Origin of the sequence: Pseudoalteromonas sp. TB41, assembly GCF_000497975.1 — a bacterium.
In the GTDB taxonomy this organism is placed as follows: Bacteria; Pseudomonadota; Gammaproteobacteria; order Enterobacterales; family Alteromonadaceae; genus Pseudoalteromonas; species Pseudoalteromonas tetraodonis.
Genome location: NZ_AUTH01000072.1, coordinates 57672 through 106728 on the forward strand (window position 1 = coordinate 57672; position 49057 = coordinate 106728).

Below are 49057 nucleotides of genomic sequence, written 5' to 3' on the forward strand. Positions count from 1 at the left end.
TCAATTTGCTCCTCGTGATAATGCAAATTAAGCAGGCGTTGCTTAGCTTGGTGCTTTTTATCACGAATTTGGTCGCGTTGATCCATTGGGTTTTCAAGCCCAAGGCGCAAGGCGCGCTGTGTGTGCAAATAAAGCTCGCGCAGCAGCGTGTTTTTCCAGTCATTCCATAGGTTGTCATTGGTGGCTCGAATATCAGCCACGGTTAAACAATAGAGGTAATCGAGTTGGCGTTCGGTTTTTACTCGCGATGCAAAATCTTTTATTACATCGGGGTCGTTAATATCTTTACGTTGCGCAGTTACCGACATAAGTAAGTGATTGCTTACTAACCACGCTATAAGCTTACCATCTGAAGAGGCAAAACCATGCAGCTTTGAAAACGCTATGGCATCAACAGCGCCCAGCTCTGAGTGATCGCCACCACGCCCCTTAGCAATATCATGAAAAATACCAGCCAAATACAGTAATTCGGGTTTATCCATGCGCGTAACTATTTCACTGCAAATTGGAAAGTCACTAATGCTGGTTTTATCGAAGTATTGGTAAATATTATTAATTAATTTATGGGTATGTTCATCTACGGTATAGGCATGAAACAAATCAAACTGCATTTGGCCAAAAATATTGCGCCACTGCGGAAGGTAAGCGGCAATCATGCCGTGCTTATGCATTAGCGTAAATGCACGGCCCATGCCGTTAGGGTGCTTTATAATACGTAAAAAAGCTTCGCGGCACGCGGCATAATCTTGTAAGTCACCTAATAAGCGACGACGTACTTGGCGGATAGTTCGAATGGTACTTGGGTATATATGGGTAATTTCTGGGTGATCAGCAATGTGCTCAAATAATACAAAAAGTTGGTCACGCCTAAAAAATACTGATGGACTTTTTACCCGAATTTGATGGCCCACGCGTTCAAAATTACGATCAAGTTCTTCAACAGTGGCTTGGCTGCTGTCTGGTGAAATACTTTGCTCAAAGTACGAAAGTAGCATTTGATTAAGTTCACGCACACGGCTCATTATTCTGAACAAGCGTTTCATCATGCGCTCAACAGAGGCTTTACCATCACTACCAAAACCCAAAATTTCAGCCGCTTGCGGTTGGTGATCGAATAATAAGCGGTTTTCTGAGCGACCCGCGGCTAAATGCAAAGCAAAGCGAATGTTCCATAAATTTTCAAGGCACTCTAACAGTTCTTGGTATTCTTCGTGAGTTAGGTAGCCGTGATTTATCAGCTCTTGCAGGGTTTCGGCTCTAAAGTGTTTTTTTGCAACCCAAATAATGGTTTGTAAATCGCGCAGCCCGCCTGGATTTTCTTTTATATTAGGCTCTAGATTATAAGCCGTACCATGACATTTTTTGTGGCGTAAATTTTGCTCTTGTACTTTTGCAACAAAGAACTCTCCAGAGCCCCATACAGGCCTTTCGATGAGGTGACTTTTGAGCTTTTCGAATTCAATATGGTTGCCGAAAATTAATCGGCTTTCTAGTAGGCTGGTGGCAAAGGTAACATCTTCACGTTTTTGCTCTATGGCTTGTTCAATGGTACGTACACTGTGACCTATTTCTAAATTAAGATCCCACAGCATAGTGACAAACTGGCCAATTTTTTCGCAAATATCGTCATTGGGTTGCTGGGTAACAAGCAGTAAAAAGTCAATGTCGGAGTAGGGATGAAGTTCACCACGACCATAACCTCCTACAGCAATTAAAGCGAGATCGGGCTCGTGGGCTAAATCGAAAACATGAAAGAGTTTAATCAGTAACCGGTCTATAAATTCTGCACGGGCGTTTATTAGATTACCAACGGGTTGTTTTGAGAATTCATTATGCAACCATTTATAAAAATAGGCGGAGCAATCGCGGTATTCGCTAAGTTGCTGAGCATCATTGAGCAACTTTTTTACTTTGTTAGGTAATGCCACTTAGGCTGGCTCCTATATATGGACTGCATTATAAGTCTTGGATTAAGTTATTTTTATACTGTGTTTGCTGCAAAGGGAATAAATCATGTTATTTCCCTTTGCAGCAAACCACTTAATCTGTACGCAGGCTAAAGCCTGTTATTACTATGATTAAGCACACACTACTATTAGTGCTCGATGATTCTATCGATAGTATCATCTGATCGTAGTGTTAAAATTTCAACACCATTTTCAGTTACCAGTAAGGTATGTTCCCACTGAGCTGATAAACTACGGTCTTTTGTTACCACAGTCCAGTCGTCTTTTAGTAATTTACATTGGCGTTTGCCTGCATTGACCATGGGCTCGATTGTTAAACACATACCGGCTTTTAATGTTTCGCCTGTACCTGGTTTTCCGTAATGCATTACCTGTGGTTCTTCATGAAATTCACTGCCAATACCGTGCCCGCAGTATTCACGTACGATAGAGTAATTAAAGCTCTCTGCATATTTTTGAATAGCTGCACCAATATCACCAAGGCGAACACCCGGTTTTACCATTTTAATGGCAAGGTAAAGGCTTTCTTGGGTCACTTCTGCAAGGCGTTTGCCTTGAATGTTAGGTGTGCCAACATGGAACATTTTTGAAGTATCACCATGGTAACCATCTTTAATAACAGTAATGTCAATATTGACACTGTCACCGTCTTTTAATGCTTTGTCGTTCGGAATTCCGTGACAAATTACATGATTTACCGAGGTACAAATTGATTTTGGAAAACCATGATAATTAAGAGGAGCAGGAACGGCATCTTGCACATTAACAATATAATCATGACAAATTGTATTTAGCTCATCGGTGGTGATACCTGGTACCACATGTGGTTCGATCATTTCTAGCACATCAGCAGCCAAACGGCCGGCTACACGCATTTTCTCGATTTCTTCAGGGGTCTTAATCACAGCGCTCATTGAGGCTCCAAAGTTGCGTTTTTAGATGATTATCGTCGCACAATTTTTGCACGAGACGTTGAGTATTTAATTTTAATATGGTATAAAGCGCGCCGTCTTTTTACAAATAAATTCTTAAATGATTTTTTGTATTTAAGGCAAACACAATTTTATTTTAACACACACACGTATCGTCACATACACTTGGGTGCATTTCAGTTTCATTTAACTGCGGTGTTGGTGCTATGGGATATGTGGAGGCCTAACCCTAAACAACTTAGAGGATTTACAAAATGGCAAACGTTTCAATGCGCGATATGCTTCAAGCTGGTGTTCACTTTGGTCACCAAGCACGTTACTGGAACCCTAAGATGAAGCCTTTCATCTTCGGCGCACGTAACCGTGTACATATCATCAACCTTGAGCAAACTGTACCAATGTTCAACACTGCACTTAAGTTTTTATCTAGTGCTGCTGCAAACAAAGGTAAAGTTCTTTTCGTTGGTACTAAGCGCGCAGCAAGCGAAGCAGTAAAAGAAGCTGCTTTACAAAGCGATCAATTCTTCGTTAACCACCGTTGGTTAGGCGGCATGTTGACTAACTGGAAAACAGTTCGTCAATCAATCAAGCGTCTTAAAGACCTTGAAGCTCAAAGCCAAGACGGTACTTTCGAGAAGTTAACTAAGAAAGAAGCGTTAATGCTTACTCGTGAAATGGACAAGCTTGAAAAAAGCCTTGGTGGTATTAAAAACATGGGTGGCCTTCCAGACGCTATCTTTGTAATCGATGCTGACCACGAGCACATCGCTATCCGTGAAGCTAACAACCTAGGTATCCCAGTTGTTGCAATCGTTGATACTAACTCTAACCCAGACGGTGTTGATTACATCGTACCTGGTAACGATGATGCTATCCGTGCAATCAACCTTTACACTAGTGCTGTTGCAGCTGCGATCACTGAAGGCCGTGAGAGTAACATCGTTGCTCAAGCTGAAAAAGATGACTTCGTAGAAGCTGAGTAATTAGCTGTCATCAAGTCTTCATCTTTTAAAGGTGAAGACTTGCTATTCTTGTGGAGCGGGTAACCCGCTTATCTAAACCTGATTTCAGATTTGAGGATTTACTAATGGCTGTAACTACTGCCCTAGTTAAAGAATTACGCGAGCGTACTGGCGCTGGCATGATGGATTGTAAAAAAGCGTTAACTGAAACTGATGGTGACATCGAGTTAGCGATTGAAAACATGCGTAAGAGCGGTGCTGCAAAGGCTGCTAAAAAAGCAGGTAACATCGCTGCTGAAGGTACTATCATCATCAAGCAAAACGCGGGTGTTGCAGTACTTGTAGAAGTTAACTGTCAAACTGACTTCGTTGCTAAAGATGCAAGCTTCCTAGCATTTGCTAACAAAGTTGCAGATGCTGCTATCGCTGACACTACATCTATCGAAGACTTACAAGCTAAGTTTGAAGAAGACCGTGTTGAGCTAGTAACTAAAATTGGTGAAAACATCAATGTACGTCGTCTTCAGTACATCACTGGTGAGCAATTAGTTGAGTACCGTCACGGTGAGCGTATTGGTGTTGTTGTTGCAGGTGTTGCTGATGAAGAAACACTTAAGCACGTTGCAATGCACGTTGCTGCTTCAAACCCAGACTACCTAACGCCAGATGATGTACCTGCTGATGTTGTTGAAAAAGAAAAGCAAGTACAAATCGACATCGCGATGAATGAAGGCAAGCCTGCTGAAATCGCTGAGAAGATGGTTGTTGGTCGTATGAAGAAATTTACTGGTGAGGTTTCTCTTACTGGTCAAGCTTTCATCATGGAACCTAAAAAGTCTGTTGGCGAAATTCTTAAAGAGAAAAACGCAACAGTTACTGGCTTTGTACGTATGGAAGTTGGTGCAGGTATCGAGAAGAAAGAAGAAGATTTTGCTGCTGAAGTTGCTGCTCAAATTGCAGCTGCTAAAGCTAAGTAAGATTAGCTATTTGTGATGCCAAAGGAAAATAGATGCAATTAAAGTACTATTTGCTTTTGCGTCACGCTTAGAAATTCTTTAAAATAACCGCGCTTTTATGTTTAACATAAGCGCGGTTATTTTTTATCCATAATTCAATAAAAGTTGGCCCCAAAACTATGACTATCAATCGCAAACCTATTTTTAGACGTGTTCTTCTCAAATTAAGTGGTGAAGCTTTAATGGGAGACGAAGGCTTCGGCATCGACCCTAAAGTTTTAGATCGTATGGCACAAGAAATTAAAGAGCTCGTAGAACTCGACGTAGAAGTGGGTTTAGTTATTGGTGGCGGTAACTTTTTACGTGGTGGCTCACTAGCCGAAGCAGGTATGAACCGCGTTGTTGGCGACCACATGGGTATGCTTGCAACCGTCATGAATGGTCTTGCTATGCGTGATGCGTTGCACCGTGCATTTGTAAATTGCCGTTTAATGTCAGCCATTCCTTTAAATGGCGTATGTGATGCGTATAACTGGGCAGAAGCCATTAGCTTATTAAAAACAGGTCGCGTTGTTATTTTTGCAGCCGGTACGGGTAACCCGTTCTTCACAACTGACTCTGCAGCGTGTTTACGTGGCATTGAAATTGAAGCTGACACAGTAATTAAAGCAACCAAAGTAGATGGTGTATTTAGCGATGATCCGGTTAAAAACCCAGATGCGACACTTTACCGTCACTTAAGCTACAATGAAATTATTGATAAAGAACTAAAAGTAATGGATTTAGCGGCATTTACATTAGCTCGCGACCATAATATGCCATTGAGCGTATTTAATATGAATAAATCAGGCGCATTAAAACGCGTAATAATGGGTGAAGAAGAAGGAACCCTTATTTCTTCACAAGCCTCAGATGAAGTTAGTAACTAGATTAGGATTAAACCGTGATTAACGATATTCAAAAAGATGCGCAAGCGCGCATGCAAAAAAGTGTAGCAGCACTTGGTAGTCAATTATCTAAAATTCGTACTGGCCGTGCTCATCCTGCAATTTTAGACGGCATCATGGTGTCGTACTACGGCGCACCAACACCGTTAAACCAAGTTGCAAATGTAACAATTGAAGACTCACGTACATTGGCTATTGGTGTATTTGATAAGTCATTAGCGCAAGCTGTTGAAAAAGCGATTATGGCATCTGACCTTGGTTTAAATCCAATGTCTGCAGGTACAGTGATCCGTGTACCACTTCCTCCATTGACTGAAGAACGTCGTAAAGATTTAATTAAAATCGTACGTGGTGAAGTAGAAGGCGGTCGTGTTGCTATTCGTAACATTCGTCGTGATGCAAATGGCGATATTAAAAACTTATTAAAAGATAAAGACATCTCTGAAGATGAAGCGCGTCAAGCTGAAGATGCTATCCAAAAAATCACTGATAAGTTTATCAAAGAAATGGATACGCAACTAACAGCGAAAGAAGCTGAGTTGATGGAAATCTAATTGCTAATCTAGGCTCGGATTAACAGCTTTACTGAAGTAACTAAGTCGTTGTTTATATGCCTTCGCACTTAACTTTAATTGTGTGATTTTAAAGGGTAACAGATTGTATTTACTCTTTGCTATTGGCTCGATTATCAGTAAATACAAGGTTGTTAGCTGTATAATTATTTGCTTTATGTAGATTTATTATCACGGGTACAGGTTAAAATTATTAGTTTTGAAACGCCGTCTGGGGTATACTAGGCGGCGTTTTTTTATGGAATACACAAAATTTATGGTTCTAGACGCTGATACAATTTCACAGCAATGTTTACCTAAACATGTTGCCATCATCATGGATGGGAACGGGCGTTGGGCACAAGCTAGAAATAGACCTCGTGTATATGGGCATAAAAAAGGCGTGGATGCAGTTCGTCAATCCGTGCAGTTTTGTACTAAATTAGGAATACAATCGTTAACCTTATTTGCTTTTAGTAGTGAAAACTGGCGCCGCCCTGAAGACGAAGTAAATACACTTATGGAGCTTTTTTTATTTGTACTGAGTAAAGAAGTTAAAAAGCTGCATAAAAATAACGTAAAACTAACCATCATTGGAGATTTATCTCGATTCTCTGAAAGCTTGCGCGCTAAAGTACATACAGCTCAAGAACTAACAGCGAACAATACCGGGCTGCACTTAAATGTTGCGGCAAATTACGGTGGTCGCTGGGATATGACTCACGCTGCTAAGCAAGTTGCTTTACAAGTAGCGAATGGAGAAATTGACCCAGCAGATATTACAGAAGAACATATTGCACAGCATATGAGTATGGCAGATCAAGCTCAGCCTGATTTATTGATCCGTACCGGTGGCGATGTCAGAATTAGTAACTTTTTACTTTGGCAGGCAGCCTACGCTGAACTTTATTTCACAAATACACTTTGGCCTGATTTTAATGAAGCTGCTTTTGCAGAGGCCATTGCATGTTACGTTGCCAGAGAGCGACGTTTTGGTTGCACGGGCGAACAAATAAAACAATTACTCGCTCAAACCTAAAATAGATTAAGGGTCATCATTTTGTTAAAACAACGTATTTTAACCTCACTAGTGCTAGCGCCATTAGCACTGGCTTTGGTTTTTTACACCCCACTAACGTTATTTAGTTATTTTGCGGGTGCTATTGTATTAATGGGCGCGTGGGAATGGTCTGCCTTTATGGGACTATGCGATAAGCTAAAACGTGGCGCCTTCGTGTTATTAGTGGCAGTATTACTAGGGTTACTCAATTTGCATTGGCCTATAGAGACTCTATGGCAAGATGGTCAACTTGTAGGCGATGCTAATTACTTATTTACCTTGTCGTTTTCTTGGTGGTTGGTAGCCAGTTACTTAGTGTGGCGTTACCCTGCTATGGCGAAAGGGTGGAACGAAGGGCTTGTGATGCGCGGCATTGCTGGTTTGTTGACCTTAGTACCGCTATGGCTTGCACTTAACACACTGCGTAGTGCGCAATATACGGAATCTACTCACTATGGCTCTATGCTCATTTTAGTTGTATTAGGCATTGTATGGAGTGCCGATATAGGCGCTTACTTTACAGGTAAAAGTTTTGGTAAACATAAGTTAATGCCTAAAGTTAGTCCAAATAAAACCATAGAAGGCCTCGCAGGTGGCGTGGTTGCCGCGGTGTTATTTGTACTGGCTTTTTGTTATTACACTAACGTTGATACCTCTGTATGGCCTATTTATGCAGTTATGACAGCGTTTATTGCCTTGTTTTCTGCGGTAGGTGATTTACTTGAGAGTATGTTTAAGCGCGAAGCGGGACTTAAAGATAGCGGCAGTTGCTTACCAGGACACGGTGGTATTTTAGACCGTATTGATAGTTTAACTGCGGCAGCACCGATGTTTGTTATTTGCTTTGCTTGGACGCTTAGCTTATGAGTGCTGTGCAACAACTGGTTATTTTGGGTGCGACGGGGTCGATAGGTCTTAGCACGTTAGATGTTGTTGCAAGAAACCAACAGCAATTTAAAGTTTTTGCATTGACCGCAGGACAAAATGCAAAAAAAATGGCTGAACTGTGTATAGCTCACCAGCCTCGTTATGCTGTAATGGCATCTGAATCGGCGGCTAAGCAGCTTTCTGCGCTTTTAAAGCATGAGAGTAAAACGCAAGTAATGCATGGCGAGAAAGCCATGAGTGAGCTCTGTGCTCATGGTGATGTTGATACGGTTATGTCAGCGATTGTCGGTGCAGCCGGATTACTACCTACCTTGAGCGCTGTTGAAGCGGGCAAAAAAGTATTGCTTGCCAACAAAGAGTCACTGGTGATGTCGGGTCAGTTATTCATTGATAAAGTTAAAAAGCATCAAGCAACTTTATTACCCATCGACAGCGAGCATAATGCTATTTTTCAGTGTTTACCTAGTGCTTTACAAAATACCCAAGGGCAAGCAAGGCTTGAGCAACATGGGGTTAGCAAAATTTTATTAACTGGCTCAGGTGGCCCGTTTTTAAATCGCGATATCAATACCCTTAACACCGTTAGCGTCAGTGAAGCGGTTGCTCATCCTAATTGGTCTATGGGGCAAAAAATATCAGTAGACTCAGCTACGATGATGAACAAAGGCTTAGAGTTTATTGAGGCAAAATGGTTATTTAACTGTGATGCAAGCGATATTGATGTGGTGATTCATCCACAAAGTATTATCCATTCTATGGTGCAATACCAAGATGGCTCTATTTTAGCGCAAATGGGTAACCCTGATATGCGCACCCCGATAGCGCATGCACTTGCGTATCCAGAGCGCATTGATGCGGGTGTCAAGCAGTTAAATTTTTCTGATATTTGTGATTTTTCGTTTACCAAACCTGATTTCTCACGTTACCCCAATTTAAAGCTTGCAATTGCAGCCTGTGATGCAGGCCAAGGAGCCACCACCACCGTTAATGCGGCTAATGAGATTGCAGTTAATGCGTTTCTTCAGGGGCAGATTGGGTTTACGGATATTTATAAAGTGAATGCGCAAACGCTAGACGCCGCACAATTTACTGATGCGAAAACTCTCGATGAAATTTTAGAGTGTGACCGTTTAGCTCGCATCAGCGCTGCGCAGTTTATAACAAAAGTGGTGCATTGATATGTTCGATTTTTTTTGGAATTTAGGTTCGTTTATACTCGCACTAGGCATTTTAGTGACCGTTCATGAATATGGTCATTTTTGGGTTGCGCGTAAAGCGGGTGTAAAGGTACTGCGCTTTTCAATTGGTTTTGGTAAATCCTTACTAAAATGGCACGATAAATATAATACTGAGTACGTTATTGCGGCAATCCCGCTGGGCGGATACGTGAAAATGCTCGACGAGCGTGTTGATGAAGTGCCTGCCAATCAACGTCATTTATCGTTTAATGCTAAATCAGTTCAAGCCCGCATAGCCATTGTGGCAGCAGGGCCGATGGCGAACTTTTTGTTCGCTATTTTTGCTTTAGCGGTGATGTACATGGTAGGTGTGCAAACCATAAAACCAGTTGTGGGTAGTGTTGTTGAAGGCAGCCGAGCTGAACAGGCCGGTATTATGCCAACCCAGCAAATTATTAAAATTGGTGATGACGACATAAGTAATTGGCAAGATGCGACCTTTTCTTTGATGTCTCATTTAGGTGATAAAAGCGTTGCCGTAACCTTACGTAACGAAAATTATCAGCAAACAGTGCAAACACTTAACCTAGATGGTTGGAAGCTTGATCAGCAAGATGTACCGCCGCTCAGTTCGTTAGGTATTGTACCGTTTCGTCCTCAGGCAACCTTGGTTATTGCCGCTATTACTAAAAACTCAGCTGCTGAACAGGCTAATTTACAGGTTAACGACGTTATTTTAGCTGTGAATGGTGAAACAATGACCAGTTGGCAGCAATTAGTTAATCTTATTACTCAATCGGCTAACAAATCCTTACAATTTAGTGTAAAAAGACAAGATAGTATAAAAACAATAACAGTTACTCCAAAGAGCCGGGTCGTCAGTAATGGCATAGAGCAAGGCTTTTTGGGTGTTGCTCCCGTTGTAGAACAGTGGCCTGATGATTTTGTAGAGACTAGACATTATGGGCCACTAGATAGTATTGTGCTGGGCACAAAAGAAACATGGCGTTTAATTACGCTGAGTTTTGACATGATAGGTAACTTAATAACAGGCCAGATGTCGGTTAAAAACCTAAGTGGGCCCGTCGGCATAGCCGTAGGCGCCGGCACCAGTGTTAGTTATGGATTAGTCGCATTTTTAAGCTTTTTAGCTTTGATAAGCGTTAACTTGGGAGTATTTAATTTACTTCCTCTGCCAGTGCTTGATGGTGGGCACTTAATGTATTACATAATTGAACTTTTTCGTAAAAAGCCAGTCTCTGAAAAGACACAAGAGTTTGGTTTTAAAGTGGGAGCCTTGCTACTCATTTTTCTAACATGTTTCGCTTTGTTCAATGATGTATCGCGCTTGTAGTTATGTAAGCGTGGTAACGACAAATTAGAACACGATTGTAAAGCTCGTAAATATTTAATTTTCGATGCTAAGCGGTAATACAGTTGTAAAGGATAAAGATAATAAAATGGCTATAAAAAAACATTTGGTAGTTTCAAGTTTATTGGGTGCAAGCTTTGCAGCCCTAGGCCAAAACTCCTTTATTGTTGAAGATTTAAAAGTTGAGGGATTGCAACGTGTCGCACTTGGTGCTGCATTAACGCATATTCCTATTAACGTGGGCGACAATGTTGATGAATATACAATTTCAAAAACAATTAAGTCACTTTATCGCTCTGGTCACTTTGACAATATAAAAGCGTTACGTGATGGTAATAACGTTATTTTTAAAGTAACTGAACGTCCAACCATTAGCTTTATTGAATTTGAAGGCAATAAAGACATAAAAGATGAGCAATTAAATCAGTCACTCGATCAACAAGATATTCGCCAAGGCGAGCCGCTTGATAAAACGGTAATCGATAATATCGAAAAAGGCCTGATTGAATTTTTTCACAGTATTGGTAAATACAATGCAAAAGTGGATATCAGTGTCACTAAATTACCACGTAATCGCGTTAAATTAAGACTTGAGTTTGACGAGGGCGATGCAGCCTCCATTCGTCAAATTAACTTAGTGGGTAATGAGCTTTTCTCAAACGAAGAGTTATTGCAACTAGTTGAGTCGCAGCAAGACTTACCATGGTGGCAGTTTATGGGTAGCGACCGCTATCAAAAACAAACCATTGAAGGCGATTTAGAAAAAATTCGCAGCTTTTATTTAGACCGTGGCTATTTACGCTTTAATATTGACTCAACTCAAGTATCAGTTAGCCCTGAACGTGAGTCTGTTTATGTAACGGCAAATATTACCGAAGGCGTTAAATACAAAGTGAAAGGCTTTGATTTCATCGGTGATTTACTCGGTCGTGAAGAATTAATAAAAAGTGTTATTCCACTGCGTACAGGCGAGCTTTATAACGGATCAGTGGTTACCTCATCAGAAGAATTTATCAAAAGCTACTTGGCGCGTTTTGGTTACGCCAATGCTGAAGTACGTACGATTCCAGAAATTGATGACGAGAACCAAGAAGTACAATTGACTCTGTCGGTTGACCCAGGCAAGCGTGTGTATGTTCGTCGAATTATTGTAGGTGGTAACCAAAACACGGCTGATGAAGTACTGCGCCGTGAAATGACACAGCTTGAAGGTGCATGGTTATCTAATCAAAACCTAGAGCGTTCTAAACTACAAATTCAACGTTTACCTTATATGGAAACCGTTGATTTTAATGTGGTGCCAGTTCCAGGTGTGGATGACCAAGTGGACGTTGACTTTACTGTTAAAGAGCAATCTGCGGGCAGCTTCAATGCCGGTCTTGCCTATGGCTCATACTTAGGTCTGCAGTTTAATATTGGTGTAACCGAGTCTAACTTTTTAGGCACAGGTAACCAAATTGGCTTTAATATTAATACTTCACGCGGCTCTGAGCGTGTCAGTGTATCGTATACCGACCCTTACTTTACGCCGGATGGCGTATCGCAGGGTAGCAGTATCTTTTACAGTAACTACGATGCCAGTCAGTTTAGTTTGATTGACTATAAGTCAAAAAGTTATGGGTTAGGGACAAACATTGGTTTCCCAATTGATGCCATTAACCGTATTAATTTTGGCGCACGTTGGATAGAAGAACAATTGTCAGATATTGCTGAATATGAGCAAACACGTGTACTACGTGAAACCTTCTTAGATCCAGAAAATCCAGATGCGGGCTTTGAATTTACAAACTACGAGCTAAGTGTTGGTTGGTCACGAGTTACAGTTAACCGTGGTTTATTCCCAACGGCAGGTTCACGACAAACATTAAACTTAACAGCCACAACGCCAAACTCTGATTTACAGTACTTTAAATTAAATTATGACTCGCGTTTTTACTGGCCGATTTCTAACGATCATCGTTGGGTTTTCTCAACGCGTGCTGCATTAGGTTATGGTAATGGTTATGGCTCTACCAATGGCTATGATCAAACTTTACCGTTCCAAGAATACTTCCGTATCACTGAAATGGAATTACGTGGCTTTGATAGAAATACCATTTTACCGCGTGCTGTTTCGCGTATACCGCAATCAATACCAGGTACGCCATCAGGTGATGGCACAACCACAGGCAACATTGGTGGGGCGTCAGAGTTTGACGTGCTAATACCACAAGGTCGTATTGGTGGTAATGCTAAAGCAGTGGCAGGTATGGAGCTTATTGTACCTACTCCATTCTTAGATGAAGAAAATACTAGCTCAGTGCGAACGAGTTTCTTTGTTGACGCTGCCAATGTATGGGATACCGAATTCAGTGTTGATCGCTATCAAAACTTAAGGATTGATGAGCGTGCAAAATTAGATGACTACTCAGACCCAATGCGATTTAGGGTTGCAACCGGTTTATCATTACAGTGGATCTCACCTATGGGTCCGATGCTGATCAGCTTTGCGTATCCGTTGCAAAAAGAAGAAGATGACGATACCAAGACCATCAGTTTTAATATTAGTAACACTTTCTAAAGGAGTTTATTGTGAAAAAATTATTCAAATCAACAGCAGTTGCCGTTTTAGCTACACTTATGATGGGTACATCAGTTAACGCTTTTGCTCATAAAGTGGGTATTGTAGATATGCAAGAAATCTACAAGCAGCTTCCACAAATGGCTAAAATTGAACAGTCTCTGCAAACTGAGTTTGCAGAGCGTCGTCAAGAGCTTGAAAAGTTACAAGGTGACATTCGCTTTGAAGCTGAAAAGTTTAAGCGTGAAAGCACTACAATGAGTCAAGACCAAAAAGACGCATTACGTGATAAAATTCAAGGTATGCAAAAAAATCTTGCTGAAAAAGGTCGTCCTCTAGAGCAAGAAATTAAATCACGCCAAAATCAAGAGTTGGCTAAAGTTCAGACTCTAATCATTGAAACAATCCAAGAGATTGCTAAAAAAGGCGACTTCGACGAAGTTAAAGTAAAAGACACAACAATTTACTTTAACCCTAAAGAAGTAACTGATCTTTCTGAAAAAGTTGTAGACGCTGTAAGTAAGAAATAATTAATTTATGCAAAATTATACGCTTTCGCAAATTGCGGAACTTCTAAGCGCCGAGCTACAAGGTGATGGCGCTTTAGAAATTAAAAAAATAGCAACACTTGCAAATGCCCAGACTGGGCATATTGCATTTTTAGCGAACAAGAAATATCGCTCTCAGCTTGAAACAACACAAGCCAGTGCTGTGATACTGAGTCCTGAGGATGCGCCTTATTTTTCAGGCAACAAAATCATCGTCGCCAATCCGTATGTGAATTACGCTAAACTCGCTCAGTTAATGGATACCACGCCACGTAGTGCCATTAGTGGTATACACCCAAGTGCGGTTATACATGCCAGTGCGCAAGTCAGTAAAAGCGCAGCCATAGGCGCGAATGTTGTAATTGAAGCTGACGCTGTGATTGGCGATAACGTACAAATTGGTCCGAACAGTTTTATTGGTGAACGTGTTAAAATAGGCTCAGGCACCAAACTATGGTCAAGTGTGAGCGTTTATCATGATGTTGAGATTGGCGCAGACTGTTTATTTCAAGCGAATACTGTTATTGGCAGCGACGGTTTTGGTTATGCGAATGAACGTGGTCAGTGGCTTAAAATTCCACAACTAGGCTCAGTGATCATTGGCGATAAAGTCGAAATTGGTGCAAGTACCACGATAGATCGTGGTGCGCTTGATGATACTATTATTCACAGTAACGTTATTATTGATAATCAGTGTCAAATAGCACACAACGTTGAAGTTCAGTCAGGCACGGCTATTGCCGGTTGTACTGTACTTGCAGGCAGTGTCAGCATAGGTAAAAATTGCCAGATTGGCGGCATGACCGCAATTAACGGTCACATGTCTGTATGTGATGGTGTTATAATTACTGGTATGAGTATGGTGACTAAATCAATCACCGAACCGGGTATTTACTCATCCGGTATGCCTCATACGACTAACAAAGAATGGCGAAAATCAATTGCTCATTTGCGTAACCTTTCAGACATGAAGTCACGTCTAAAAGCGCTTGAAGCATTGAATAAGTCATGAACGTTGAACACTAATAAGGATGCTATTTTGGCAAACGAATTAAATAGCCTTGATATTCAAGAAATTTTAAGTTTATTACCGCACCGTTACCCGATGCTACTGATTGATCGCGTTATAGATTTCACCCCTGGTGAATCGTTACATGCAATTAAAAACGTATCGATTAATGAACCCATTTTCACCGGCCATTTCCCAAACCAGCCGATTTTTCCTGGTGTGCTAATATTAGAGTCAATGGCACAAGCAACGGGTCTATTAGGGTTTAAAACGGTTGAAAATCGTAGTGAAAACGAACTTTACCTATTTGCAGCCGTAGACAATGCTCGTTTTAAGCAGCCGGTTGTGCCAGGTGATACCATGCATCTTCATGTTAAGTTTTTAAAAGAGCGTCGTAACATATGGAAATTTGCGGCTGAAGCTAAAGTTGACGGCAAAACAGTGTGTAGCGCCGAAATCATGTGTGCTAGAAGAGAGTTTTAATTGTGATCCATGCTACGGCAATAATCGAACCGGGTGCAAAACTTGGTAACAATGTGTCAGTTGGACCATACAGTTACATCGGTAATGATGTTGTTATTGGTGATGACTGTATTATTGAGTCTCACGTTGTTGTTAAAGGGCCTGCTACTATTGGCTCTGGTAACCATATTTTTCAGTTTGCTTCTGTGGGCGAAGCCTGCCAAGACAAAAAATATAACAACGAACCAACAAGCTTAATTATTGGCGACAATAATATTATTCGTGAATGTGCGACTATTCATCGCGGTACAATCCAAGATGAAGGTGTTACCAAAATAGGTAGCAATAACTTATTTATGGCTTACACTCACGTTGCACACGATGCGGTGATTGGCGATAACGTTATTTTTGCAAATAATGCCAGTGTAGCAGGTCACGTTCATGTTGGTGATTGGGTTATTTTAGCGGGTAACTCAGGTGTGCATCAATTTTGTAAAATTGGTGCTCATGCATTTGTTGGTATGTATTCTGGTGTAAATAAAGACGTACCTCCTTTTGTTACCACCATTGGGATGCCAGCAGGCCCTGCTGCAATCAATACCGAAGGTATGAAACGCCGTGGTTTTGAAAGCGATGAGATAATGGCAGTACGCCGCGCGTACAAAGCGTTTTATCGCAAGAGCCTAGGCGTTGATGAAGCGATAGAATCGCTTTCAGAAGACGCTGAAAAATACCCTGCTGTGCAGCTGATGATTGATTTTGTTAAAAGCTCAGAGCGCGGTATTGTGCGTTAATAAAGAGCATTTTAATTTATAAAAAAAACCACCTTTGAGTAACCAAGGTGGTTTTTTATTAGCTGATATTTGATTAATAACTCAGCCATGAAGTGCATGTTGCTATGTTTATTAAATTCAGTCTCTACTCAGGCTTACCTTATTACACTCCCTACACATTTTCCTATAAAGTATAAATAATGAAACGGATAAAGTTAGTATTGCTTTCAATGCTATTGGTTATGTTAACTGCTTGTAGTACTGCGCCAAGGCAAATAAATAATCAACAAAGTGATATGTCAGAGCGAGGTAAAGCATCATTCTATGCAGACAAATATCATGGCAGAACCACGGCTAATGGCGAACGTTTTAGCCAACAGGCGGCAACGGCTGCGCATCTAAGACTCCCATTTGGTACAAAAGTGAAAGTTACCAATATTGCTAATAATAAGTCTGTAGTGGTCAGAATTAATGACAGGGGGCCTTATATTCGGGGGCGAATTATTGATTTATCTAAGGCGATGTTTAAAAAAATAGCCGACCCTAAAGTCGGCGTTATTGATGTAACGGTCACCGTTATTGATAAAAGTAATACTGCTAAGGACTAGAAGCGGGTCGTTAACGCCACATAGTCAGGGTGTTCATTGAGCAATTGTTGATGTGAACCTTGAGCGATGATTTGTCCACTGTCTAACCAGATGACACTATCCATTTGCGATAACAACGCTGGATCATGAGTAATTGTTAATACACTAGCATGCTTTTTTAGCTGTAAAATACTGTTCATAACGGCTTGTTTAGAAATATTATCGAGCCCTTCAGTGGGTTCATCGAGCACTACAATGGCGGGTTGTTGCAGCAGCGCTTGTGCCAAGGCAATGCGTCTTGACTGGCCTTGAGAGACACTGCGTCCCCCTGTGCCTAAACGAGTATTTAAGCCTTCTTTTAGCGTGCTAAACCAGTTACCCAGCTCGGCTTGTTTTAACGCCGCTGTCATTTGTTGCGGTGTTGCATCAGGTGCCGCATAGGCAAGATTATCGCTTAATGTACCATCAAAAATATGATGCTGCTGGGCTAAAATATTTAATGTTTTTGCACGGCTTTCATTATTTAAATTATGCAGGTTTATTGTTTCTTTTTCGTTTTGTAAGCTAATTGCACCTTGTTGCAGAGGCCATAAACCGCTTAGTAAATTCACTAAGGTTGTTTTACCACTGCCGCTTCTACCAACAATCGCCACTTTATGCTTTGCAGGTAGCTCAAAACTCACATTATTTAATGCCTGCTTTTGGCCATAGTGGTAGCTAATTTTATCTAGCGAAAGTGTCCATTTTTTATTTTTTGAATCAATTACTTGTGACGGTACCTCGTTTTTCTTCAGTACTTTATCTTCAAGGGTAAATAGTCGCTCAGCTGCTTTTAATACATTAGGTAGTTCAATAAACGCGTTGGGTAGTAACAATACGCTTTCAAAACTGGCCAGTACAAACAAACTCAACATCGCCAATTCAACATTTACCATCTCGGCGCTAAACACCAGCGGCACAATAGTGACAATGCTGGCGAGCATAGCCAGTTGCACTATGAGTAAGCTCAAACCATCAGCATTGCCAAGAGCCTTATGACGAATAAATAATTGCTGATTATACTGCTTACTTAACTGATCACACTTAGTGAGTTGTTGGTTTCGAGCTTGGTAAATATTTAGTTCTCTAAGACCCGTTAAGGTATCAGATAGCTCAGCTCTTAATTGGGCGCTGAGTAATGTTTCTTGGTGGCTGTTTTTATCTAATTGTCTGCTCAATATAGCGGGTATAACCACCCCAATAACAACGATGCCCGTAAAGCAAATTAAGGCTACACTTGGGCTGTAAGCAGACATAAACAGCATAATAATAGGCACTGTTAGTAGAGCAACTAACATCGGCAGCAACACATTCAAATAAAATTTATCTAGTGCGTCTACATCATTTTGTAAGCGGTTAACTAAATCGGCACTGCGGCTCATAGCCAAATCAAGATTATTAAGTTTACTGAGTGTGGCGAACATATTTACTCGTATTTCACTTAACAATAAAAATGTGGCGTTGTGAGTAACTAAGCGTTCAGCGTAACGTGAAGCGGTGCGCACAATCGCCAAAAAACGAATGGTGCCAGCTGGGGTAAAGTAGTTCATATGGACGCCTGCAATTCCTGCGGCAGCCATAGAAGCTAAAAACCAGCCGGAAATAGCGAGTAAGCCTACATTAGCTAGCACCGTGAGTGACGCTAGAAACGTCCCTAAAAGCATCGCTTTATAATGAGGGCGGCACAATTTAAGTAAACGAATAAAGTTAGTCATTAGTCGCTCCATGTTGCGCTGTTTGCAGCAGCTTTGCAAATTCGCCAGCTTGCTGGCTGAGCGTTATAAAGTCGCCTTGCTGAGCGATGGCACCGTTTTCCATAACGATAAGTTGTTTGGCATTTCTTACTGTATTTAAGCGGTGCGCTATGGTGATCACTAAGTGTTCTTTTGCATACTCAGCAATAGCGTTTTGAATGAGTTGCTCGGTTTGGCTATCTAAATGAGCGGTTGGCTCATCGAGCATTAGAATAGGGGCGTGTTTTAAAAATGCACGAGCTAATGCTATACGCTGTTTTTGCCCGCCAGATAGCCCTTCACCTTGCTCACCTATTAAGGTGTTAAAGCCATCGGGTAGCTCGTTAATAAATTCCAGCGCACCTGCTTGCTCTGCAGCATGTACAAGTGCTTCATATGAAGCGTCTGGGTTACCTAATTTTATGTTGGCGGCTAGGGTGTCGTAAAATAAGGTTGGCTTTTGTGGGATCCAGGCAATGTTTTGTTGTAATTGGCTTATATCGGCTGTCGTCAATGGTTGTTGGTCAATGGATATGTGTTGTATTACTTCTGGGTGAAAACCAAGCATGCAATCAAGTAGGGTGCTCTTACCTGAGCCGCTAGCTCCCACAATGGCTACTAGTCCTGTGCTTGGCAGGGTTAAATTAATATTATTAATTCCCTCATTGCTATTAGGGTAACTAAAATTGAGATCATGGACGCTGATAGTGCTGTTACCCTCCATGTTTATATGAGCTGTGTGGTTATTATTTTTTGATGGCAGTGGTGCATTTAAAATGATTAGCATATCTGCAGCAGCACTAATTCCTTGTAAGCGCGCATGATAATGGCTGCCTAATTGGCGAAGCGGTAAGTAAAATTCAGGTGCTAGCAGCAATACTACAAAGCCGGTTGCAAAATCGAGCGTGCCAAAAAATAATCTAAAACCAATAATAACCGCTACCAGTGCCACACTAATTGTGGCTAAAAATTCCAGTGCAAAAGAAGATAAAAAAGCAATTTTTAACACGCTTAGCGTTGCATGCCTAAAATCATCTGAAATTTGGGCTATTTGCTTTAGCTCTTTGCGCGTAGCATTAAACAATTTTAGTTGGGTAAGCCCTTGTATGCGGTCAAAAAAGTAGTTGCCTAATACCGCCAGTTGTTGCCAGCGCTTTTGGTTAAGCGCTTCTGCCTTATGACCAACTAGAATCATAAAAAACGGAATAAGTGGTGCGGTTAATAAAAATATCAGTCCCGCTTTATAATCGGTCGGAAATATAACCACTAATATTGCCAGAGGAATAAGCGCACTATAGGCAACCCCTGGTAAGTACTTTGCATAGTAGTCATGCAGTGCTTCTACACCATTGTGCAGCGTGTTGAGCGTAGCGCCTTGGCCGTGTTGCTCTATATAACTTGGCCCAAGTAGCGTGAGTTTATCGAGTAAAGTTTGGCGAATAGCCGATTTGATTTTAAGCGCTGCAAATGCGCTTAAGCGCTCACTTAACGCTAAAAAAATGGCGCGCAGTAAAATAATACCCGCTAAAGGCCATAAATAGTGGGTTACTTGGGCTAAACTATGCCCTTCAAACATCACCTCATGAATGGTTTGCGCGAGTAAGTAAGCTCCTGCAATCATTAAAATTGCATTAACTGTTCCAAGTGCAATGCTTAGCTTTAACCACATTGCCGCCGGTTTACTCTGCTGCTTTAAAAAAGCGCGCAGGGGTTGTTGCTGCGCGCGATTAGGTCGGGGGTTAGTCGTCATTATGAGTTGTATTATGCTCGTTTAATAAATCATGGGTGGCTTGTTCATCATCAGCAATGCTGTTTTTATTTTGATGAAACTCATACCACATTACATTTATTACGCCTAAGGTACAGGCAAGTAATACACCTAAAATCCACGCGAAATACCACATAATTTAGTCTCCTTAATAGCTGCCGTGAGGGTTGTTTTCAATTTCATCAACCGTCACTCTGCGCCACATTTTTACATAACACCACGTGGTGTAGGCTAAAATGAGTGGCACAAATATAACCACAGCAATAAACATAACATTGAGTGTTCTGTGGCTTGATACAGCATCCCAAATGGTTAAGCTAATATCAGGGTTGTTACTTGAGGGCATGATAAATGGGAATAACGAAACGCCCGCGGTCATAATCACTCCAATTAACATCACACTGGTTGCCAGTAAGCCTAAAGCGGGTTTATTTACTTTAGAAAACAGCAGTGCACACAGTGCCATTGCAAATGCCAAAATAGGGAAGGTCATTGTCCATGGGCGTTCGCTGTAGTTATTAAGCCATGCGCCTTGGGCGGTTGTGACTACTTTTGCCAGTGGATCTGCATGGCCTTGAGTATCACCCATAGAAACAATTTGATAGCCCGTTAGGTTGGCAACCCACACACCAGCCGCCGCAAATAACACTATAAAGGCAAGTAATGAGTAGCGACCGTATTGTCCTGAGCGCTCAGCGACCTGATCTGCGGTGCGCAGTTGTAGCCACATTCCCGCGTGTGCAATTAACATGGTAATACTAACTAAGCCGGCAATGAGCGCAAACGGATTAAGTAAAGCAAAAAACGACCCTTGGTAACTGACTCTTAATAAATTATCGATATTAAACGGTACACCCAAAAACAAGTTACCAAACGCGACACCAAATACCAGCGCAGGTATGGCACTACCGGCAAACAAGCCCCAGTCCCAGTTATTACGCCAGCGTTTAGAGTCAACTTTAGAGCGATAATCAAAGCCAAGAGGCCTAAAAAATAATGCAAATAACACCAGCATCATGGCAAAGTAAAAACCAGAAAACGCTGCCGCATAAACCATAGGCCACGCTGCAAACAAAGCACCGCCTGCAGTAATAAACCATACTTGGTTACCATCCCAGTGGGCACCAATGGTATTAATAACGGTACGCCGTTCACTGTCTGTTTTGCCCACAATACGCAGTAACATGGCAACGCCCATATCCATACCATCGGTAATGGCAAAACCAATTAACAGCACACCAATAATTAACCACCAGAGCATTTTTAATGTTTCATAATCAAAAATCATGATAGTTCTCCTTTAGCAGCCGTGCTGTGATCAGGTAATTCAAAATGGTACTTACCGGTATGCAAAGAGCTTGGGCCTTGCTTAATAAATTTAATCATTAACCATGCTTCAACAATCGCCAATCCAGTATAGAAAACAATAAAACCAGTTAAGCTAATTAAAATATCATTTACCGTCAGCGATGACGTTGCTAAAAAGGTCGGTAATACTTCAGAAATAGCCCATGGCTGGCGGCCATATTCAGCCACAATCCAACCAAATTCAATAGCAATCCAAGGCAGAGGAATGCTCAATACCGCCGCCCACAACAACCAACGTTTTTGTTCAATAATACGATGGGCGTTGTAATAAAAAGAGAGAATAAACACGCCAAGCATAATTACGCCACAGCCAACCATAATCCTAAATGACCAAAACATAGGGCCCACTTTAGGGAAGGAGTCTTTAACGGCTTGTTGTATTTGTGCCTCGCTGGCATCTACCACATTAGGAGTGTAACGTTTAAGTAATAAGCCATAGCCTAAATCATCTTTGACGTTATCAAACTTTTCGATATTTGCAGGGGTATCGTCACCTGCGCGAAGTTTTTCTAGGTATTCATAAGCAATCATGCCATTGCGAATACGCTTTTCGTGTTTTTTCTCAAGATCTGAAATACCAATCACTTGCTCATCAAGTGAGCGAGTTGCAATAATCCCTAATGCGTAGGGAATTTTTACTGCAGCATGAGTGACTTGCTCTTCTGAGTCAGGGAAACCTATTGCAGTAAAGGCTGCTGGAGCTTCTTCTGTATGCCATTCAGCTTCTATTGTCGCGAGTTTTACTTTTTGTACTTCACCGACTTCGTAACCAGATTCATCACCGAGTAAAATAACACACAAAATAGAGGCTAAACCAAAGCCAGACGCCACCGAGAACGACCGTTTAGCAAATGCCAAATCACGTCCTTTTAATATGTACCAGCTACTAATTCCAAGTACAAACATAGAGGCGGCCACATAACCTGCAGACACAGTATGAATAAACTTAACTTGAGCTACCGGGTTAAATACCAGCTCTGCAAAACTAGTCATTTCCATACGCATGGTTTGATAGTTAAACTCAGCCCCTACTGGATTTTGCATCCACGCATTAGCGACTAAAATCCACAGCGCAGACATATTTGTGCCCAGCGCCATTAAAAATGTGACCCCTAAATGCTGGCGTTTAGAGAGCCTATCCCAACCTAAAAAGAACATTCCCACAAAGGTTGATTCTAAAAAGAAGGCCATTAAGCCTTCAATGGCCAGTGGCGCACCAAATACATCACCCACATAATGCGAGTAATACGACCAGTTAGTACCAAACTCAAATTCCATGGTGAGGCCCGTCGCCACGCCAATAGCAAAGTTAATACCAAATAACTTGCCCCAAAACTTAGTCATATCACGATAAATTTCGCGACCGGTCATAACATAAACCGATTCCATGATAACTAAAATCCAGGTCATACCGATTGTTAACGGCACAAATAAAAAATGAAATAGAGCGGTGACAGCAAACTGTAATCGCGATAGATCCACAAAGGTTTCATCTATCATTTTTGGCTCCTTTGGTTGTGATGCAGTGACAGCACAAAGCAATTGTTAATGTTTTAATAAACTTTCAGTAATTTCTGAAAGTTTGCATCATTATTAGCGTTTGTACAATTTTTGTCAATATGTATATTAGAAAACTTTAATATACTATGACATTACATCAGTCTATAAAATACGCAATCATCAATTAAGAGTAAGTTAGAAAAAAGTGGTGTGTTTTAAGCGTTTAACCTAGCCTTAAAACACGGTAAACTAATCGGTATGAATGCCGGGTTTACTTGTGAAAAAATAGCAAATGAAAAAAGATAAAAAACAACTACGAATTGGTATTGTGGCAGGTGAACTGTCGGGCGATATTTTAGGTGAAGGGCTCATAAAAGCGCTTAAAATACACTTTCCTGATGCCACTTTTGAAGGTATTGCAGGCCCTAAAATGCAAGCTCAAGGCTGCAAAACGCTGTTTGATATGGATGAGTTGTCGGTTATGGGCTTGGTTGAAGTCCTAGGCCGTTTACCGCGCTTGCTAAAAATCCGCAAACAACTCGTGCAGCACTTTGTTAATAACCCTCCTGATGTATTTATTGGTATTGATGCGCCGGACTTTAATTTACGTGTAGAAAAACCGTTAAAAGATGCAGGCATCAAAACCGTGCAATACGTAAGCCCTTCAGTGTGGGCGTGGCGTGAAAAACGTATTCACACTATAAGTGCAGCAACTAACTTAGTATTGGCTTTATTGCCTTTTGAAAAAGAATTTTACGACAAACACCAAGTACCGTGTACTTTTGTAGGCCATACATTAGCTGACGACATTGCACTTAAGCACGACGATAGCCAAGCCCGCAGCCAACTAGGCTTAAGTGCTGATGATAAGGTGTTAGCGTTATTGCCCGGGAGCCGGGGCTCAGAAGTGGGCTTGTTAAGCGAAACTTACATAAAAACAGCGACGCAGTTACAAGCGCAGAACCCTGCATTAAAAGTCGTGGTGCCACTGGTGAACGAAAAGCGCAAAGCGCAGTTTATTGCTATTTTAAATGCCACAGCGCCCTCACTTAATGTTAACTTACTGGATGGGCAATCAAATTTAGCCATGCAAGCCGCCGATGCTATATTGCTTGCATCAGGTACAGCAACGCTTGAGGGCATGTTATATAAAAAGCCAATGGTGGTTGGTTATAAAATTAAACCCATGAGTTACTGGATTTTTAAAACCTTATTTACCTTTAATATTAAATATTTTTCGCTACCCAATTTATTGGCAGATGAAGAGTTAGTACCAGAGTTTTTACAAAGTGAGTGTAATGTCGCTAACTTAACAGCAGCACTTACCCCTATGCTCAATAGCGATAATAAAGAATTAAAAGCACGCTTTTTAGCCATACATGAAAAAATTAGATTAGATGCAAGTAAACAAGCTGCAAATGCAGTGGCGGAGTTAATAGATGCAAATTGAACGACCCAATGTAACCTTAATAGCCGGTGTGGATGAAGTTGGTCGTGGACCGCTGGTGGGTGATGTGGTTACAGCCGCTGTTATTTTAAATCCCGCTAAACCGATTGCTGGCCTTGCCGACTCTAAAAAATTAACCGATAAAAAGCGCCAATTATTAGCCATCGAAATAAAAGAAAAAGCACTGTGTTACGCCATTGGCCGTTGTAGCCCCAGTGAAATAGATGAGTTAAATATATTACAAGCCACTATGCTTGCTATGAGCCGCGCGGTGGAAGCGCTTAGCACAGTGCCTGAATTTGTGTTTGTAGATGGAAACCGCCTTCCTAAATTAGCCATGCCCGCACAAGCGGTGGTAAAAGGCGATAGCCTAGTTGCTGAAATATCAGCCGCGTCTATTTTAGCAAAAGTTGCCCGGGATGATGAAATGATTGAACTTGATGCACGCTACCCACAATATGGGTTTGCAGGGCATAAGGGGTATCCAACTAAGGCACATTTTGCAGCGCTTGAACAATACGGTGCGATAGATGAGTATCGCAAGAGCTTTAAACCTGTGCAGCGTGTGCTTGCGCTTTCGGGTAAGGAGTAATTATGGCGGCTCCTGAATTTGTTCATCTAAGAGTTCACTCAGACTTTTCAATGGTTGATGGTTTGGCAAAAACCAAACCAATCGTCGCTAAAGCACAAGAGCTTGAAATGCCAGCGTTGGCAATTACCGATCAAATGAACTTTTGTGGTCTGGTGCGTTTTTATGGCGCAGCGCATAATGCGGGTATTAAGCCGATTGTTGGTGCGGATTTTTGGGTACGTAGCCCAGAATTCCCCGACGAACCAAGCCGATTAACATTATTAGCCAAAGATAACATTGGCTATAAAAATATTACTTTATTGATCTCTAAAGCCTATCAACGTGGCCATGTTTTTCATCGCCCTGTCATTGACCGTGAGTGGTTAGTTGATTTAAAAGAGGGGCTTATCATACTCTCGGGCGCCAAAGATGGCGATTTAGGAAAAGCCTTAATAAAAGGTAACCCCGCTATTGTTGAGTCGGTGGTCAGTTTTTATAAACAGCATTTTAGCGATCATTATTATATAGAGCTTATTCGTACCAACCGTGCTCAAGAAGAAAATTATTTGCACATGGCGGTGGAGCTTGCAACAAATGAGCAATTGCCAGTAGTGGCCACCAATGAAGTGGTATTTTTAAAACCTGAAAACTTTGAAGCCCATGAAATTCGTGTGGCTATTTTTGATGGTTACACTCTAGATGATAAACGCCGACCAAAGCGTTTTTCACAAGAGCAATACCTAAAAACGCCAGAACAAATGGCAGAGCTATTTAGTGATATTCCAGAAGCGCTACAAAATACCGTAGAAATTGCAAAGCGCTGTAATGTAACCGTGCAATTAGGTGAGTATTTCCTACCAGATTACCCGACGGGCTCACTAAAAATTGATGAGTTTTTGGTTAAAGTGTCACAAGACGGCCTTGAAGAACGATTACAGTTTTTATTTCCTGACGAGCAAGAACGTCAAGAAAAACGTGGCGAATACGATGAACGTTTAAAAATAGAACTTGATGTAATTAACCAAATGGGATTCCCTGGTTACTTCTTGATCGTAATGGAGTTTATTCAGTGGAGTAAAGATAACAATATTCCAGTAGGCCCAGGGCGTGGTTCAGGTGCGGGTTCATTAGTGGCTTATGCCCTTAAAATTACCGACCTTGATCCGCTCGAATTTGACCTACTCTTCGAGCGATTCTTAAACCCTGAACGTGTTTCTATGCCCGACTTTGACGTCGACTTTTGCATGGATAGGCGTGATGAAGTAATTGATCATGTATCGGCCTTGTATGGCCGTGACGCGGTATCGCAAATTATTACCTTTGGTACTATGGCAGCAAAAGCGGTAATACGCGATGTAGGCCGGGTACTTGGTCATCCGTATGGGTTTGTCGATCGTATTTCTAAGCTTATTCCGGGCGACCCTGGGATGACACTGGCTAAAGCATTTGACGTAGAACCCCGTTTGCAAGAAGCCTACGACGGCGATGAAGAAGTTAAAGACTTAATCGACATGTGTCGTATTCTTGAGGGCTGTACGCGTAATGCCGGTAAACATGCCGGGGGGGTTGTAATATCGCCGACCACCATTACCGATTTTGCGGCGCTCTATTGCGATGACGAAGGCAAGTTTCCTGTTACCCAGTTTGATAAAAACGATGTAGAAACCGCCGGTTTAGTTAAGTTTGACTTTTTAGGCTTACGTACGCTCACCATATTACAGTGGGCGCTGGATATGACCAATGAGCGCTTAAAGCGTGAAGGCAAACAGCCGGTCGATATCAACACCATTCCATTGGATGATAAAAAAAGTATAGAGTTACTGCTGCGCGCTGAAACCACCGCGGTATTCCAGCTAGAATCACGCGGCATGAAAGACCTAGTCCGCCGATTAAAGCCCGATTGCTTTGAAGATATGATAGCCCTAGTGGCCTTGTTCCGCCCAGGTCCACTGCAATCAGGCATGGTAGATAACTTCATCGACCGAAAGCTCGGCAGAGAAGAAATCTCATACCCCGATGCGCAATACCAACACGAAAGTTTAAAGCCGATTCTTGAGCCGACATACGGCATTATTTTGTATCAAGAACAAGTTATGCAAATAGCGCAGGTGCTGGCCGGTTATACACTGGGTGGCGCTGATATGTTACGTCGTGCTATGGGTAAGAAAAAGCCTGAAGAAATGGCAAAACAGCGCTCAACCTTTGAAGAAGGCGCACGTAACAACGGTATTGACGGCGAACTGGCAATAAAAATATTTGACTTGGTTGAAAAGTTTGCGGGTTACGGTTTTAACAAATCTCACTCAGCAGCTTATGCATTAGTATCGTATCAAACGCTGTGGATGAAAACGCATTATCCGGCCGAGTTTATGGCGGCGGTAATGTCGGCTGATATGGATAACACCGACAAAATAGTAACGCTGGTGGATGAGTGTGAAAACATGAAACTCACTTTGTTACCGCCCGATGTAAACGCGGGTGAATACAAGTTTACTGTTAACCTTCAAGGTGAAATTGTTTACGGCATAGGGGCAATTAAAGGCGTAGGTGAAGCGCCGGTTGATGCCATATTAGAGGCGCGAGCAAAAGGCGGCCCATTTAAAGACCTATTTGATTTTTGTGCGCGTGTTGATTTAAAACGCTTAAATAAACGCGTTACCGAGAAATTAATTTATGCAGGCGCATTAGACCAACTAGGGCCTGAAAAAACTCAGCCAGGGCGAGCAACACTATTAGCCAGCTTAAAAGATGCGATGCGCGCAGCCGATCAGCACAACAAAGCTGAATTATTAGGGCAAAGTGATTTATTTGGTTTATTGGCTACAGAGCCTGATGAAGTAGAGCAAGCGTTTATAAAAGCAACACCGCTTACGGATAATCAGTGGCTTGATGGCGAAAAAGACACCCTAGGCCTTTATTTAACCGGACATCCTATAAACCAGTATCGACGAGAGCTTGGGCATTATACCAGTGGGCGACTCATCGACTTACAACCAACTAATCGTGATGTAGTCTCAACCGGAGCAGGTTTAGTGATTGCAGCGAGAACCTTAATTAATAAAAAAGGAAATCGTTGGGGGCTGATAACTTTAGATGACAAAAGCGCCCGAATTGATGTACGCTTGTTTCCAGAACAGTTTGAAATGTACCAAGATATGTTGCAAATCAACAATATTTTGGTGATATCCGGACAGGTCAGCTTTGATAACTTCTCTGGTGGTATTACAATGACCGCCAGAGAAATAAACACCATTGCTCAGGCGCGTGAAAAGCGTATAAAAGCGATTAAGATGACGCTGAATATGGTGCAGATCGAGGCTGGTTTCTTCGATAAATTACAAAAAGTACTCGAACCATACAAAATGGGAACGTGTCCGATCAAGGTATATTATCAACGCCCCGATGCGTTGGTGCAATTAACCCTAGGGATCGAATGGTGTGTTACGCCAAGTGACGACTTAATTCATAAGTTATCGCTGATGGCAGCGCAAAATGTAGAACTAGAATTTAACTAATTAGGTAGTTTAGAGCATGAGCCTCAATTATCTTGATTTTGAGCTTCCAATTGCAGAATTAGAAGCAAAAATTGAAGAATTACAAAATGTAAGCCGCGCTGGCGAATTAGACCTTGGATTAGAAGAGGAAGTCAGTAAACTTAAAGAAAAGAGCGCACAAATGAAGGAGAAAATTTTCTCTGAACTAGGCGCTTGGCAAGTATCACAGTTAGCACGTCATCCGTTGCGTCCTTATACTCGAGATTATATCGAGCGTATTTTTACGGAATTTGACGAATTTGCGGGTGATCGCACGTTTGCTAACGACCCTGCCATTTTAGGCGGCGTAGCCCGTTTAGATGGTGAGCCAGTAATGGTGATCGGTCAGCAAAAAGGCCGTGGTACTGCTGAAAAAATCAAACGTAATTTTGGCATGCCAAAACCTGAAGGTTACCGTAAAGCATTGCGCTTAATGGAAATGGCAGAGCGTTTTAAAATGCCAATCATGACCTTTATCGACACCCCAGGTGCATACCCTGGTGTTGGCGCTGAAGAGCGTGGTCAGTCTGAAGCAATTGCACGTAACCTAAAAGTAATGGCCGCACTTAAAGTACCAACAATTTGTACTGTTATTGGTGAAGGTGGTTCAGGTGGTGCATTAGCCATTGGTGTGGGCGACAGAGTAAACATGTTGCAATACAGCACTTACTCGGTTATTTCACCAGAGGGTTGTGCCTCTATTTTATGGAAAAGTGCTGACAAAGCACCATTGGCTGCAGAGGCAATGGGTGTAACAGCAGAGCGTGTTAAAGAGCTAGATTTAATTAATAATTTAGTTGAAGAGCCTCTAGGCGGCGCGCACCGTAATTATGATGCGATGGCACGTAACTTAAAAGTACGCCTTAAGCGAGATTTAGCAGACCTACAAGCGTTATCGCTTGAAGAGATGCTTGACCAACGTTACAAGCGTTTAATGTCGTTTGGTTATTGTTAAAAATAGCTAAATATAGAAAAAAGCCGCCTATGCGGCTTTTTTTGTTTTAAAATACCGTAACGTAGAGCCTTTATTGTTCGGGTTATTAGCAATTTACTCATTGGGTATATTAATGCACAAAACACCTATTTATCTGCAGGTAAAAAAATCCCTTAATCACTACTTAGAAAATGGGCAATTCACATTTACAGTAGCCTTATCTGGTGGGGTAGACTCGGTGGTGCTGTTGCAGGTAATGCATGCGTTAAAACAGCAGTGCCCGCAATTAGATTTAAGTGCAATTTATGTCAATCATGGCTTAAGTGATAACGCCCATCACTGGCGGCAATTTTGCCATGCACGCTGTGAGCAGCTTTCAATTGATTTTAAGGCGGCAAACGTCATTATTGAGCCGAAATCGCGCACCAGTATTGAAGCGCAGGCTCGCGAAGCGCGTTATCAAGCGCTTGATGAACACAGCCCAAGTGATAGTGTCATTTTGTTAGGCCAGCATTTAAACGACCAAGTAGAGACATTTCTACTTCGTTTAAAGCGCGGCTCAGGCTTAAAAGGGCTCGGCGCTATGCAGCAAACTCGCGTGCTTGAAAGTGGCCGTGAGTGCTACAGGCCATTACTTGGGGTAAAACGCAGCGACATAGAAGCGTTTGCTCAGCAATTTAATATTAGCCATATTACTGATGAGTCAAACTCCAATGAACGCTTTGATCGTAATTTTTTGCGTCAACAAATCGTGCCTAAGTTGGCTGAGCGTTTTACTGGGTTTGAGCAGTGTACAGCCCGTAGTATAGAATTATTACAACAGCAACAAGCACTGCTTGATGAATATACCCAGCAAGATCTCGCACAGTGTATTAACCAACATCAGGCGCTTAATATACAAAATATGGCTCATTACAGCGCTATTCGCATTGCGAATCTTCTGCGCGCATGGCTGGCTTTATTTACTCATACCATGCCTTCGCAAAAACAGTTAATGCAAATAATGAGTCAGGCTATTCATGCCAAAGCTGATGCGCAAATGGTTATTGAGCTAAGCGATGGACAAATACGCCGTCATCAAGGTTATCTGTATTTTGTGCAACCGACGCCTTTAGCCGTTAATATTGAACGCGTAACAAATCACGAATTAGTGCTGAATGACGGACAAATACTACAATGCCTGCAGGGAGTGGGTATACGCGCCCCTAAACTTGATGAACAAGTCAGTGTTCGTTTTAACTGTAATAGTGCGCGTATTAAACCACTCAAAAAACCAGGCAGTAATAGCCTTAAACATTGGTTTAAAGATGAAAAAGTAGCCCCTTGGCTGCGTGCTCATATTCCATTAATTTTTTACAATGATGAGCTAGTTCAAGTGGTTGGTTATTTTGTTAGTGATAACCATAAAGATGAGAATGGAGTTATTTGGGAGTATAAATCATGAGTCAACAACCTCATGTTGGGCTGTCGCTTATAAATAAGGCACCTACTGGCATATTAATTACGCTATTGATTGCGGTTTTAGCGAATGTATTTTTAACCCTTAATATAATTACATTAGGCTACGCTGTGTTGGGCGGTATGGTATGTGCCGCCATTTTACTTGCCTATTGGTTAGGTAAAGGGGGCGTATTTTTCATTTTAGGGGTGAGTATGCCCTTACTGTTAGTGCTTTTTACACCGCTTGCGACAATTGCCGCATTGCTTAATTTACTCAGTGGCTTCTTTTTTGGCTTTTGCGCCATGTTGCTCATTTATAAGCACGTGATATTAAAAAAGTAGCGTAAAAAAGCCCAGCGGGGGAGGCTAGGCTTTTTAAAAATAATGTTTTTATTACTTAATAGGCTTTTGCGCAGTTTCGCCCAGATGCTTTTGCTTTATATAAGCCTTTATCTGCGCGAGAAAATATCTCGTTCTGGCAATCGTCGCTATTAGTCAGCGTAAAACCAATACTGGCTGTGACGTTGTATTTAGACATAATCGGTGAGTTTCTGACTAAACGCATAATACGTTCAGCCACCACTTTATTGGTGGTAAAAGCCGGGTCTTCGATTAATATTGAAAACTCATCGCCACCAAAGCGAAATACCGAATCAGTCCCCCTAATACTACTAGATAAAACCGCAGCAAACTCGATTAAAACGTCATCGCCAATTTTGTGACCATAGTTGTCATTTACTTGCTTAAAATTATCTAAATCAAGCAGCATTAAACTAAACGAATGACCGTTACGTCGATGATTTTCAAGCTTTTGTAGCAACATGTCATTAAATTGACTACGGTTGTTTAATCCGGTTAATGAATCTTTTGTGGCTAACCTTAATACACGGTTATACATAAGCGCATTACGCAATGGATAAATTAGTACACTATGAAAGTGTTGTAGCTTTTTCTCAATAGCCGCACTAAGCGGATACTTTGTATAATAAGTTAATGTGCCTAAGTACTCATTTTCAACTTTTAAATCAAACGAGTACGCTGGATTTTCAACATCACTATTGGGTGTTTTTACATCAATACTTGTTGCTTTAAAATGCACACCAGAAAAATTAAGCAGTTGTCTTGCAAAATTTGCAAACGTTCCTAAAATATCTTCTAAAACTAAGCTCGTTTGCAGTTTAGCTGCTAGCTCATGCAGTGCTGTCGGTGTATTGCTATTATATTGCTCTGCTGAGAACGGCAAAAATTCGCCGCGACCAGAGATACGTTGTGTCAAAATATGAACGTTTTCCACTATTTCTTCCCCCTATAGTATTACTTTTTATAACTAAGCAGGTTATATGCCATATTTACATTCTGGCTGAAACTTATACGGTTGCTATAGTTAAGTTACATTCCATTGATTGCTTATAAGGATTGCATTGCAAAATATTAATGCTCAGGTTTTTGGACTTTTAGTTGCTGCGGTTCTATTTGTATGGCTATTTAAGCGAATAGGGCTTCCCCCTGTATTAGCTTATTTAGCGGTAGGTTTACTAGCTGGTGGCCATGGCGTTGGTTGGATGGCACAAAGCCATGAAATGGACTTTATTGCTGAGCTGGGTATTGTGTTTTTGTTATTTAGTTTAGGGCTGGAGTTTTCTGTATCGCGCTTAATGGCAATGCGAAATATCGTATTTGGCTTAGGCTCATTGCAAGTCATAGTCAGCAGTATCTTGCTTATTTTAATCCTTTATTTATTAAATTTTAGTTTATTAACTAGTTTTACCATCGGCATTATTATTATGCTCTCCTCTACGGCGGTGGTTGCTAAATTATTAAAAGAGAGTGGTGATTTAAATAAACGCCGAGGGCAATTGGCAATCGGTGTTTTACTATTTCAAGACATTGCGGTTGTGCCGTTACTCATTATTTTGCCATTATTTGCCAGCAGTGATCCCAATAGTATTGGTTGGGCATTACTGTTTGCGCTGACTAAAGGCGCGTTTGTGTGTGTATTGCTATGGGCTATTGGCAAGTGGGTTTTGCCCAAGGTGTTTAAAGAAGTGGCACTAGCACGAAGCGATGAGCTGTTTGTATTAACCACGTTATTGGTGTCTTTGTTTGCAGGGTTACTCACATACTCTTTTGGTTTATCGATGGCATTAGGGGCTTTTTTAGCAGGCATGATGCTAGGGGAGAGCCACTATCGTCATCAATTAGAGGCCGATATTCGCCCGTTTCGCGATATTCTCATGGGGTTATTTTTTGTAACCGTGGGGATGCAGTTAGACATTGGTTTTGTTGTTGATCATGCGGGTATTATTATTGTTGCCTTGATGGGCATCTTAATCTTAAAAATTGCCGTAGTGATGTTATCTTCTTTATTTATGGGAGAGCGAAAACAAGATGCGTTAGCGTGCGCTATAATGTTGTGGCAAATGGGTGAGTTTGGCTTTGTGTTAATTGCACTCGCTGCACAGCATAACTTGCTGAGCGTTGAGCAAGTATCATTTTTAATTGCCATGGGCGTAATTTCTATGGCGCTTACGCCCTATTTAATTGATAAAACCCCTTTTATTTTGAAACGACTAGGCATGTTAGAGCGCGCAAAGTTTGCCTTTGAAGACGAGCTTCAAAGTAGCACTCTTTATCATAACCATGTGGTGATATGCGGTTTTTCTCGAGTAGGACAAACTATTGCCCGCTTTTTATCCCCAGAGGCAATTGATTATGTGGCAATAGAGAGCGACCCCATTTTAGTACAAGAAGGAAAAGCGGCGGGCGAGCCTTTAATATTTGGTCATGTTGAGCAAAAAGATATTTTAAAGTGTGCGGGGGTAGAGCGAGCGCGACTAGTCATTATTACTTTTACCGAATTTCAACAAACTCAAATAGTCATTAATGCCATTAAACAGGTTGCACCTAAGGTTAAAATACTCATAAGAACCCGTGATGATAGTCAGTTAGAGCGCTTAAAAGCGCTAGGGGTTACTGAGGTTGTGCCTGAGGCGCTTGAAGCAAGCTTAATGTTGGTGTCGCATGTTTTGTCAATGTCTGGTGTGCCAATGAGCCGTATTATTCGCCGTGTTAGTAGTGAGCGACGAAACCGTTATAAATTATTGCAAAGCTTTTTTGCCGGCGAAAATATTGACAGCGATACCAACTTGCCAGAGCGTTTAGAGTATTTACATGTAATAGCCTTACCAGATAAAGCATTTGCGGTTAATAAAGCAATTAGCGAACTCAATTTAGCAAAAAGAAAAGTGCTAATTAAGGCGCTTCGCCGCGAGGGCGAAGAAATAGACACACCACAAGAACACACAATATTGTATGCTAATGATATTCTAGTGCTGCAAGGTAAACCACGGCGTGTAGAACGTGTTGAGCATTATTTACTTGATGGTATAGAGTAGCCCATCAAGCAAAAAAACTTACTCTAGCTCTAAGAACTTTCTGATTTCAGGGAGTTGTTTCATACCATCGTCGTATCCGATTTGAATTAAATGCTGGGTGTAGCGTTTTTCAAATAACAAATAGCTGGTCAAACTCGACTGAGAGCGCTTTTTTACCCCGATCATACGTAATAAAACTTTTATCGCCCAAGGCATATCATCGTAATACTGCGCGGCAATGGCATTGAAGTTTTGCGATGGATTAATAATAAAGCTATCTATTTGTTTCAATTCTTGATGCTTATGCTTATTGGGCAGTAAACCGAGTGTGCGGTTTATTCTGTCCAAGCGCTCTAAATCAGATTGCATAGTGTCGGTAAATACACTGTCGAGTAAATGCCCTGCCACGTCCGAAAGCCCTGGGAAATGTGCAGAGTACCCTGGAGGATGTGGCTCTTTGGGTTGATCAACCCCAATAATAAATATTTTATTTGCCCCTAAGTGAATAGAGGGGCTTAAAGGTGAAAGCTGATGTATTGAGCCATCGCCAAAGTAATGGTTATAAATATTCACACTTGGAAACACCATAGGAATGGCACTTGAGGCCATTAGGTGTTCAACATTGATACGAGTAGCGCGTCCTTCGCGCTTGGCTCGTTGCCAAGAATGCTGCGTATTTGACTGAAAAAAAGCAACAGAATCGCCAGTAGTATAACTGGATGCAGTGATAGACAGCGCCTCTAAATAGTCACGGTGTAAATTACGCTCAATACGATGTAAATCCAGTATATCGTTTAACAGTTTTCTAAGTGGTCGGTTATTTAACAAGCTTGCTGGTGGATGGTTTATATGCTCTGACTGGAAACTGGTTAAAATATTACGGGTAATATGACCAAACACACTTAAAAAGTCGCTTTTATATACCATCGAAGTTGAAAAGTTTTTCCAAACTGTTTCTAGTTTTCTTACCGCTAAATGCATACATGAGGCGTAACATGCTAAGGCCGCAGAATTAATTGCACCGGCAGAGGTGCCATTTATCACTCTAAAGGGGAGCGGGGCGGTTCTGGGCATACTTTGCGCCAACGCTTTCAAAACACCCACTTGATAAGCCGCTCGGGCACCACCACCTGTTAGTAATAAGGCAATTTTAGGTTTACTAGGATCGACTTGCTTAATTTTCATGTTAGGTATTTAAACTGTTCGCTGTCTTTACTTTATTTATTTACTGTAAGTCTTTAAGCTAGAAGAATCAAAGGATATGTTAGAGTCTATTTATCTTTCGAGGTTGAATTTTTAGTAGTGTGTTTGTTTTTTAGGCAAGGCTGAGCCTATGTATTGTGGTTACTTCCCAAAAATAGGCGATAACGTAGCTTAAAAATTAAACATCCTCTACCCAAGGGGGCTGAACAAATTTTAATCCGGAAAGGTCAACAGACCCTACTTATTAATGAATATTAGTGTAAGTTAGGAATTAAATCTGTTTAGAGTACTCTAAACGGTATCGCATTTTTATATTTATGGAGTTCGTATGTCAGATAAACCATCAAAATCAGATGTTCAAAAACGTCCACCGAATAACAACCTTATCTTCGCAGGGGTTATTTTATTAATCATTATTATTGCCGCCGCGTTTGTATTATTAAAACCAAGCGAAGCCCCAGAAACAGTTATGCAGGTTGAAGAACCCATAAAAGAGCAACCCGTTATGGAGCTAAAACCTGAAAACGACCCAGTGGTCGGTGCACCATCGGTTAAGCCAGAAAAACCTGAAGAGTTAGCAGTGCCAACACAGCGCCCAGACGTTGAGCCAGAGTCTGAGGTTGTGCCTTTACCAACATTAAATGACAGTGATCCTGTCGTGGTTGCAAAATTAGATGAATACTTAGGCGATGCGGCAATGAGCCTAGTGTTAAACGATGATGTTATTCGTCGTGGTGTGGTGTTTATCGATAACTTAGCAAAAGGTAAGGTAGCTAAGAAACATACCCCAGTTGTAAAGTTAGAAGAAGGTTTTAGCGTAAACGAAGGCGATATTTTAACCATTGATCCTAATAGCTATGAACGCTACACCCCATATGTAAAAGTACTAACAAGTATGAGTGCCGCACAAGCTGTTCGTTTATATGAAGAATATAAACCGCTAATCAACAGTGCATACACTGAAATTGGCTATGGCGATGATGAGTTTACACAAACACTTGAAGATGCCATTGACTTGCTACTTGATACTCCAGAGCCAAAAGGCAGCTTACCTTTATTGCGTGACTCGGTTACTTATCAGTATGCGTTTTCTGAATGGGAACAATTACCCGCAGCGCAAAAGCAACTTTTACGCATGGGCCCAGAGAATATGAAAAAAGTAAAAGCGGCACTACGTAACATAAAAGCAGAGTTAGAGAGCAATTAATAATCGCTTTAACACCTAAATAGACTGCGATTGTATATGAAGTATGCAATCGCACTTTCTTTTTTGATTATCCCTTGAATAACAGAGCAAAAGTAGAGATAATCTCAATCGCGCCAACCAAGGCCCTCAATGGTAGTCTTATTGGTCCTCTCGCAACACTAGCAGGCGAACCTGGTCAGGCCCGGAAGGGAGCAGCCACAGTTTGTGACGTGTGTGCCGAGATGTGGCTGGTAAGACTGCCACCCAAATTCCTCATTTGGTGTTGTTTGAAGTATAAGTTGACATATTTGTACTAAAAGATGGCATAAATTGGAAGTATAAGGTGGCATAGTCTAGTATTTAACCAAATGGTTAGATGGTTGATTCACATGCACAGAAGAAAACTCAAACACTCCCGTGTTAAAAACCTCCATAAATTTGCTAGTCATAAAAATAAATCTACCTGTTTAGTTGAATCCTCCTTAGAGTTCGATGCTTGTTTCCATTTTGAATTCTCACCATCAATAGCCGCATTTGAAGCACAACCACTCGGTTACGAATATGAGTTTGATAACCGTACTTGCCGTTACACACCTGACTTTTTACTTACCCACACAGACGGCATGCAAAAATTTATAGAAGTAAAACCGCAAAGCAAAATTGCTGACGAAGACTTTCGTGCACGTTTTATTGAAAAGCAAACCATAGCTAAGCAAGATGGACGCGACTTAATACTGGTTACTGATAAACAAATCCGTGTATACCCAACACTCAATAACTTAAAGCTTTTACATCGCTATTCTGGTTTTCAGTCTTTAACAGAGCTGCAAGCATCGGTGCTAGAACTTGTTAAGCAATACGGCTCTATTAAAGTGGGCCAGTTAGTTAACTTTTTAAAAGTAACTGCCGGTGAGCTACTTGCTACGGTGCTACGCTTATTATCACTAGGGCAGTTATTTGCCGACTTAACTACAAATGAAATATCAATAGAAACAGCAATTTGGTCTAACAATGTTTAATGACGGTTTGTTTGAAGATGAATTTAACCAGCCATTACCAAAAGTAGAAACCAAACTACCTCAAAATTACGCCAAAGATTTACAAGCCCTTCCTGAAAAAATTAAAGCCACAACATTTGCTAAGTTTAAATATATTCAATGGCTTGAGGCTAATATTCAAGGCGGTTGGACGCAAAAAAACCTTGAGCCTATATTGAAAGTAATGCCCGAAGTTGAGGGAGAGAAAAAGCCCAGCTGGAGAACAGCTGCACGATGGTATAGCGCTTATACAAATGCAGATAAAAATATCATGGCGCTAATACCAAGCCACCAAAAAAAGGGTAACAGGGAGCGCGATACAGCCACCGATAAGTTTTTTGAAAAGGCACTTGAGCGTTACTTAGTAAAAGAAAAGCCATCGGTGGCTTCGGCTTATAAGTATTATGCAGACTTAGTTGTTATTGAAAACGACAGTGTTGTAGGCAGTGTTTTAAAGCCTTTAACATACAAAGCATTTAAAAATAGAGTCGATAATTTACCGCAATACGACGTGATGGTTGCTCGTTATGGTAAGCGCCTTGCTGATATTGCTTTTAATAAAGTAGAAGGGCATACACGGCCTACCCGAGTACTCGAAAAAGTTGAAATTGACCATACACCGCTTGATCTTATTTTATTAGATGATGAGCTACATATCCCGCTTGGTCGGCCGACACTCACCATGTTAGTTGATGTGTATAGCCATTGTATTGTTGGCTACTACTTTAGCTTCAGCGAACCCTGCTATGATGCAGTAAGGCGAGCGATGATGAATGCCATGAAACCTAAAAGTGAAGTGGCAAAGCTATACCCTGATACGGTAAATGAGTGGAAGTGTGCAGGTAAAATTGAAACGCTCGTTACTGATAATGGAAGAGAATTTTGGGGTAACAATCTTGAGCTTGCTGTTTGTGAAATTGGAGTTAACATTCAATATAACCCAACGAAGAAGCCTTGGCTTAAACCTTTTGTAGAACGTATGTTTGGCACTATTAACACTGAGTTATTAGATCCAGTTCCCGGTAAAACCTTTTCTAACATTTTACAAAAGCATGAATACAATCCCAAAAAAGATGCAATCATGCGCTTTACGACCTTTATGCAGCTATTTCATAAATGGGTAGTAGACGTTTACCATCAAGATGCCGACAGCCGCTTTAAGTACATACCAAGCCAATTATGGGATCAAGGCTTTAATACGTTACCACCAACAATGCTGAGTGATGCTGACCTTCAACAACTAGATGTTGTACTCAGTATTTCAAACCATCGGGTGCTTCGTAAAGGTGGAATAAGGCTAGAAAACTTAAGCTACGACAGTACTGAACTAGCAAATTATAGAAAGCAATTTAGCCACAAAGTATCTCAAGAAGTTTTAATGAAATTAAACCCCGATGATATTTCTTATATATACGTTTACCTCGATAAGCTAGAGCATTACATAAAAGTGCCATGCATAGACCCAAACGGTTACACCCAAAATTTAAGTTTGAATCAGCATAAAATAAATATGCGCATTCATCGCGACTTTATTTCGGGCTCTATCGATAATGTAGGCTTAGCAAAAGCGCGTATGTTTATTCATAATAAAATTCAAAACGAGTTTGAAGCGTTAAAAAATGCGCCAAAAAACTCAAAGGTAAAAGGGGGTAAAGCGTTAGCTAAGCATCAAAATGTTAGTAGCGACTCGCAGAAATCAATAGCTCAGAGTGAGCCAGTAGAACACAAAAAGGTTACACCTAAAGAGCAAGTAACTGATAGCTGGGATGACTTTATCTCAGATCTAGATGGATTCTAATTATGCTGACCGAAAAACAAAAAGAAAAGCTTAATGAATTTCGCGATGTATTTATTGAATACCCAATAATAACCACGGTATTTAACGACTTCGACAGATTAAGACTTGGTAAAGGGTTAACAGGTGAAAAGCCTTGCATGCTGTTAAATGGCGATACAGGCACAGGTAAAACAGCACTAATAAAACAGTATAAAGAACGTCACTTACCGCAATTCATTAATGGAGTGATGAATCACCCTGTATTAGTAAGCCGCATACCTAGTAACCCGACACTAGAATCGACTTTAGCCGAGCTTCTTAAAGACTTAGGGCAAGTAGGGAGTACAGAGCGTAAGCTGCGAATAAACGGTACTCGATTAACGACATCATTAATAAAATGCCTAAAAACATGTGGTACAGAGCTTATAATTATTGATGAGTTTCAAGAGCTAATTGAGCACAACCAAGGTAAAAAGCGCCGCGAGATTGCCAACCGATTAAAATACATTAACGATGAATCGGGTGTATCAATTGTCTTGGTAGGTATGCCGTGGGCAGAAAAAATAGCAGACGAGCCCCAGTGGTCATCGCGTTTATTAGTAAGGCGGCAGCTGCCTTATTTTAAATTATCAGAAAACCCAAAGCATTTTGTGCAGTTAATAATTGGCCTAGCCAACCGTATGCCATTTACCGAAAAGCCAAACTTAAGTGAGCAAGCAACAGTATTTGCTTTGTTCTCATTGTCAAAAGGCTGTTTTAGAACCCTTAAATACTTTTTAGATGATGCCGTACTTTATGCATTAATGGATGACGCGAAAACCCTCACAACCAAGCACTTAGTTAAAGCATTTGAGGTACTGTTTCCTGATGTATCAAACCTATTTACCTTGCCCGTTGCAGAAATTACAGCAAGTGAAGTCGAGCGCTATTCACTTTATAAACCTGAAAGCGCCCAAGATGAAGACCCGTTTATAGCGACTAAGTTTACTGACCGAATGCCTATTAGTCAGTTGTTGAGGAAGTGAAGGCAATTATGAAATCACGGTATATGTAAATAGTTTTTTAATTATCGAATTATTCGTATAAAGAATATCAGGAATAAATTGTTCTACACATATGCCTTGTAGCGGTACACGCCAATGCATGAACTGATGGTAATGAGCATTGAAGATGTGCGTAATATAACAAGTGTCATGATGGGCTTTATTTATAATCGGAAGTAAAACAAGGGGCTATTAAGTTCCTTATTTTATAAGACTATTAAACAAATTTTTCATTTCAGCGTCAGAATAGTTTTTGAGCATGTGATCTGAGTTTTGGACATCCGATGGCTTCTTAGTTGTACTTTCCGCTTCTTCCATTTCAGAGGCCATTGAGTCTAAAAGCGTGATGACGTCATCTGTACTGTATTTTGTTATATCAGTTATTTTTTTGAAGCTTTCAAGGTATAGATCTACATCGTACAGATCTTCCAGATATGCATTGCCGTTTTTTACGTTTAGTATTTCATCAGAAATTAAACCATTAATGGTTACTTGGACTTTACTGGTGAAAGACTCGGGCATGAATTCATATAAATACTCGATAGTAGATACGAGATCTTCTATGTCCATGTTGAAACTCAATAAATGGCATATTTTTTTCTCAATCAAGGTAAGTAACGCTATTTTCTGTTGGCTACTGATATCCTCTATTTCCAATATCTCAGCATGTATTTCTGGAAGGTTTCTAGAGTCACGGGAAACATCTAGAGCCAGATTGTCTGCAAGTAATAATGATGTGATCGCCTCGATGGTCTTTATGTCTGAGGTGTCAAAAAATATATTAAGAAGTAGGCTAATTCTATCTGAAAGATAGAGATCATAGTTTTTATAGGTAGTGTACTCATTTTCTTGTTCTACTAAGGAAACAGGTGAAGAAAGAAACAGTGGGAACAAGCTTTCATACTTAAACGTACTAGCTTTTAGGTTTAGTCGATTCTGCTTAAAGAGAAAGCGAATGTGGTGCCATACCTTCTGCACAAATCTCACGCGAGTGGCGCTGCTTAAAACGAGAAATATAAGTTCATCGTTTTTTAGGTGGGCTTTTAAAAAATCTTGAACTGACGGATTTACAAAACTTATTTTAGTATTTGAGATTGAAATAAACCCTGACTCCAAAACCTTAATTGCTTCTTCAAAATCATTTGGTTTTTGTTGATTGGAATAGTGCTCAGATAACAATCTGTGCAGCGGTATATAATAACCTTTTAAATCTTCGACTTCAGTTCCGAAATACTCATCACAAAAAAACAACGTAATCAGCAAGTGACGACAATTAACAGGTAGCTGGTTGAAAGCCTTTTCCCAAATTAAGCTCGGATTTTCAAGGGCTGACAAAATTGATTGTGGATAGTTTTGAGGTGAAGGTAGTGCAATGTTCTCACTAGACATATGAGAAATAACCCGAGGGTTATAGTTTTCGTGATCGACAATTAGGCGTAGCCAATCATTTTCTAATAGCTTAGAAATATGCTCTGAACTAATCTCAGAAATAGATAAATGATTGAATAATATATGTGATTTTATCTTTCTTGTATAGAGCCCTACATTGAGGACAAACTTTGATAGTTCAAACCTCTGGCTGTCTATGTTGTCAGATAAGGTTCTTGCTTCCTCGTAAATATGTGACCTTGTAGTCAGAACAAACTTTGAGTTATTAGACCTTTGGATTTTCCTAACAAAAGTCGCTAAAGCTGATTCGTGGGTCACTAAGGCTTTTCTATTGAGCTCAATTTTGCCTAAAAAGTCATCAAAGAAGAAAATTGTCGGCTTTGTTTCGTTAATTCTCGCATATCCTTGTTCTAGCGAATTTATTGCTTGAAAGGACCAGCCATCTTTTAGATATTGGTAACATACCATTTTTGCTAAGGTAGTTTTCCCAACACCTGGAGGACCTGAAATAACGAGGGTATTTTTGTCGTTTAAAATAGTGGATGCATCAGGGTAGCTTGGGTTCATCACATAGGTTTTTGACTCTTCGATAATTTCTTCTTTAGTGATAGCGGTAAAATTCTCTAAACCCGAATGAAGGATCTTGTCCAATATTGCAGAATCAGTGAGCCATAGTTTTATATGTGATTTAAGGATATCTGGATGCTTTCTAAGGGAACTCTGAATATCTTCAGTACCCCAGATTTCAACATTCTCAATGTATGGAGAAAATAAGTCCTGAAGCCTATCGCTTAGGGCGGGAGTCAATGAGTATGAGGTTAAGAAAATATATTTATTAGCTCCCAATTTTTGGATTTTTGGTAACTCTTTTCTTGCGGCTCTTATTAGTTCAGAAGAGTTTGAGCGTATGTAATGCTTACATTGTAAAATAGTTAAATTATCGCCTTTTGAATGCCGGCCATCAATACCACCATCAGCTCCTGGTCCAAAAGAAGAAAACCTTTCTTGGGTCTCTTTTTGGATGATGTCGATGCATAATTCCTCAAAGTCAATATGTGATAAATTAGCAAGGTTTGTCATCTGGTAATACTTCCTTAGTCTTTGAAAAAACGGCGGCAAACTAACTTTATGACATCTACCTTATGATTTTACAAATAAAATTAGTTTAAATAATCGAATAAACTACTATGCAATGTAACTTGTATTTTCAAATATGTATGGTTTCTTTCTGGTTGTGCTCAATCTAAAATTATTATTGGTAGCTATTAGTTCTAAATTTAAAAAAGGAGAACTTGTAACTTAACTAAGTATTCCTTAGTACCAAATAGGGCGTTATACTAAGAGAATCTTAGCATAATATAATTTATCGCTAAGGTTCACATGGAAACTCCAACACCTTCACGCCTAAAATCTGCAAGAAAAGCAGCTGGCCTTACTCAGCAACAGCTAGGTATGGCATTAGGAATGGAGCCAAACACGGCTAGTGCTCGCATGAACCAATACGAAAAAGGCAAACATGCCCCTGATTTTTTAACCATGAAACGCATTGCTAAAGAGCTAGATGTGCCAGTTGCTTATTTTTATTGTGAAGAAGATGTTTTATCTGAATTAATCTGCACGCTTGGAAAGTTGAGTAGCACTGATCAAAAAGAATTGTTAATGAAACTTAAGGAAAAGTAAATGTCAAAAGATTGTAAGTCTAATACCGAAGAGCCAAGTGACGAAAAACCGAGTAAATCAGATCTATGGGATATAATTAAGCGCTATGATTCGTACATTGCCACAATTAATTTTAAAAGCGGTCTAATTACAACGTTTAATTTCGGTGTTTTTGCTGGCTTGTTGGTTAAAGCCCCTGAGTTACTTCCTAATTCAGGGTTCTATTTGTGGGCTATCTCTATTAGTCTTATCGTAATTGCCTTGTTTAGTATGCTTAGTATTCTTTATGTAATGGATAGCATAAAACCTAAGCTAGATAGCTCAAAGAAACCTAGTCCTAGTTCTGTTATTTTTTTTAGTTCAGTGGCTGAGTTTGATCGAGAGGATTACATTAATAAATTTAAAAACACGGATGCGGATGCCTTTCTAGAGGATATTTCAGGGCAAGTTCACGAGGTCGCTGGTATTACTAAGAGTAAATTTAATAGCTTAGACAGAGCCACGACAACCACTAAAGCAAATCTATTTCTATTATTAATTCTCTTCATATTAATAGTTTCAGACACATTAGGGATCACATTATGTCAAAGCTAAAAGGAGCTTACGGGTCAATAGATGAAATTTTGAAGCGGAGTTTTGACAGGGAGAGAAGCTCTTCCAAGCAGGAAGAAAGTGTTTATAAGGCTAAAAGCTTTTCACAAGATTCATTGAATTATGAAAGCTACCAAACAAGCCTAGAAACGGCTTCTTCGATTCTAACTACTAACACGGGTTTACCACAGGAACAAAATTTTGGAATTCAAGAGAATATCCGAAAGGCTTTTGGCAAAAAAGGAATAAGAGACTCAAAGATAGGTGGGCATCCTGATTTTGATTATTTAGCTGACACGAAGACCCTAAAAAATGGTTTTAATGTTACGTTATTTATCGATATTAAAGGTTCGACTAAACTAGGCGTTACTTACTCTGCGGAAACAGTTTTTTTAATTAAAAATGCAATTATTAGAGCCGCTATTGAGACAATCCAAGCATTTGATGGTCATGTTCACAGAATTATGGGGGATGCCGTACTTGCTTTTTTTAGAAGTGATAAGAAGGCAAGAAATGCTGCTATTGACGCTATTAATTGTGGTACTTATATAGTTCAAGTTATGAACGAAGTTGTAAGGCCATATTTTGAAAATCAAGGTATTGAAGATGATGTTGGTATTCGAATAGGTATTGATTATGGCGAAAAAGAAAATGTCATATGGGGTATGTATGGTTATTCCGGTGCTTCTGAAGTTACAGCTACATCTTTCTTTGTTGATATTGCAGCAAAGTTGCAGCAAAGAGCCCCTAAAAATAGAGTTTTATTGGGACAATCAATTAAAGAGTTATTAGATTTACCTGAGGATATTTTGGAAATAATGTATGTTCAATCTAAAAACGAAAAAGTAAAAAAAGAATTTGTTGAACCAAATTATCGAAATGCTGATGGCAACCAAATTAATTACAAGCAATATGTACTTAACCATAAAAAATATATAGCTTTGTTACCGAGCCCCGCAACCGACACTTCATTAGAAAATATAAAAATAACTGCATGCTTAAAAGATAATGAGAACGCCCCAACAAAGTTTACTTACTATCCATGTGGAGAAGTAGTCAAGAAATCTTTAGGTATAGATTTTAAAGTTAACTTTAAGTTGCCTCAACAAGAAATAAACACAGAGATTTTGGTAAAATTTAGAGTAAAAAATACAGGCAAAGAAGCTGAGAAATCTGCTGAAAACTCAGGCAACCATGAGACTATTGTTTTTGCTCAGACTACAGATGGTTGTAATTTTAAAGCTAGTCAATGGGAAGAAACTTCTTATCTAGGTCTACATTTTATGTATATTTCTGTTTTGGACAAAAATAATAAAGTTTTATTAAACGAGGAATGTTTTGGAGTATATGTTGGAGATCCTCTTTTAGAAATTGATTAAATATTAATTTTTTGACTATCTAATTTATTTAGCCTAAACCTAAACTAAGATTTTCTTAGTTTAAGTTGGCGATGCATTTTTTAGTTCAAACAAAACCTTATCCTGAAGAGGCACTTGAAAGCTATTTACTCAGGCTTGCAAGTGATAACTCATACAATGGCTATAGTGAGCTTGCTGATATATTATGGCAATGGCTTGCAGAGCAAGATCATGAGCTTGAAGGTGCGTTGCCGTTAGAGCTGTGTAAAGTTGATGTTTATCATGCTAGGCAAGCGAGCAGCTTTAGAATAAGAGCGCTTAAGTTGGTAGCTCAATTAGCTGATGTAAACGCTGGTGATATTCTTGCGCTTGCATGGCGGCGCAGTAACTTTAAATTTGGCAACCTAGCAGCAGTAAGCCGTAATGAGCTGACTATTCCTCTTGAACTACTTCGCACTGATAACATACCTGTTTGCATTGAATGCTTGTTTGAATCTTCATATATTCCTTTTCATTGGCATTTAAAGCCCTATAAAGCGTGCCATAAGCATAAAACACAATTAACCACACATTGTGGTGAATACCATAACTTAATTGATTACAGAGCTTCTGAGACGTTTCTAGAATGTGATTGCGGTTGTAAACTATCCAGTAATGAACAGTTAAACGATGCAGACTTTAAAATTGCATTTGCGCTTGCAAGTAATAACAGCCCAAAAATAATGGGGCTGTTATCGTGGTTTGCGAAGGTTGCGTATTCCGGTGATGGTGAACACCGATTCCGGTTTTATCGTGAACACTTAAATTCCACGCATTGGGTTCATGACATTTTTAACCTAAGTGTTCACGATGGTCAATTTTAGATTGAATTTTTCTCATAGACTCCCCCTTTAATTTTATCCGATGAGCATTGTGCATTAGTCGATCTAAAATGGCATCGGCTAAGGTATTATCGCCGATGGATTGATGCCATTCTTCGGTGGGTAATTGACTGATGATGGCGGTTGATGAACTGCCGTGCCTATCATCCATGATCTCCATTAAGTCATTTCGTTGTGCCGCTTTAAGTGGCTCAAGCCCCCAATCATCTAAAACGAGTAAGTCGATCTTAGCGAGTGACTGTAACATTCGACTGTAAGTGCCATCTGCTTTGGCTTGTGTCAGCGCAAGCATCAACCTTGAGAGTCGGTAATATTTAACGCTGTAGCCTTTCATGCATCCTGTATGCGCAAGCGCACAAGTGATATAGGTTTTACCGCTACCGCAAGGGCCTGTGATCAGTAAGTTTTGTGATTTATTCAGCCAATCACATTGCAGTAGCGATGCCATCATCGATTGATTGAGACCTCGCGGGTGATGATAATCTATGTCTCTGGCGTTAGCGGCTAATTTAAGTTTTGCCGCTTTAAGTAAGCGTTGTTGTTTTCGGCTCTCTCGGTCTTGGGCTTCACTGTCTGCTAGCAGTTGTAGTCGCTCATCGAAGGACAACCCTTCATAAGTACTTGGTTGTTCCATTTGGCTCACTAAGGCGTTGGCCATACCACTGAGTTTGAGTTGACGAAGCTGAGTTATCGTTTGTTCTAACATAGAATTTCCTTACCTTAATGGAAGCTTTTAGGACCACGGATATTTTCATGGGATTGTGGCAATAACGTCGACGGCTCTTCTTGCGTTCGCGGCAATTTATCTTGGTTGCTACTGAGTATGTCTTTGATATGTTTTAACCGATATAAACTGTATTGATTGGCTATCGCACAGGCGTTATTGAGCCGATCGGCGGGATAGCTTCTTGATAGGTTGAGTAAGCCTAAGCACACACGATACGCTTGTTCTTCATGTTGTTTCTGTGCCAATTGTGCTTTCACCCAGAGCAAAACGTCATCTCCAATATCTTTCGCCCAATTCATTAAACGCCCTGGTGACCATTTATGATGCTTCTCATGCTTTACAGGCATGTGCTCGGATGTGGTGGTCATGCCCGGATGATATTTTCTCGGGTGACTGGTGATGCGTTTATGCTTGAAATAAGCCTCAATCAAGTTGTCTTTGGCATGAAGTTCAAGCTTTTCACCCACCAAGTGATGGGGTACCGAGTAAAGATGGTTATCATACTGAACGTGATAATCAATATTCACTTTGACGTGTTTAATATCCGTGAATTGATAAGCTAGTTTGGGCATGGGCGCGAGGGCGGGTTTGTCGATTGACTCGAACCATGATTGTCGTGTCCCACTCAGTTGCTTAAAGGGCTTATTATTGACCTCAAGCAGTAAGGCTTTGATGCAATGGTTTAGCTCAGCTAATGAGAAAAAGGTTTGGTGTCGTAACTTGGCGAGTATCCAGCGTTCAATGATTTGCACGCCCACTTCGGCCTTGGCTTTATCTTGTGGTTTTCTGGGACGAGCAGGCACAATCACGGTGCCATAATGCGCGGCCAATTGCTGATAACTCGGGTTAACATCAGGGTCGTAGCGACACGCTTTACTGACACCACTGCGTAAATTATCGGGGATAACCATGTCAGGTATACCGCCGATAAATTCAAATGCTCGCACGTGACTGCCGATCCAGTCGGGTAGACTTTGGCTCCAGGTTGCTTCACAAAATGTATAATTTGATGCGCCCATCACCGCCACGAATATCTGGGCGAACTTCACTTCACCCGTCGCATTACAAACAATGGGCATCGTTTGACCCGCATAATCGACAAAGAGTTTTTCTCCTGCTTTATGCACTTGTCGCATCGAACGTTTTTGCTTTTTAAGCCAGGTCATATAGCGATCGCAGAACTGAGAATAGCTGTAACAACGATTCGGATATTGCTGAGTATATTCTTCCCAGAGTAAGTTCTTGGTGACGCCTTTGCCCGTTAATTCTTTTCGAATGGCTGGCCAATCTGGCACTTCAAATCGCTGGGATGGCCGAGTGTCGGCGCGAGGATAGAACTGACTAGCAAGCACAGAATCATCAAGCTCGTCGGGCAGTGGCCAACTTAACGATAAAGCTCTGGCTTTAGTGAGTAGTTTTTGAATACCACCGACACTGATCTTAGTGCTGGCACTTATTTTTCTGACACTGAGTTGGGCAGCAAAATGTAGCCTCAACACTTCTCGAATTTTACGCATTGTGATCCTCTTAGTCGCCATATCCCTTCCTCAGTAATACAAAAAGGAAATAGCTTAACAAAGTAATTAATAATCAATGCGTTGAAATTGTACTGGTTTGGTGTGAACACCGATTCCGGAAAATCAGTCAAAAGTGTTCACGATAAAACCGGAATGAGCGTTCACGCTAAAACCAGAACGGGTGTTCACGATGGGCCGGAATCACTGTTCACGATGCTCCGGAATATGCA

Annotated in this window: 41 protein-coding genes and 1 other RNA gene (1 of these 42 running past the window's edge); 30 read left to right on the forward strand and 12 right to left on the reverse strand. The window is 40.7% G+C overall.

Annotated features, from left to right (window positions below; translation table 11 throughout):
* Both glnD and map read right to left on the reverse strand, forming a co-directional pair.
* Window positions 1–1928 carry the 5' portion of a [protein-PII] uridylyltransferase gene (glnD, locus tag L641_RS0109890; RefSeq protein ID WP_016899280.1) on the reverse strand. Its footprint begins 691 nt before the window's first position, so the window shows 1928 of its 2619 coding nt (coding positions 1–1928); its start codon is at window positions 1926–1928; its stop codon lies beyond the left edge, outside the window.
* Window positions 1929–2095: 167 nt separating this feature from the next.
* Window positions 2096–2881 (reverse strand): type I methionyl aminopeptidase, encoded by a 786-nt coding sequence (gene map / locus L641_RS0109895; RefSeq protein ID WP_008467527.1) that lies wholly within the window; start codon window positions 2879–2881, stop codon window positions 2096–2098.
* Window positions 2882–3153: 272 nt separating this feature from the next.
* Between map and rpsB the strand changes: the two genes are divergently transcribed.
* The 14 genes from rpsB to L641_RS0109965 all read left to right on the forward strand — a co-directional run bounded on the left by rpsB (window position 3154) and on the right by L641_RS0109965 (window position 16773).
* A complete protein-coding gene (gene rpsB, locus L641_RS0109900; protein ID WP_024601804.1) occupies window positions 3154–3882 on the forward strand; it encodes a 30S ribosomal protein S2 in 729 nt (242 codons plus the stop codon).
* A 104-nt stretch (window positions 3883–3986) separates the two neighbouring features.
* Window positions 3987–4838, forward strand: a complete 852-nt coding sequence (tsf, locus tag L641_RS0109905; RefSeq protein WP_024601805.1) for a translation elongation factor Ts — start codon at window positions 3987–3989, stop codon at window positions 4836–4838.
* Window positions 4839–4996: 158 nt separating this feature from the next.
* Entirely contained in the window at window positions 4997–5746 is a 750-nt protein-coding gene (pyrH, locus tag L641_RS0109910; RefSeq protein ID WP_016899281.1) for a UMP kinase, read from the forward strand.
* Window positions 5747–5760: 14 nt separating this feature from the next.
* On the forward strand, window positions 5761–6318 hold the full coding sequence (frr, locus tag L641_RS0109915; RefSeq protein ID WP_008467521.1) for a ribosome recycling factor: 558 nt from the start codon (window positions 5761–5763) through the stop codon (window positions 6316–6318).
* A 256-nt stretch (window positions 6319–6574) separates the two neighbouring features.
* Window positions 6575–7354, forward strand: coding sequence for an isoprenyl transferase (locus L641_RS0109920; protein WP_008110986.1), 780 nt, complete (start codon window positions 6575–6577; stop codon window positions 7352–7354).
* Window positions 7355–7375: 21 nt separating this feature from the next.
* A complete protein-coding gene (locus L641_RS0109925) occupies window positions 7376–8242 on the forward strand; it encodes a phosphatidate cytidylyltransferase (protein ID WP_008110985.1) in 867 nt (288 codons plus the stop codon).
* Window positions 8239–9441 carry a 1-deoxy-D-xylulose-5-phosphate reductoisomerase gene (gene ispC, locus L641_RS0109930; RefSeq protein WP_024601806.1) on the forward strand — a complete coding sequence of 401 codons (1203 nt, stop codon included), beginning with the start codon at window positions 8239–8241 and terminating at the stop codon, window positions 9439–9441. The genes L641_RS0109925 and ispC overlap by 4 nt, the downstream gene beginning before the upstream one ends.
* A 1-nt stretch (window position 9442) precedes the next feature.
* Complete coding sequence (rseP, locus tag L641_RS0109935) at window positions 9443–10795, forward strand: sigma E protease regulator RseP (RefSeq protein ID WP_024601807.1); 1353 nt, start codon at window positions 9443–9445, stop codon at window positions 10793–10795.
* A 106-nt stretch (window positions 10796–10901) separates the two neighbouring features.
* Window positions 10902–13373: an outer membrane protein assembly factor BamA gene (gene bamA, locus L641_RS0109940; RefSeq protein WP_024601808.1), complete on the forward strand. Its 2472-nt coding sequence runs from the start codon at window positions 10902–10904 to the stop codon at window positions 13371–13373.
* A gap of 11 nt (window positions 13374–13384) precedes the next feature.
* Window positions 13385–13903 carry an OmpH family outer membrane protein gene (locus L641_RS0109945; RefSeq protein ID WP_008467513.1) on the forward strand — a complete coding sequence of 173 codons (519 nt, stop codon included), beginning with the start codon at window positions 13385–13387 and terminating at the stop codon, window positions 13901–13903.
* Between the two features lie 7 nt (window positions 13904–13910).
* Window positions 13911–14933, forward strand: coding sequence for a UDP-3-O-(3-hydroxymyristoyl)glucosamine N-acyltransferase (lpxD, locus tag L641_RS0109950; protein WP_013465423.1), 1023 nt, complete (start codon window positions 13911–13913; stop codon window positions 14931–14933).
* A gap of 27 nt (window positions 14934–14960) precedes the next feature.
* Entirely contained in the window at window positions 14961–15413 is a 453-nt protein-coding gene (gene fabZ, locus L641_RS0109955; protein ID WP_008110974.1) for a 3-hydroxyacyl-ACP dehydratase FabZ, read from the forward strand.
* Window positions 15414–15415: 2 nt separating this feature from the next.
* The gene (gene lpxA, locus L641_RS0109960) at window positions 15416–16186 is read left to right on the forward strand and encodes an acyl-ACP--UDP-N-acetylglucosamine O-acyltransferase (protein WP_008467508.1); all 771 of its coding nucleotides are present in this window, start codon (window positions 15416–15418) and stop codon (window positions 16184–16186) included.
* Between the two features lie 179 nt (window positions 16187–16365).
* Entirely contained in the window at window positions 16366–16773 is a 408-nt protein-coding gene (locus L641_RS0109965; protein WP_008467506.1) for a septal ring lytic transglycosylase RlpA family protein, read from the forward strand.
* Here L641_RS0109965 and cydC read toward each other — a convergent pair.
* The 5 genes from cydC to L641_RS0109990 are packed head-to-tail and all read right to left on the reverse strand — an operon-like array spanning window position 16770 to window position 23160.
* Window positions 16770–18506 carry a thiol reductant ABC exporter subunit CydC gene (gene cydC / locus L641_RS0109970; RefSeq protein WP_008467503.1) on the reverse strand — a complete coding sequence of 579 codons (1737 nt, stop codon included), beginning with the start codon at window positions 18504–18506 and terminating at the stop codon, window positions 16770–16772. The genes L641_RS0109965 and cydC overlap by 4 nt on opposite strands.
* On the reverse strand, window positions 18499–20274 hold the full coding sequence (gene cydD / locus L641_RS0109975) for a thiol reductant ABC exporter subunit CydD (RefSeq protein ID WP_008467501.1): 1776 nt from the start codon (window positions 20272–20274) through the stop codon (window positions 18499–18501). The genes cydC and cydD overlap by 8 nt, the downstream gene beginning before the upstream one ends.
* A complete protein-coding gene (gene cydX, locus L641_RS0109980; protein WP_013465418.1) occupies window positions 20264–20428 on the reverse strand; it encodes a cytochrome bd-I oxidase subunit CydX in 165 nt (54 codons plus the stop codon). Before cydX ends, cydD begins: the two co-directional genes overlap by 11 nt.
* 12 nt (window positions 20429–20440) lie before the next feature.
* A complete protein-coding gene (gene cydB / locus L641_RS0109985) occupies window positions 20441–21580 on the reverse strand; it encodes a cytochrome d ubiquinol oxidase subunit II (RefSeq protein ID WP_013465417.1) in 1140 nt (379 codons plus the stop codon).
* Window positions 21577–23160, reverse strand: a complete 1584-nt coding sequence (locus L641_RS0109990; RefSeq protein ID WP_013465416.1) for a cytochrome ubiquinol oxidase subunit I — start codon at window positions 23158–23160, stop codon at window positions 21577–21579. Before L641_RS0109990 ends, cydB begins: the two co-directional genes overlap by 4 nt.
* 292 nt (window positions 23161–23452) lie before the next feature.
* Here L641_RS0109990 and lpxB point away from each other — a divergent pair, with 292 nt between their 5' ends.
* The 6 genes from lpxB to L641_RS0110020 all read left to right on the forward strand — a co-directional run bounded on the left by lpxB (window position 23453) and on the right by L641_RS0110020 (window position 31427).
* On the forward strand, window positions 23453–24610 hold the full coding sequence (gene lpxB, locus L641_RS0109995) for a lipid-A-disaccharide synthase (protein ID WP_013465415.1): 1158 nt from the start codon (window positions 23453–23455) through the stop codon (window positions 24608–24610).
* Window positions 24600–25199, forward strand: coding sequence for a ribonuclease HII (gene rnhB / locus L641_RS0110000; RefSeq protein WP_024601809.1), 600 nt, complete (start codon window positions 24600–24602; stop codon window positions 25197–25199). The genes lpxB and rnhB overlap by 11 nt, the downstream gene beginning before the upstream one ends.
* 2 nt (window positions 25200–25201) lie before the next feature.
* The gene (dnaE, locus tag L641_RS0110005) at window positions 25202–28693 is read left to right on the forward strand and encodes a DNA polymerase III subunit alpha (protein ID WP_013465414.1); all 3492 of its coding nucleotides are present in this window, start codon (window positions 25202–25204) and stop codon (window positions 28691–28693) included.
* Between the two features lie 16 nt (window positions 28694–28709).
* Complete coding sequence (accA, locus tag L641_RS0110010; RefSeq protein WP_008467493.1) at window positions 28710–29666, forward strand: acetyl-CoA carboxylase carboxyl transferase subunit alpha; 957 nt, start codon at window positions 28710–28712, stop codon at window positions 29664–29666.
* A gap of 112 nt (window positions 29667–29778) precedes the next feature.
* Window positions 29779–31089, forward strand: a complete 1311-nt coding sequence (gene tilS, locus L641_RS0110015; RefSeq protein ID WP_024601810.1) for a tRNA lysidine(34) synthetase TilS — start codon at window positions 29779–29781, stop codon at window positions 31087–31089.
* The gene (locus L641_RS0110020; RefSeq protein WP_008467489.1) at window positions 31086–31427 is read left to right on the forward strand and encodes a hypothetical protein; all 342 of its coding nucleotides are present in this window, start codon (window positions 31086–31088) and stop codon (window positions 31425–31427) included. The genes tilS and L641_RS0110020 overlap by 4 nt, the downstream gene beginning before the upstream one ends.
* A gap of 55 nt (window positions 31428–31482) precedes the next feature.
* Here the strand turns inward: L641_RS0110020 and L641_RS0110025 are convergent, their stop codons facing one another.
* On the reverse strand, window positions 31483–32379 hold the full coding sequence (locus tag L641_RS0110025; RefSeq protein ID WP_024601811.1) for a GGDEF domain-containing protein: 897 nt from the start codon (window positions 32377–32379) through the stop codon (window positions 31483–31485).
* A 127-nt stretch (window positions 32380–32506) separates the two neighbouring features.
* On the opposite strand from L641_RS0110025, the gene L641_RS0110030 reads away from it, so the two are divergent.
* Window positions 32507–34480, forward strand: a complete 1974-nt coding sequence (locus L641_RS0110030) for a monovalent cation:proton antiporter-2 (CPA2) family protein (protein WP_024601812.1) — start codon at window positions 32507–32509, stop codon at window positions 34478–34480.
* A gap of 18 nt (window positions 34481–34498) precedes the next feature.
* Here the strand turns inward: L641_RS0110030 and L641_RS0110035 are convergent, their stop codons facing one another.
* A complete protein-coding gene (locus L641_RS0110035; protein WP_024601813.1) occupies window positions 34499–35644 on the reverse strand; it encodes a patatin-like phospholipase family protein in 1146 nt (381 codons plus the stop codon).
* A gap of 346 nt (window positions 35645–35990) precedes the next feature.
* Here L641_RS0110035 and L641_RS0110040 point away from each other — a divergent pair, with 346 nt between their 5' ends.
* From L641_RS0110040 to L641_RS0110055, 5 genes are all read left to right on the forward strand, one after another.
* Window positions 35991–36869 carry a DUF3014 domain-containing protein gene (locus L641_RS0110040; RefSeq protein WP_024601814.1) on the forward strand — a complete coding sequence of 293 codons (879 nt, stop codon included), beginning with the start codon at window positions 35991–35993 and terminating at the stop codon, window positions 36867–36869.
* A 139-nt stretch (window positions 36870–37008) separates the two neighbouring features.
* Window positions 37009–37105: signal recognition particle sRNA small type (ffs, locus tag L641_RS22915), an RNA gene on the forward strand.
* A 132-nt stretch (window positions 37106–37237) separates the two neighbouring features.
* Window positions 37238–37867 (forward strand): TnsA endonuclease N-terminal domain-containing protein, encoded by a 630-nt coding sequence (locus L641_RS0110045; RefSeq protein WP_024601815.1) that lies wholly within the window; start codon window positions 37238–37240, stop codon window positions 37865–37867.
* Entirely contained in the window at window positions 37860–39683 is a 1824-nt protein-coding gene (locus tag L641_RS0110050; RefSeq protein WP_024601816.1) for a Mu transposase C-terminal domain-containing protein, read from the forward strand. Before L641_RS0110045 ends, L641_RS0110050 begins: the two co-directional genes overlap by 8 nt.
* Window positions 39684–39685: 2 nt before the next feature.
* Window positions 39686–40687: a TniB family NTP-binding protein gene (locus tag L641_RS0110055; RefSeq protein ID WP_013465407.1), complete on the forward strand. Its 1002-nt coding sequence runs from the start codon at window positions 39686–39688 to the stop codon at window positions 40685–40687.
* 219 nt (window positions 40688–40906) lie between these two features.
* On the opposite strand, the gene L641_RS0110060 is transcribed toward L641_RS0110055, so the two are convergent.
* Complete coding sequence (locus tag L641_RS0110060) at window positions 40907–43174, reverse strand: ATP-binding protein (protein ID WP_013465406.1); 2268 nt, start codon at window positions 43172–43174, stop codon at window positions 40907–40909.
* 300 nt (window positions 43175–43474) lie between these two features.
* Here L641_RS0110060 and L641_RS0110065 point away from each other — a divergent pair, with 300 nt between their 5' ends.
* From L641_RS0110065 to L641_RS0110080, 4 genes are all read left to right on the forward strand, one after another.
* Window positions 43475–43774: a helix-turn-helix transcriptional regulator gene (locus L641_RS0110065; RefSeq protein ID WP_013465405.1), complete on the forward strand. Its 300-nt coding sequence runs from the start codon at window positions 43475–43477 to the stop codon at window positions 43772–43774.
* Entirely contained in the window at window positions 43775–44347 is a 573-nt protein-coding gene (locus L641_RS0110070) for a Pycsar system effector family protein (protein ID WP_013465404.1), read from the forward strand. It abuts the gene before it with no gap.
* Window positions 44335–45723, forward strand: a complete 1389-nt coding sequence (locus L641_RS0110075; protein ID WP_013465403.1) for an adenylate/guanylate cyclase domain-containing protein — start codon at window positions 44335–44337, stop codon at window positions 45721–45723. The genes L641_RS0110070 and L641_RS0110075 overlap by 13 nt, the downstream gene beginning before the upstream one ends.
* A 71-nt stretch (window positions 45724–45794) precedes the next feature.
* Window positions 45795–46565: a TniQ family protein gene (locus L641_RS0110080; RefSeq protein WP_024601817.1), complete on the forward strand. Its 771-nt coding sequence runs from the start codon at window positions 45795–45797 to the stop codon at window positions 46563–46565.
* Here the strand turns inward: L641_RS0110080 and istB are convergent.
* The gene (gene istB, locus L641_RS0110085; RefSeq protein ID WP_008108839.1) at window positions 46534–47289 is read right to left on the reverse strand and encodes an IS21-like element helper ATPase IstB; all 756 of its coding nucleotides are present in this window, start codon (window positions 47287–47289) and stop codon (window positions 46534–46536) included. The two genes, L641_RS0110080 and istB, sit on opposite strands and share 32 nt — an antisense overlap.
* Before the next feature lie 14 nt (window positions 47290–47303).
* Window positions 47304–48848 (reverse strand): IS21 family transposase, encoded by a 1545-nt coding sequence (gene istA / locus L641_RS0110090; protein ID WP_024600838.1) that lies wholly within the window; start codon window positions 48846–48848, stop codon window positions 47304–47306.
* Window positions 48849–49057 lie beyond the last annotated feature (209 nt).

What these genes read in the sequence shown, in the direction of transcription:
- L641_RS0110050 (WP_024601816.1), top strand. Translation starts at nt 37,860, where the DNA reads ATGTTTAATGACGGTTTGTTTGAAGATGAATTTAACCAGCCATTACCA.
- lpxD (WP_013465423.1), top strand. Translation starts at nt 13,911, where the DNA reads ATGCAAAATTATACGCTTTCGCAAATTGCGGAACTTCTAAGCGCCGAG.
- L641_RS0109990 (WP_013465416.1), bottom strand. Translation starts at nt 23,160, where the DNA reads ATGATAGATGAAACCTTTGTGGATCTATCGCGATTACAGTTTGCTGTC.
- L641_RS0110035 (WP_024601813.1), bottom strand. Translation starts at nt 35,644, where the DNA reads ATGAAAATTAAGCAAGTCGATCCTAGTAAACCTAAAATTGCCTTATTA.
- bamA (WP_024601808.1), top strand. Translation starts at nt 10,902, where the DNA reads ATGGCTATAAAAAAACATTTGGTAGTTTCAAGTTTATTGGGTGCAAGC.
- tsf (WP_024601805.1), top strand. Translation starts at nt 3,987, where the DNA reads ATGGCTGTAACTACTGCCCTAGTTAAAGAATTACGCGAGCGTACTGGC.
- lpxB (WP_013465415.1), top strand. Translation starts at nt 23,453, where the DNA reads ATGAAAAAAGATAAAAAACAACTACGAATTGGTATTGTGGCAGGTGAA.
- istA (WP_024600838.1), bottom strand. Translation starts at nt 48,848, where the DNA reads ATGGCGACTAAGAGGATCACAATGCGTAAAATTCGAGAAGTGTTGAGG.
- pyrH (WP_016899281.1), top strand. Translation starts at nt 4,997, where the DNA reads ATGACTATCAATCGCAAACCTATTTTTAGACGTGTTCTTCTCAAATTA.
- cydB (WP_013465417.1), bottom strand. Translation starts at nt 21,580, where the DNA reads ATGATTTTTGATTATGAAACATTAAAAATGCTCTGGTGGTTAATTATT.
- L641_RS0110075 (WP_013465403.1), top strand. Translation starts at nt 44,335, where the DNA reads ATGTCAAAGCTAAAAGGAGCTTACGGGTCAATAGATGAAATTTTGAAG.
- L641_RS0110070 (WP_013465404.1), top strand. Translation starts at nt 43,775, where the DNA reads ATGTCAAAAGATTGTAAGTCTAATACCGAAGAGCCAAGTGACGAAAAA.
- ispC (WP_024601806.1), top strand. Translation starts at nt 8,239, where the DNA reads ATGAGTGCTGTGCAACAACTGGTTATTTTGGGTGCGACGGGGTCGATA.
- tilS (WP_024601810.1), top strand. Translation starts at nt 29,779, where the DNA reads ATGCACAAAACACCTATTTATCTGCAGGTAAAAAAATCCCTTAATCAC.
- cydX (WP_013465418.1), bottom strand. Translation starts at nt 20,428, where the DNA reads ATGTGGTATTTCGCGTGGATTTTAGGTGTATTACTTGCCTGTACCTTA.
- L641_RS0110065 (WP_013465405.1), top strand. Translation starts at nt 43,475, where the DNA reads ATGGAAACTCCAACACCTTCACGCCTAAAATCTGCAAGAAAAGCAGCT.
- L641_RS0110020 (WP_008467489.1), top strand. Translation starts at nt 31,086, where the DNA reads ATGAGTCAACAACCTCATGTTGGGCTGTCGCTTATAAATAAGGCACCT.
- rpsB (WP_024601804.1), top strand. Translation starts at nt 3,154, where the DNA reads ATGGCAAACGTTTCAATGCGCGATATGCTTCAAGCTGGTGTTCACTTT.
- L641_RS0110080 (WP_024601817.1), top strand. Translation starts at nt 45,795, where the DNA reads ATGCATTTTTTAGTTCAAACAAAACCTTATCCTGAAGAGGCACTTGAA.
- L641_RS0110040 (WP_024601814.1), top strand. Translation starts at nt 35,991, where the DNA reads ATGTCAGATAAACCATCAAAATCAGATGTTCAAAAACGTCCACCGAAT.
- rseP (WP_024601807.1), top strand. Translation starts at nt 9,443, where the DNA reads ATGTTCGATTTTTTTTGGAATTTAGGTTCGTTTATACTCGCACTAGGC.
- istB (WP_008108839.1), bottom strand. Translation starts at nt 47,289, where the DNA reads ATGTTAGAACAAACGATAACTCAGCTTCGTCAACTCAAACTCAGTGGT.
- rnhB (WP_024601809.1), top strand. Translation starts at nt 24,600, where the DNA reads ATGCAAATTGAACGACCCAATGTAACCTTAATAGCCGGTGTGGATGAA.
- L641_RS0110045 (WP_024601815.1), top strand. Translation starts at nt 37,238, where the DNA reads ATGCACAGAAGAAAACTCAAACACTCCCGTGTTAAAAACCTCCATAAA.
- cydC (WP_008467503.1), bottom strand. Translation starts at nt 18,506, where the DNA reads ATGACTAACTTTATTCGTTTACTTAAATTGTGCCGCCCTCATTATAAA.
- accA (WP_008467493.1), top strand. Translation starts at nt 28,710, where the DNA reads ATGAGCCTCAATTATCTTGATTTTGAGCTTCCAATTGCAGAATTAGAA.
- L641_RS0110055 (WP_013465407.1), top strand. Translation starts at nt 39,686, where the DNA reads ATGCTGACCGAAAAACAAAAAGAAAAGCTTAATGAATTTCGCGATGTA.
- L641_RS0109920 (WP_008110986.1), top strand. Translation starts at nt 6,575, where the DNA reads ATGGAATACACAAAATTTATGGTTCTAGACGCTGATACAATTTCACAG.
- map (WP_008467527.1), bottom strand. Translation starts at nt 2,881, where the DNA reads ATGAGCGCTGTGATTAAGACCCCTGAAGAAATCGAGAAAATGCGTGTA.
- cydD (WP_008467501.1), bottom strand. Translation starts at nt 20,274, where the DNA reads ATGACGACTAACCCCCGACCTAATCGCGCGCAGCAACAACCCCTGCGC.
- dnaE (WP_013465414.1), top strand. Translation starts at nt 25,202, where the DNA reads ATGGCGGCTCCTGAATTTGTTCATCTAAGAGTTCACTCAGACTTTTCA.
- L641_RS0110060 (WP_013465406.1), bottom strand. Translation starts at nt 43,174, where the DNA reads ATGACAAACCTTGCTAATTTATCACATATTGACTTTGAGGAATTATGC.
- L641_RS0109965 (WP_008467506.1), top strand. Translation starts at nt 16,366, where the DNA reads ATGAAACGGATAAAGTTAGTATTGCTTTCAATGCTATTGGTTATGTTA.